Origin of the sequence: Companilactobacillus farciminis KCTC 3681 = DSM 20184, assembly GCF_002706745.1 — a bacterium.
GTDB classification, from domain to species: Bacteria; Bacillota; Bacilli; order Lactobacillales; family Lactobacillaceae; genus Companilactobacillus; species Companilactobacillus farciminis.
This window is the reverse complement of sequence record NZ_CP017702.1, coordinates 288,356-346,026: the sequence shown is the minus strand read 5'-3', so window position 1 is coordinate 346,026 and position 57,671 is coordinate 288,356. Positions and strand designations below refer to the sequence as shown.

General features: G+C 37.1%; 43 protein-coding genes, 2 tRNA genes, 3 rRNA genes and 1 other annotated feature (2 of these 49 running past the window's edge). Of the genes, 15 read left to right on the top strand and 33 right to left on the bottom strand.

Annotated features, from left to right (window positions below; all coding sequences use genetic code 11):
- On the bottom strand, positions 1–2,250 hold the 5' portion of the coding sequence (locus tag LF20184_RS01620; RefSeq protein WP_029606599.1) for an L-type lectin family protein. It extends 1,146 nt beyond the left edge of the window; 2,250 of the gene's 3,396 nt are visible here — the first part of the coding sequence; its start codon is at positions 2,248–2,250; the stop codon falls past the left edge of the window.
- Between the two features lie 251 nt (positions 2,251–2,501).
- On the opposite strand from LF20184_RS01620, the gene LF20184_RS01615 reads away from it, so the two are divergent.
- Positions 2,502–2,918 (top strand): protein-export chaperone SecB, encoded by a 417-nt coding sequence (locus tag LF20184_RS01615; protein WP_010021134.1) that lies wholly within the window; start codon positions 2,502–2,504, stop codon positions 2,916–2,918.
- Between the two features lie 60 nt (positions 2,919–2,978).
- Here the strand turns inward: LF20184_RS01615 and LF20184_RS01610 are convergent, their stop codons facing one another.
- The 9 genes from LF20184_RS01610 to LF20184_RS01570 form a co-directional block, all read right to left on the bottom strand.
- A complete protein-coding gene (locus LF20184_RS01610; protein WP_010021135.1) occupies positions 2,979–3,491 on the bottom strand; it encodes a helix-turn-helix domain-containing protein in 513 nt (170 codons plus the stop codon).
- Positions 3,492–3,647: 156 nt separating this feature from the next.
- Positions 3,648–4,625 (bottom strand): aliphatic sulfonate ABC transporter substrate-binding protein, encoded by a 978-nt coding sequence (locus LF20184_RS01605; protein ID WP_056945250.1) that lies wholly within the window; start codon positions 4,623–4,625, stop codon positions 3,648–3,650.
- A complete protein-coding gene (locus LF20184_RS01600; protein WP_010021137.1) occupies positions 4,622–6,139 on the bottom strand; it encodes an AMP-binding protein in 1,518 nt (505 codons plus the stop codon). The genes LF20184_RS01605 and LF20184_RS01600 overlap by 4 nt, the downstream gene beginning before the upstream one ends.
- On the bottom strand, positions 6,096–7,313 hold the full coding sequence (locus LF20184_RS01595; protein WP_056945249.1) for an acyltransferase: 1,218 nt from the start codon (positions 7,311–7,313) through the stop codon (positions 6,096–6,098). Before LF20184_RS01595 ends, LF20184_RS01600 begins: the two co-directional genes overlap by 44 nt.
- 448 nt (positions 7,314–7,761) lie before the next feature.
- Entirely contained in the window at positions 7,762–9,144 is a 1,383-nt protein-coding gene (gene argH, locus LF20184_RS01590) for an argininosuccinate lyase (protein ID WP_010021138.1), read from the bottom strand.
- Positions 9,141–10,382 carry an argininosuccinate synthase gene (locus LF20184_RS01585; protein WP_010021139.1) on the bottom strand — a complete coding sequence of 414 codons (1,242 nt, stop codon included), beginning with the start codon at positions 10,380–10,382 and terminating at the stop codon, positions 9,141–9,143. The genes argH and LF20184_RS01585 overlap by 4 nt, the downstream gene beginning before the upstream one ends.
- A 305-nt stretch (positions 10,383–10,687) precedes the next feature.
- On the bottom strand, positions 10,688–11,443 hold the full coding sequence (locus LF20184_RS01580; protein WP_235699493.1) for an SDR family NAD(P)-dependent oxidoreductase: 756 nt from the start codon (positions 11,441–11,443) through the stop codon (positions 10,688–10,690).
- Between the two features lie 684 nt (positions 11,444–12,127).
- Positions 12,128–14,461 carry a glycoside hydrolase family 65 protein gene (locus tag LF20184_RS01575; protein ID WP_010021144.1) on the bottom strand — a complete coding sequence of 778 codons (2,334 nt, stop codon included), beginning with the start codon at positions 14,459–14,461 and terminating at the stop codon, positions 12,128–12,130.
- A gap of 260 nt (positions 14,462–14,721) precedes the next feature.
- Positions 14,722–14,973 carry a RodZ family helix-turn-helix domain-containing protein gene (locus LF20184_RS01570; protein ID WP_157769877.1) on the bottom strand — a complete coding sequence of 84 codons (252 nt, stop codon included), beginning with the start codon at positions 14,971–14,973 and terminating at the stop codon, positions 14,722–14,724.
- Between the two features lie 155 nt (positions 14,974–15,128).
- Between LF20184_RS01570 and LF20184_RS01565 the strand changes: the two genes are divergently transcribed.
- Entirely contained in the window at positions 15,129–15,353 is a 225-nt protein-coding gene (locus LF20184_RS01565) for a hypothetical protein (RefSeq protein ID WP_010021147.1), read from the top strand.
- Between the two features lie 69 nt (positions 15,354–15,422).
- Here LF20184_RS01565 and LF20184_RS01560 read toward each other — a convergent pair whose 3' ends face one another.
- The 3 genes from LF20184_RS01560 to LF20184_RS01550 form a co-directional block, all read right to left on the bottom strand.
- Complete coding sequence (locus LF20184_RS01560) at positions 15,423–15,923, bottom strand: hypothetical protein (protein WP_010021148.1); 501 nt, start codon at positions 15,921–15,923, stop codon at positions 15,423–15,425.
- Positions 15,924–16,295: 372 nt separating this feature from the next.
- Positions 16,296–16,748, bottom strand: coding sequence for a flavodoxin (locus LF20184_RS01555; RefSeq protein ID WP_010021149.1), 453 nt, complete (start codon positions 16,746–16,748; stop codon positions 16,296–16,298).
- A 63-nt stretch (positions 16,749–16,811) separates the two neighbouring features.
- Entirely contained in the window at positions 16,812–17,420 is a 609-nt protein-coding gene (locus LF20184_RS01550; protein WP_010021151.1) for an NAD(P)H-binding protein, read from the bottom strand.
- Between the two features lie 178 nt (positions 17,421–17,598).
- On the opposite strand from LF20184_RS01550, the gene LF20184_RS01545 reads away from it, so the two are divergent.
- Positions 17,599–18,168 (top strand): sugar O-acetyltransferase, encoded by a 570-nt coding sequence (locus LF20184_RS01545; RefSeq protein ID WP_010021152.1) that lies wholly within the window; start codon positions 17,599–17,601, stop codon positions 18,166–18,168.
- Positions 18,169–18,287: 119 nt separating this feature from the next.
- On the opposite strand, the gene LF20184_RS01540 is transcribed toward LF20184_RS01545, so the two are convergent.
- The 9 genes from LF20184_RS01540 to LF20184_RS01500 all read right to left on the bottom strand — a co-directional run bounded on the left by LF20184_RS01540 (position 18,288) and on the right by LF20184_RS01500 (position 27,773).
- Positions 18,288–19,343, bottom strand: a complete 1,056-nt coding sequence (locus LF20184_RS01540; RefSeq protein WP_010021153.1) for a baeRF8 domain-containing protein — start codon at positions 19,341–19,343, stop codon at positions 18,288–18,290.
- Positions 19,344–19,527: 184 nt separating this feature from the next.
- Complete coding sequence (locus LF20184_RS01535; protein ID WP_010021155.1) at positions 19,528–20,373, bottom strand: aldo/keto reductase; 846 nt, start codon at positions 20,371–20,373, stop codon at positions 19,528–19,530.
- 63 nt (positions 20,374–20,436) lie between these two features.
- Positions 20,437–20,979 (bottom strand): GNAT family N-acetyltransferase, encoded by a 543-nt coding sequence (locus LF20184_RS01530; protein ID WP_010021157.1) that lies wholly within the window; start codon positions 20,977–20,979, stop codon positions 20,437–20,439.
- Positions 20,980–21,090: 111 nt separating this feature from the next.
- Positions 21,091–21,207 (bottom strand): 5S ribosomal RNA (rrf, locus tag LF20184_RS01525).
- Between the two features lie 77 nt (positions 21,208–21,284).
- Positions 21,285–24,202 (bottom strand): 23S ribosomal RNA (locus tag LF20184_RS01520).
- 111 nt (positions 24,203–24,313) lie between these two features.
- Positions 24,314–24,386 (bottom strand) — tRNA-Ala (locus LF20184_RS01515).
- 25 nt (positions 24,387–24,411) lie between these two features.
- Positions 24,412–24,486: transfer RNA gene (locus LF20184_RS01510), tRNA-Ile, on the bottom strand.
- Between the two features lie 84 nt (positions 24,487–24,570).
- Positions 24,571–26,137 (bottom strand): 16S ribosomal RNA (locus tag LF20184_RS01505).
- Together the 16S, 23S and 5S rRNA genes with 2 tRNA genes alongside form the textbook arrangement of a ribosomal RNA operon.
- Before the next feature lie 616 nt (positions 26,138–26,753).
- Positions 26,754–27,773 carry a YeiH family protein gene (locus tag LF20184_RS01500; protein WP_010018792.1) on the bottom strand — a complete coding sequence of 340 codons (1,020 nt, stop codon included), beginning with the start codon at positions 27,771–27,773 and terminating at the stop codon, positions 26,754–26,756.
- A gap of 100 nt (positions 27,774–27,873) precedes the next feature.
- Here LF20184_RS01500 and LF20184_RS01495 point away from each other — a divergent pair, with 100 nt between their 5' ends.
- Positions 27,874–28,719 carry a LysR substrate-binding domain-containing protein gene (locus LF20184_RS01495; protein ID WP_010018794.1) on the top strand — a complete coding sequence of 282 codons (846 nt, stop codon included), beginning with the start codon at positions 27,874–27,876 and terminating at the stop codon, positions 28,717–28,719.
- On the opposite strand, the gene LF20184_RS01490 is transcribed toward LF20184_RS01495, so the two are convergent.
- Both LF20184_RS01490 and LF20184_RS01485 read right to left on the bottom strand, forming a co-directional pair.
- Positions 28,716–29,300, bottom strand: a complete 585-nt coding sequence (locus tag LF20184_RS01490) for a peptidylprolyl isomerase (protein ID WP_010018795.1) — start codon at positions 29,298–29,300, stop codon at positions 28,716–28,718. The genes LF20184_RS01495 and LF20184_RS01490 overlap by 4 nt on opposite strands.
- 130 nt (positions 29,301–29,430) lie before the next feature.
- The gene (locus LF20184_RS01485) at positions 29,431–29,877 is read right to left on the bottom strand and encodes a DUF3955 domain-containing protein (RefSeq protein WP_010018796.1); all 447 of its coding nucleotides are present in this window, start codon (positions 29,875–29,877) and stop codon (positions 29,431–29,433) included.
- Positions 29,878–30,056: 179 nt separating this feature from the next.
- On the opposite strand from LF20184_RS01485, the gene LF20184_RS01480 reads away from it, so the two are divergent.
- From LF20184_RS01480 to LF20184_RS01455, 6 genes are all read left to right on the top strand, one after another.
- Positions 30,057–30,308, top strand: a complete 252-nt coding sequence (locus LF20184_RS01480; protein ID WP_010018797.1) for a hypothetical protein — start codon at positions 30,057–30,059, stop codon at positions 30,306–30,308.
- 83 nt (positions 30,309–30,391) lie between these two features.
- Positions 30,392–31,234 carry a mechanosensitive ion channel family protein gene (locus tag LF20184_RS01475; RefSeq protein ID WP_010018798.1) on the top strand — a complete coding sequence of 281 codons (843 nt, stop codon included), beginning with the start codon at positions 30,392–30,394 and terminating at the stop codon, positions 31,232–31,234.
- A gap of 129 nt (positions 31,235–31,363) precedes the next feature.
- Positions 31,364–31,837, top strand: coding sequence for a hypothetical protein (locus LF20184_RS01470; RefSeq protein ID WP_010018799.1), 474 nt, complete (start codon positions 31,364–31,366; stop codon positions 31,835–31,837).
- Positions 31,838–31,918: 81 nt separating this feature from the next.
- The gene (locus LF20184_RS01465; protein ID WP_010018800.1) at positions 31,919–33,328 is read left to right on the top strand and encodes a C69 family dipeptidase; all 1,410 of its coding nucleotides are present in this window, start codon (positions 31,919–31,921) and stop codon (positions 33,326–33,328) included.
- Between the two features lie 137 nt (positions 33,329–33,465).
- Positions 33,466–34,656: a metallophosphoesterase family protein gene (locus LF20184_RS01460; RefSeq protein WP_010018801.1), complete on the top strand. Its 1,191-nt coding sequence runs from the start codon at positions 33,466–33,468 to the stop codon at positions 34,654–34,656.
- Complete coding sequence (locus LF20184_RS01455) at positions 34,653–37,820, top strand: AAA family ATPase (RefSeq protein ID WP_010018802.1); 3,168 nt, start codon at positions 34,653–34,655, stop codon at positions 37,818–37,820. Before LF20184_RS01460 ends, LF20184_RS01455 begins: the two co-directional genes overlap by 4 nt.
- Before the next feature lie 39 nt (positions 37,821–37,859).
- Here the strand turns inward: LF20184_RS01455 and carB are convergent, their stop codons facing one another.
- From carB to LF20184_RS01430, 5 genes are all read right to left on the bottom strand, one after another.
- Positions 37,860–41,036 carry a carbamoyl-phosphate synthase large subunit gene (carB, locus tag LF20184_RS01450; protein ID WP_056945239.1) on the bottom strand — a complete coding sequence of 1,059 codons (3,177 nt, stop codon included), beginning with the start codon at positions 41,034–41,036 and terminating at the stop codon, positions 37,860–37,862.
- A 15-nt stretch (positions 41,037–41,051) separates the two neighbouring features.
- Positions 41,052–42,110 carry a carbamoyl phosphate synthase small subunit gene (locus tag LF20184_RS01445; RefSeq protein WP_010018806.1) on the bottom strand — a complete coding sequence of 353 codons (1,059 nt, stop codon included), beginning with the start codon at positions 42,108–42,110 and terminating at the stop codon, positions 41,052–41,054.
- 476 nt (positions 42,111–42,586) lie between these two features.
- On the bottom strand, positions 42,587–43,510 hold the full coding sequence (locus LF20184_RS01440) for an HNH endonuclease (RefSeq protein ID WP_010018807.1): 924 nt from the start codon (positions 43,508–43,510) through the stop codon (positions 42,587–42,589).
- Between the two features lie 35 nt (positions 43,511–43,545).
- A complete protein-coding gene (locus tag LF20184_RS01435) occupies positions 43,546–43,914 on the bottom strand; it encodes a hypothetical protein (RefSeq protein ID WP_010018809.1) in 369 nt (122 codons plus the stop codon).
- Between the two features lie 3 nt (positions 43,915–43,917).
- Entirely contained in the window at positions 43,918–44,907 is a 990-nt protein-coding gene (locus tag LF20184_RS01430; RefSeq protein WP_082607447.1) for an exonuclease domain-containing protein, read from the bottom strand.
- A gap of 303 nt (positions 44,908–45,210) precedes the next feature.
- On the opposite strand from LF20184_RS01430, the gene LF20184_RS01425 reads away from it, so the two are divergent.
- The 3 genes from LF20184_RS01425 (at position 45,211) to LF20184_RS01415 (ending at position 51,515) form a co-directional block, all read left to right on the top strand.
- The gene (locus LF20184_RS01425; protein ID WP_010018813.1) at positions 45,211–45,618 is read left to right on the top strand and encodes a (deoxy)nucleoside triphosphate pyrophosphohydrolase; all 408 of its coding nucleotides are present in this window, start codon (positions 45,211–45,213) and stop codon (positions 45,616–45,618) included.
- Positions 45,608–48,502 (top strand): DEAD/DEAH box helicase, encoded by a 2,895-nt coding sequence (locus LF20184_RS01420; protein ID WP_010018814.1) that lies wholly within the window; start codon positions 45,608–45,610, stop codon positions 48,500–48,502. The genes LF20184_RS01425 and LF20184_RS01420 overlap by 11 nt, the downstream gene beginning before the upstream one ends.
- A 127-nt stretch (positions 48,503–48,629) precedes the next feature.
- Positions 48,630–51,515, top strand: a complete 2,886-nt coding sequence (locus tag LF20184_RS01415; RefSeq protein WP_010018815.1) for a DEAD/DEAH box helicase — start codon at positions 48,630–48,632, stop codon at positions 51,513–51,515.
- Here the strand turns inward: LF20184_RS01415 and LF20184_RS01410 are convergent.
- Positions 51,501–52,952: an aminotransferase-like domain-containing protein gene (locus LF20184_RS01410; protein WP_010018817.1), complete on the bottom strand. Its 1,452-nt coding sequence runs from the start codon at positions 52,950–52,952 to the stop codon at positions 51,501–51,503. The genes LF20184_RS01415 and LF20184_RS01410 overlap by 15 nt on opposite strands.
- Before the next feature lie 123 nt (positions 52,953–53,075).
- Between LF20184_RS01410 and LF20184_RS01405 the strand changes: the two genes are divergently transcribed.
- The gene (locus LF20184_RS01405; protein ID WP_010018819.1) at positions 53,076–53,693 is read left to right on the top strand and encodes a LysE/ArgO family amino acid transporter; all 618 of its coding nucleotides are present in this window, start codon (positions 53,076–53,078) and stop codon (positions 53,691–53,693) included.
- A 34-nt stretch (positions 53,694–53,727) separates the two neighbouring features.
- On the opposite strand, the gene LF20184_RS01400 is transcribed toward LF20184_RS01405, so the two are convergent.
- Entirely contained in the window at positions 53,728–54,705 is a 978-nt protein-coding gene (locus tag LF20184_RS01400; protein WP_157769876.1) for an AbiH family protein, read from the bottom strand.
- Between the two features lie 162 nt (positions 54,706–54,867).
- Positions 54,868–55,115: a binding site (T-box leader), on the top strand.
- Positions 55,116–55,203: 88 nt separating this feature from the next.
- Here LF20184_RS01400 and asnA point away from each other — a divergent pair.
- Entirely contained in the window at positions 55,204–56,211 is a 1,008-nt protein-coding gene (gene asnA, locus LF20184_RS01395) for an aspartate--ammonia ligase (RefSeq protein WP_010018821.1), read from the top strand.
- Between the two features lie 35 nt (positions 56,212–56,246).
- On the opposite strand, the gene LF20184_RS01390 is transcribed toward asnA, so the two are convergent.
- Positions 56,247–56,603 carry a hypothetical protein gene (locus LF20184_RS01390; protein ID WP_010018824.1) on the bottom strand — a complete coding sequence of 119 codons (357 nt, stop codon included), beginning with the start codon at positions 56,601–56,603 and terminating at the stop codon, positions 56,247–56,249.
- Positions 56,604–56,697: 94 nt separating this feature from the next.
- Positions 56,698–57,671 carry the 3' portion of a hypothetical protein gene (locus LF20184_RS01385; protein ID WP_010018826.1) on the bottom strand. Its footprint extends 1 nt past the window's final position, so only the last 974 of its 975 coding nucleotides appear in the window; the start codon is cut by the window's right edge — 2 of its three bases fall inside, at positions 57,670–57,671; its stop codon occupies positions 56,698–56,700.

Below are 57,671 nucleotides of genomic sequence, written 5' to 3'. Positions count from 1 at the left end.
TAATTTTCTTTCACCAACATTTATTTCGAAAGTAATACGGTTAGATTCTCGCCTGCTGTCAGAAACATAAGTGACTAACTCATGTTTCCCCACATCCAAATCAGAACCTTCATATGTATTCCGAAAAGCATAACTATTTACCAAATGAGCATTTCCTGTTACTCTTTCAGTCGTTTCTACCCCATCTAAAATCCAATGCATAGTAAGCGTTGTATCATAGAATTCACTTTCACTATCATAAACCACACCCACTGCGGTCTTAAAACTACTTTCTTTATAACCACTAAATTCAGTATCACTTTCTGGTGTCAAAACTAAATTCGTATAGTCATCAATATGTATGTTATACGTCAAAACATTAGAAATAACGTTATTGCTATCAATCAACTGAATTTCAATCGTATGGTCTCCTAATTCCAAATTGCTTGCATTAATATTACGATTAAAACTTGCTGAACTAGCACCATCTGTAGTTTCTTCAGTCCAAGTGTCAATTGCCTTACCACCATCAATTATCGCCTTGGCATTAAGTGACTGACCATTAAAAGTTGAACCTTTTTCATATTTAACCGTTCCAGCAAGATTGATTTTCTCGTTACTCAAAACAGTTTGTTTCAAATCATTACTATTAGTTATTTTTAAACTTTCATTGCTGATTAAAAACATCGGCGTCATGACATCATCAGAATACTCATCGCTACGATATGAGGTGTGCTCCCCATTAACTGTCGTGGAAGTAAGTGAAGGACTATCCGGTGCGACAGCCTTTCCATCAATTGATATTTCAATATCTGGATTAGCTGAACTGAGCGCACCTAAAGTTAAATTAATGACATTTATTTTATCGCCATTAAGATTGCTGCCTTCTGTGATTTGATCAAAATTTAATTCTTCAGTTTTTTTCGTTCCATCTTTAGCGGTATAAGTAAGCGTACCGACTTTAGTTCCAGAGTTAGGCTTGAAATCGACATTTTGTGGCAAATTGATTGAAGTCATGATTTCTCCAGTGTCGGCCATTCCTGAATCGTAATGAAGTTGATAATCGAAATTAAGTTTGGTTCCATTGTAGACGGTCGACTTAGCTTTATTATTATTTTTGTCGTAATCTTCAATAACACGGTCGGATGAAACATCAGTCATAGTTACAGAGGATGTTACGTTAGCGACCATCGGCATATTTTCAAAGACCATCTCGATATCCTTTTGTGCCGAGCCTGACGATCCCGTCGCTGCCGTGAAGCCCCACATAGCTTTACCACTAGTAGCCTTAGCATTTAAAGCAGATAAATCAATCGTTCCTGAACCACTGTTCCATTGACCAAATGATTTCTTGGTTCCATCTGGATATTGATCATTAAACAAATAATTAATTTTTCCACTCGTAATAGTATCGTCAGAATTTTTAATTGGACTATAAGTAATCACAAGATGACGCCATCCATTAGCTGGAGCAACAACTTCATAATCATAACCTGTCATAGGCATATTATTGGAATCATTAAATATACTATGATTCATTTCGTAATAATACTTTTTGACAAGCCCTATCAGATCAGCAACCTTCTCATTTTTTATATAAGTTCCAGTTTGTCCGGGATAACCCCACGCAATATGATTAGGATCTAAATCATTTCCACCATTCTTAGAATCAAAAGAATTATCATCAGACCAATCATTTTCTCTATTAATGGTTGGATCAAGTTCAATGGCTACGCTATTTTGAATCGCATTTTTTTCAAGATCAATAGCCGTGTTTAACACTTTAGGTGCAGCGGTAGCACCCCAAACTCCCAACGTCTCTCCACCTTTTGGTACACCATTATATCTTGAAATGGCATCATAGCCGTTAGGATCATTTTGAATGACAAAGGCTAAACCATCAATCGTTGGACTGACACTGTCACCCATATACACCCAAACAGAAACTTTTTGCGGTTTATAAAGATCAAAGTAATTACCATTTAAAGTAGCTCCTGACCCTGTAGTTGAACCCCAAATAGACCCCAACTGCATTGAGCCGCCTTTAGCTGACAACATTTGAACTGTATCAGATGGATAATTGTTACCATCGCCAGCGTATGTGATTTTAGCTTGGTTAGTACCTCCACCAGAATATGTATCGACTTTATCCATATAATTTTTAACTTTCATGCCGGCCGGAGCATTTTGTAGCACATCACTGGTCGAAGGCACCGCAAAAATGACCGTTGTTTTTGTAGTAAAACCAACAATCGCTAGAATCAACGCCATGACATATATAAAACATATCTTTATTTTTTTCTTTCTCACCGCTAAGGCCCCCTGTATTTCATAAAAGAACATGTTTAAACTTATTAACTTAATAGTATAATATACCTTTAGCAAGCGCTTTCTAATCCATAATAGAAAAATTATAATAACAACTTATGACATTACTAATATGACTAAAATATTGTACCTAAATTAATGTTAATAATTAGGAACCATGCTAGTATGGTAAGAAATGACTGGAGAAAAAGCTTATGAACATGACTAGTAAGTATTTACAGTTTGAGAACCCTACCGTTCTAAAATTTGATTTCCAAGTTAATGATGATTTTGATTTTGAAAATGACTTCGATGCTGCTGATATTGGCACTTTGGTGGAAATGCCTAGTGAAGAAGAGATTGATTGGACTGATGATATTCCGGTTTATTTAACTATCTTTATCAATCAAGAAAATGACAACGTTCCTTACACAATCACTGCTAGAATCATGACGCTTTTTCAAGTCTCTGAACTTCTTCCCCATAGTGACGCCTTGCAGTTATTACAGACAGAAGGAGCTTCACTCTTATTGTCATATTTAAGACCAATGGTCTCGATGATGACTTCTGCTAGTGGTTTTCCAGCTATGACTTTACCAGTATTGGATTTTTCTGATAGTGATAACAACTAAAAAATCAAGCAGCATCTATTCGGATTCCTTTTTCTGAATAGATGCTGTTTTTTTTGATTGCTATAGACCTGCAGTAAATCCTATCCACATACTAAGTAACGAGTCAGTCACGGTCATAGCCATCACTATAACTCCCCCAAAAACGGCCTTCTTTGTTAAACTGCGATTAACGTACCTCCACTCAAGATTCATAAGTACTCCTAATTTACCCGCGAAGGCAATAACGAGGATCCAGGCTTTAACAATATCACTGGGCATTTTAAATAATCCGAGTAAAATCAACAAAACTATTCCTAATCCAATTCCACCAAAAATAATAGTTTCAACATGATTTAATCTTATCTTTCCGTCATCTTTAAACTTGTCCATCAATTCCTCATCCCCTCGAATCAACTCATCTAAGGAAATATCAAACAGATCACTGATTGCCACTACATTATTAAAACTAGGCAAACTGCCACCATTCTCCCATTTAGAAATCGATTGTCGAGAAATATTTAGTTTTTCGGCTAAATCATTCTGCGACATATTGTGACGTATTCGCTGTTGTTGTAGTTGCAAGCCAATTTTCATCGAAAAATCCCCCTTTGATTACTTAATATTTTAGCTAACACAGAATGATTTAACTAGAAGTTGACGGTTGCTTTTGACTAGGAAGGCAAGATTTTACCGTTATGTTATCGTTACATCTAACGGCAAAAAAAGACGACCCAACGGCCGCCTCATTTACTACTTATAATCTCCAGAATCGCTAACTGTAACTTTGTTTTCAATCAAACCTTCTTCATAAAACAAATCAGCAATCTTTTGTTCTTCTTTAACATACGTGCTATTCATCGTACTGATTCCATAAGTCCGACGTTCTACCATCTTCTTAACGACTGACTTAGAAACTTTCAACGATTTACTCATCATCGTAATTAACTCGCTATGATTGTTGTTAGCCCATTCCATATCTTCTTGTAGATACTTGATCAAATACTTCGAAATTTCGGTATTCTTCTTGGCATAACTTTGCGTTGTCAAAATATAATCACGATTATTAGTAATTCCAACACCATTTGTCACTAATTTAGCATTTTGTGTCAGTTGTGCTTGTGAAGTGTATGGGTCCCAAGTTGACCAAGCATCGACCTTACCTTTTGAAAAGGCCACGCTGGCACTAGATTGATCCATGTTGACCCAAGTAATGTCATCAGCACTCATACCAGCTTTCTTCAAGGCTGCTAGTAACATGTATTGAGAACTAGTTCCCTTAGTATAGGCAACTTTCTTACCCTTCAAATCTTCAATCGAAGAAACACTCGAAGAATTCTTAACTAAAATTCCAGAACCTTTAGCCTTCGATGAACTGGCGGCGATGTAAGTCAATTTAGTTCCAGTCGAAAGTGCTGAAACCGGTGGTGTATCTCCAGTTCTAGCGTAGTCGACACTACCAGCTTTCAAAGCTTGCATTAGTGAATTTCCATCAGAGAACTCTTTGAAGATTACTTTATAGCCCTTCTTCTCCATTTTCTTAGAGAATTCACCACGTTGCTTGGCAATATCGAACGGATCACCTTTTTGATAACCGATCGTCACTGTTTCTAATCCGGAAGTAGCGGCTCCAGCATCAGTCTGTTTGAAGCCATAAATCGCAATCGCTGCCCAAAAGACTAAGACGACACTGATCAATAATTTTTTTAAATTTCTCTTTTTCTTACTCATCCAGCACTCCTAACTAAAGTTGACATAACTTGTTGACGTAATTTCAAGCGAATGACTTTACCCGTGGCATTACGAGGATAGTCATTGACGAAAAAAATTCTCGTTGGTTGCTCATAATTAGCTAAAGTCGCTTTGGCATGAGCCATGATTTTTTGACGTTCTAATTCTTCATCTTGTTCACCATCACTGATAACGACTGCCGTTACTGCTTCTCCATAAAGCGTATCTGGCGTACCAATGACGGAAACCTCTTTGACAAAATTCAATTGGCTCAAGACATTTTCAACTTGTGCGGGAGCTACTTTTTCGCCACCGTGGTTGATGATGTCTTTTTTGCGTCCTTTAACAAACAAGTAGCCATCTTCGTCCAAATATCCTAAATCGCCAGTTAAAAACCATCCATTTTTGAAAGATTCTGGATGTGGATCTAGATAATCACTAATAACATGGTCACCGCGAACAACGATTTCACCAATTTGTTGAGGTCGCTTAGTAATTTGGTCATCAATCATAATTCCCAAATCAGTTTCAAAAGGTTTCCCAGCTGAACCAACTTTTGGTGCATCGAAAGGATTAATCGTACATTGACTAGCAGTTTCAGTCATCCCGTAGCCTTCCAAGATTCTCGTGTGGAATCGAGTTTGAAAAGTCGTCAGTTTATCGAGTGGCAAAGCAAAGGATGAACATCTGACAAAGCGCAATCGAATATCATCACTATAATTTTCATTAGCTTTTTGATTGATCAACAAGATATTGACGATAGTTGGCACGACTGATACCCAAGTAACATTATTTTCTCTAACTTGATTCCAAAACTTCGAAGCACTGAATTTTTCGGCAATCACCAACTTACCACCAGACAATCTAGTCGCTAAAATCACAACTGCTTGAGCGTTAATGTGAAACATCGGCATAACTAGCAAACTAGTATCCTCGGATGTCATCTTATGGCTTTCAATATCATGTTTGACACCATTCAACAAGATTCTGTGAGTCAAACCAACACGTTTGGGCTTTCCAGTAGTTCCAGAAGTATTCATAATCAACGCTAAATCATCTTCATCAGGAATTTTAGCATCGTGGCCCATTAAACTGCGATCACGAATGATGTGTAACAAAGAATAAGTTTGTAAGTGTAGTGCTGAAACAATTGCCACACGGTCATCTAAAGCTGCATCAACTAGTGTCTGACCAACGATAGAAGCTACATAATCGTGTTCTTTTAGTTCTTGCTGCAATTCTTTTTCTGGAGTCGTGGCAGCAACTGGATGCATGACGGCACCAACTTCCCAAAGTGCCTGTGTTATCAAAGGATAGGCCGCCGTGTTAGGTAAACAAACCAAAACTACGTCACCAAATCCGATATGTAGATCTAAGAATTCTTCGCGTAACATACGAATATCATCAGCAAGTTCAAATCCTTGATACCAACGATTTCTCTTTTCATCCTTGATCATTTCTTGATTCATATTATTCCTTAACTGTTTGTTTAATTGATTCGTTATTTCTGACATTTTCAACTACTCCTTTAGCTTTTTTTGCACTAAATATACGTTGTGGGCGTCCAATTAAAACTCCAAATGGTGGTACCTTGTAGCAGAACCAAGAAATTAAGAATGATCCTCCTAAAACAAAGGCATATCCGACTGGTAACAACAATAACGTTACGATGGAAGGCAAATGGATTACGCTTAAAATTCCATAGAGCATTGTTACTGGAATTGTTTGGACTAAATAAATCCCAAAGGAAACTTTTGACATATTTTTAATAATTTTTTCTAACCAATTTGGAAAACCGTGATTTCTGGCATGGGCATACTGGCGTCCAATCCAGAAGACAAAGACAATCATGAACGTGTCATAAATGAAAATGAATGGTTGGTGGATCGACAATGTTGCGCTCATACTCAAATGTAAAATATTGATATTTCCAAAGAATAAGGCAACCGTACCAATTGCTAAAGCCAATGTTGACCAACCGATCACACGGTGATTTTTTTCGATAAACTTATCAACTTGATCATAGTGAATAGCGACGAAAGCTCCGGCTACAAAGTAGAATTGATAGACCAAAACATTCATTCCGTAAGCTCTAAACAAGTACCACCAACTGCTACGATCAACGCCTGGCAACCAGTATTTAATTCCGATAACTAATAGTAATTGGATAATTGCACTCGCTACTAAAATTGCCACATGATGATTTTTAAATTTCTTAAACATGTAGACCAGCAATGGGAAAATCAAGTACAACTGGAACGTTACTAAGATGTAGTACATGTAAAACTTGTTACCGTGAATAATTGCGTCATATAGATTTTGAAAATAGTTCGGCCAACTCAAGGCCACGCCAGCAGTGATAGTCGTAAACCACATCATAATGGCGTTCCAACCAATATAAGGAATCCCAACGCTGATATAGCGCTTCTTCCAAAACTTCAACCAATGATGTTCTTTATTGTAATAATTTAGTACCAAAACCAGCCCTGTCATAAACATGAAACCCATTCTGGTAAAGTGAAGTGCCAAGTGAGTAGCTTCTAAGAACAATTCACTACCTGATCCATTGCCAACATTATTTTTAAAGGCGGTCGTCGTATGATTCAACAACACCCCACCAATGAAAAGCACGCGCATCAGGTCCACTTCATGGAGATATTTCTTTTTTCTAGTTTTTACTTCAGCCAAAAAGTCACCTCTGTTACATTTCTTACCGTTTCTAAAGCATATATAAGTTATAGCATCCCAGTAGTGGCACGGTCTTGATGATTTGGTAAGGGTAAAATAAGAAAATCTTAGATAGAGGGCGAAACAAGCCTGGGAATCTCTGAGCATTTTCCTAGTTTCGCATTTTGACCACGGTACTTGGGCTTGTGGGCAAAATACGAAACGTAGAAAAGCGGAAGAGATTGGCTTGTGTAGCCCGTTTCAGAACTTTAGTTACTTAAAACAAAAAAGCGCAAAAAAAATAGGACCACTTTAACCACTCAAAGTAATCCTAATTTCTAAATTTTATTTATTTTGGTACGAATAGTAAATCGAATCAATAATCAAAGCGACAATAATTATAACTAATACTAAAAAGAATCCTACTAGAATGTCTTAATCGACACTCACAGTAGGATTCTTTTGATTTTTATAAACCTAATTCTTCTTGAGCTTTTTTTATCTGTTCATGAACTTGTTTAAAACCTGTACCGCCATAAGAATTTCTTCTTTCTACAGCAACTTCTGGTTTCAACACGTCATAAACGTCTTCTTCAATCAAAGGTGAAATTTTCTTAAAATCAGCCATCGAAATATCCTGTAAGTTTTGACCACTTTGGATACCTTTCAAAACTAATTCTCCAACGATTCCATGTGCTTGTCTAAAAGGAATCCCCTTCGTAGCCAAGTAATCGGCCAATTCAGTCGCATTTGAAAAGTCGTGCGTAGTAGCTTTGTACATGTTATCTTTTTTAACTTTAACAGTTGAAAGCATCCCGTTGAACACTCTCAAAGCTGGCAGAATAGTTTTGACAGTATCAAAAACGCCTTCTTTATCTTCTTGAAGATCCTTGTTATAAGCCAAAGGTAAAGACTTCATCGTCGAAAGTAGTCCGAACAAATGTCCAAACACTCGACCACTCTTGCCACGGATAAGTTCTGCCATATCAGGATTCTTTTTTTGAGGCATGATAGAACTTCCCGTCGTGTACTTGTCGCTTAGTTCCAAATAATTAAATTCGTAACTGACCCACATACTCAATTCTTCACAAAAACGTGATAAATGCAGCATCAAAATTGAAGCATTACTCAAAAATTCTAAAGCAAAGTCACGATCAGATACCGCATCAAGTGAATTGCCATAAACTTCGCTAAATCCTAATTCGTCAGCTGTAAATTGACGATCGATTGGGAAAGTCGTTCCGGCTAAAGCTGCAGCACCTAATGGTGAAATATCAGTGTGTTTTTGATTAAACTCAAATCTCTCCGCGTCACGCTTTAACATTGAATAATAAGCCATCAAATAGTGACCATAAGAAATTGGTTGCGCGTGTTGCAAATGAGTATATCCAGGCATGATAGTCTCGACATTTTCACTGGCTAATTTAACCAAAGTCGTTTGGATAGTTTTGATTTCTTCAATAATCTTAGGCAAACGATTCTTGACGTACAAATGAAAATCAGTTGCGACTTGATCATTTCTTGAACGTCCAGTATGCAATTTACCTGCCACGGACCCGATTCGATCAGTTAAAATACTTTCAATATTCATATGGATATCTTCGTTTTCAACCGTGAAATGAATCTTGCCTTGATGCAAGTCCTCTTGAATACCAACGAGTCCAGCAACTATTTTTGAAACGTCGTCATGATTCAAAATTCCAGTTTTTTCTAACATTTTGACGTGAGCTAAAGATCCAGTAATATCTTCGTCAGCCATTTGTTGATCAAAGCTGATTGAAGCACCGAATTCATCTACCCAACTGTCGGCTTGTTGTGAAAATCTTCCACCCCAGAGCTTTTCGGTACTCATTGGTTCACCTCAGTATGGTCAGCTTCGTTCTTCTGTTGAGCAGCTTTGGCACTAACTTGAGCAGAAACTTGTGTTGGAAGTCCCCATAGTTTGATGAATCCTTGAGCAGCTTCTTGGTCGAATGAATCGGCTGAAGTGTAAGTTGCCAAATCTTTGTCATATAGAGAGTTTGGTGATTTACGTCCTTGAACCAAAACGTTACCCTTGAACAACTTCAACTTAACTACTCCATTAACGGTCTTTTGACTTTCATGCAAGAAGGCCAACAATGAGTCCATCAATGGTGAGAACCATAGTCCGTTATAAATTGTGTCGCTCAATTCTTTTTCGATATATGGCTTGAAGTGAGCCAAATCACGTTCTAGTGTCAAATCTTCAAGTTCTTTGTGAGCCTTCAACAAGACTGCTGCTGCAGGTGTTTCGTAGACTTCACGTGACTTGATACCAACCAAACGATTTTCGATATGGTCGATTCTTCCGATACCATTTTCACCGGCAATCACGTTTAGTTCTTGAATCATGTCTGAGAACTTCATCTTTTCGCCATCTAGTGAAACAGGAACACCTTGTTCAAAGGCGATTTCGATACTAGTTGGTTCATCAGGTGTTTTTTCAATTGGATTAGTGATGTCAAAAGCATCTTCTGGTGCTTCGTTCCAAGGATCTTCCAAAACGCCACATTCATTAGCACGACCCCAAATATTGGCATCGATAGAATATGGTGAGTCCAAATCAATCGGAATTGGAATGTTGTGTTCCTTGGCAAATTCGATTTCTTCCTCACGTGACCAGTGCCAATCACGAACAGGTCCTAACACGGTCATTTCTGGAGCCAAAGCGTGGATGGCAACTTCAAAACGAACTTGATCGTTACCTTTTCCGGTACAGCCATGGGCAATGGCAACTGCATCATTTTCTTTGGCAATTTCTACTAATTTTTTACTAATAAGAGGTCGGGATAAGGCAGAGAGAAGAGGATAAATACCTTCGTAGAGGGTATGTCCTTGTAATGCTACTAATGCGTAATCGTCAGCGAATTCATCTAAAGCATCAATGGCGATTGCATCAACTGCACCAGCGTCAATCGCTTTGTTCTTGATAAACTCAAGATCTTTTCCTTCACCAACATTGATACAACATGCAATAACGTCGTATCCTTTATTTTTTAACCACGGAATGGCTACTGATGTGTCCAATCCGCCTGAATATGCTAAAACTACTTTTTTTGTCTCTGTCATAATACTGTCTCCCTTTATTAGAAAAAAATTAATTTATGAAAAAGATAGTAGCACCTTATAAATTCTTTTTCAACCATAAAATTAGAGAAAAATTAGACTATTTAATCTTTTCTAAGAAAGTTGGAGCTTCACAATGCCTATTTGATAAGCTTTTGAAAAATATTCTGAAAAAATAAAAAAATTATCGATTTTCTGCTTTTTTGTGAAATATTTCTTGCTGGACAACAGCTTTATTTAAAAAAATAAATAACATCTATTCAATCTCCTAAACTGGGAAAAATCTGAACAGATGTTATTTTTCATATCTAGCCCATCAACTTATTCAAAGCAAAACGGTAAACTCTTGGCATAGTTGTAGCTGTCAAAACCATCCCATGATCAATGATTGAATGGTAATAGCGACGTTTTGGATGAATATCGGTCGCTGCCTGATAAAATACTTTCGCCAAATCTTCTGCTGTAGCTTGAGTACCCTTGATTTTATCGAACAGACCCTCAGTTTTATCTAATAAGTTTTCATATGGAGAATCTTCTAGCAAATTCTTCCGGGCATTTTCAAAAGCAATCTTGCTCCACTCGGACTTGGTCAAACCAGGTTGAACAATTACTGAACGAATCCCAAATGGCTTTACTTCTTGGTCTAAAACATCACTCCACATATTTAAACTAGCTTTAGTCGTATAATACCAACCACCCAAAGCACTATAAATATTAGCTCCAACTGATGAAATATTAACGATTCGACCAGAATTTTGACGACGCATGACTGGCAATACTAATTGAGTGATACGATCTGCTCCAAACAAATTGACATCAAACTGACGCTTAGCATTTTCTACGGGAACTTCTTCAATAGGTCCAAATTCTCCGTACCCAGCATTGTTGATCAAAACATCAATTCTACCTTGTTGCTTAACAACGTGATCAACCAATCCTCGAACCGATAGTTTGTCAGTTACGTCGAGTTTTTGAGTATGAATTCCCATTTCTGACAAATCAGCCAAACGTTCAACACGTCGAGCACCACCGTAGACTTCAAATCCTTGATTCTTAAAATAAATAGCTGCTGCTCATCCCATTCCTGATGAGATTCCGGTAATTACCACCACTTTAGTCATACAAATATCCTCCATTATTTCAGTTAGTTATATTTTAATATATTTTGAACAAAAACATTAATTATTATGGGAGGGGAAATATGCCGTCGTCCGCGAAAGCCCTGTGATTGGCTGGAACGCTGCCGACACGATTTTGAGCTTTTGCATGGCCCCAAAGACGCAAAATCTCAAAACTCGGTCTTTCACTAGGCAATAAATTGCCAAGAGAAATTTGGCGGCTGAGCCATCACAGGGCTTTCGCTCCCGACTAGATTTCAATTTACATTTAGATAGAGTTAAACATATACTTCTTAAATAATAGTTCTATTTTTTGTAGCATCATAAAAAAGAAGATATTACTAAAACCACAGCAATATACTGCAATTCTAATAATATCTTCTATTAACTTTTTGAAGTAATTTATATAAAAATAGAAGTCACAATCTAGTCGGGAGCGAGGTACTGGAAAATGCTCAGCCGTGAAATTTTTGTTAGCAATTTATTGCTTACAAAAAGCCCAATCTTGAAGACTTTGCCCGGTTTTGGTCTTAGCAAAGGCTCCAAGTTGTGGCCACAGCGTTCCAGCGTTTTCCAGTGCCGAACGGACGACGACATTTTAAAGTCAACATCAGTTAATGATTCCACTATCTATCCCTTGACCTTTTCAGGCACAAAATCATCGACTTCGATTTTAGAATTATCTGGAACTTGATACTCTTGACCATTGTTGATGAATTCAATCCCATCACCCACAACTTCTACTTCCATCTCATCATGGGTAATCGAAACTTTGACAATACTGCCATGCCAACAGATTTGATACTTTAAACTAGACCATGCCTTAGGAAGGTGTGGATCAATCCGTAATTTACCATTAGAAATTCTCACGCCACCGAAACCTTGAACGGTCATACTCCAAATTCCACCGCAAGATGCCAGATGCATCCCTTGAACAGATTTACCAACATGGACACCCATATCAGTTTCACAAGTCCATCTGTAAAATTTGTAAGCTTGATCATCTAATCCCAATTCGTTAGCAATCATTGAGTGTGGTGGCATTGATAACGATGATTCATGAGTCGTCTTTGGTTCATAATAATTCCAATTGGCTAACTTCACATCTTTGTCAAAATAATCATCAAACAAATTGATCAACAACATCACATCAGCTTGTTTAGTAACTTGCAAATCATTAACTTGATCCAAATTATAGTCTTTAAAAATCTCACTAATTTGGTCATTTATTTGATACTTAGTCACATCAATCTTTCTCTTAGCAAGATATTTGTCATCTTGAGGAATTACCCCTTTTTCATTTGGCTGTGGCAAGTAAATCTTATTTACGTGTGAAATCCAATCATTGTAAGATTCCGCCAAATCTAACTTTTTATCCAAAGTTACATATAAATCTGGATGGTCTTCTTCCAAAATATTAACGACTTGAATAGCCTTTTGAATGCACCAATGAGCCAAATAATTCGTATAGGCGTTGTTATCTGCATGTTCCTTATATTCGTCGGGTCCAATGACATTAGTTATCTCATAGCGTTCGTGATCTTGGTCGTATTCCAAACGGCTGACCCAGAATCTTGCTGCATCCAAAATAATCTCATAGCCCATTTTCTTAGCGAAGTCACGATCATTTGTAGCATTCAAGTATTCCATCACCGCATACACGACGTCGCCAGTAATGTGTTGTTCAATAAAGCCAGACCAGACCTTCATTGGTTCACCAGTTACAATGTCAGCAGAACCCCACAATGGAGCTGTTTCACCGTCGCTTGGATTGGCAGCTTCCCAAGGAAATTCAGCGCCACGATAACCATTTCTGATTGCTTTTTTGTGAGCACCTTCCAGTCCTAGATAGCGATATTCCAAAAGATTTCTAGCAATTTTGGGCATCGTAAAAATAAAGTATGGCAACATAAAAATTTCTGTATCCCAAAATGTGTGACCTTTATAGCCTTCACCGGTTAAACCTTTGGCACCAATATTCATATTTGGAGAGTGTGGCGTATTGGCAGCTAATTGATAACGTGCAAAATTAATCGCCACTTGCGGTGTAATATCGTCAGACTGGATTTCAACGAGATTCTTCTTCCAAATATTTTTCTCCCAAGCACGTGTTGATTTTTGCAATAATTCATGATAATTGGCCCAACTAGATTTCTTTAGACAATTAACTGATGCTTCAGCCAAATCATCATCTTTAACATCCGTATCAATGCTAGTGAAAATATTGCTGTATTTCACAATTTGAAAAATTTGACCTGCAGCTAAATCGACATCGTAATTTTCAAAAATTTGGCGACGTCCCATCTTGATATAAGGCTTGTCATTTAACAAGACCTCGTTAACAAATAATTTGTGCATCGAATTGAAGACAAATTCAATCTTAGATTGTTGCGACTTTTCAGTTAATTGAATAAACTTGCCTTCATAAAATCGTTTGCTGCCTTCCATCAAATGTTGGGTGCCACTATTCGATTGCTGACCATCAATTCCTGATTTGATTTTCAAATTGATATCTTTATCGGCACTAATGGTTACTTTTGAAGCTAATAAATGATAATTGTCCATTGAAACGAAACGAGTAAATTTAAAATTGATCTGTTTATGATTGATTATCCACGTAAATTCACGCGTCAATTCACCATTTTTCATATTGAGGTATTTGTGATAGCCCTTTACTTGACCATCTTTTAAATTCAAAGTTTCCCCGTCAACTTGAAAAACCATATTTAATAAGTCCGGTAAATTAGGTAATTCTGTTACTTCGCTAGGAAAAGCATCAAACGTTCCCGACACGAACATATCACGCTTTTCATTCAATTGGGGCTCTTCCGTTACGCCTCTCATACCAACGTAACCATTGCCTTGAAACATGATTGTTTCAATCTTATTAATCATTTTAGAATTATAATCTTTAGTTCCGATATACCAACTATTATTTTTATCTGTATCTACGCAAAATTTCATTTCTCATCGTCCAATCATTCAAGATATTTTGCCTCAATACTAGTAATGTCGATAACTTGTTTAAACTTCCCTCATTTGTATTGTAGTCGATTCTAGAGTCAATGTGAAAGTATTCCTCCTAACTAAATACAAAAAACAGCCCTACACCGGTTTCGATGCTGAGCTGTTCTCACCTCATATTATATCTTCTGTTAATAACTTGATATTTATTTTTTTATATCAAGTTTTAGACTATCCCATACGAATTTAAGTCTAATTTTTTAATTTCTTCTATTATTTGCTTTAAGGTTCTTTAAGATCAAATCGCTTAACTCTTCTAAGTCAGCGCCGTATAAATCTGCTAAGACAAATAACAATTCACCATCAAGAATTTTATTCTTATCAGTCTCAATCGCGCTCAAAACTGAAGTCGATGTTGAAAAATTATAGTTCTCTCGTACAGTATCAACTACCTGTTGCAAAGTTAATTCCTTAAAGAATCTTTTAGTACGTAAATATCTTCCAATTGTCATCATATGTCAAATACAACCTATACCTTTCATATATGATATTTTAACCTAAAATATGACTTTTTCAAAAATATTTATTGAAAAATTTGTATTTTTAGTTTAACATAAGACTGTTCCTAAATTAAGGAAAAAGGCTTGAGTTGGAGATACACATTACTATGTACAATAATCAATATCTAAAGGCATTTTTCACTCTCAAAAATATTAAGCAGAGCGACATTGCCACACTCTTGGAAAAATCTACCTCTACCATTCGACGTAAGAATGATAATCTAGGTTTTACACAAAAAGAGATTTTACTCATTCATGAGAAATATGACATCCCCATTGAAGCTTTTTTCTATGACAGTTCCGATGAAAAGGATATCAAAAAATTCTTATAGAAACCTTAAAAATGCTTTTTCTTAAGAATAAAAAAATAACGTAGGTGAAAACCTGCGTTATTTTTGTTCTTATTGACTAATATTTTGTTGCAATTGACTTAAATCGCCATTATCAGACAATTTTTGATATTGTTGGTAAGCTTGATACCAATTGCCATCGCTGACTGCTTTTCTCAACGGAGTGTAATCTTCATTGGAAAAAATTTCCGCCGCAGCTTTTTGAGATTGCTCTTTAGATAAAGAAGATGAATCCTCGATCAGACTAGCTGTTTTTTTCTGATCATTAGCAGCGGACATAATTGCTGACATCTTTTTCTTACCCAAAATTGAAGCTGCACGGTCGATTTTTTCATCCCTTTGAGGATTACCGTTTTTCTTCGATTTAACTTTTTTAACTAATTCAGATTTAACGACTTTATCGCTTGCCGTATCATTACCAGTAATATTTCTGATTGCATTATTTAATGGGAAAAAGAAAACAACGCACAAAACTAGCACGACTAATATTGAGACTAGTGTGATGATCAATGGTTTTTTATTACTTTTGCGATGACGCATTTTATCACCCATTCCTTTCGCCTTGATAGTATGTCATCAAATAGCAACTAGTTGCAATTGATTTGAACATTTAAATTTAAATATCCAATATTCGAATATTTTATTATAAATATTGTTGATATAACGGACTTTATTATTTATAAACTAATCTACTTAGTTATTTTTTAATGTTTACCCTTGTAAATTAGAAAAATATTAATTATAATCAATTACAACCACTGTTGATACCATTGGTTATCTCCGCTGGGGGTAGCCAATGGAATCCATTATTCAATATCAATTAATCGTTCTCCCATATTACACACAAAAATGATTAATTGGTTATATAAACCTCAAAAAGCTGAAGCTGCTTGGATAATTCCCGATCCAAGTGGCTTCAGCTTTTTATATTTCATTTAAAAATGTTTTTAGTTTTTTATCGTCAAATTGATATCTAAAATTATCTGTCACAATTGCATTTTTGGCTATCTCTTTTACGGAAGGCAAAGATTCACTAGCACTTGAACCACCGGTTGTTGTAAAAGGAACGATTTTTTTATTTGAAAAGTCGTATTGTTCAAATAAAGTATGGAAGATCATCGGAATCTTTCCACCCCATGTCGGATATCCCAAATAAATCGTGTCATACTTATCAAAATCAGGAATATCTTCTTTGATTTCCGGATGAATATCATCTTCAAATTCCTTCATCCCAATTTTAGAATACTTGGAATATCCTTCTGGATAAGGATTCTTAGCTTCTAGACGGTAAATATCAGCTCCAGTGATTTCTTGAACCTTTTGAGCCGCTTCTTTAGTATTGTTAGAAAGTGAAAAATAGATAATTAATTTTGCCATTACGCTACCTCTTTATCATTTTCTTTCATTCTAATACCTAAAGTCGACTTTAGCTCAAGAGAATTATGCTTCTTTACGACTGATACCTAAACTTTCTTTGGCACCTAACTTCTCATCTTGAGCCAGCTTCACTACAAAGTCGGCCACACTGACAATCGATACATCTTGACTCTTATTTTCTTCGCCGTCAGCGGTAACTTCATAATTCAAATCTTGACCGTTATCAAAATTGCCCGGACGAATTATCGTATAATTCAATCCAGAATCAGCTACCATTTGTGCTGCGGCTTGATAATGCTTCAAAATGGCATCTTCAGTCAAATTACCTGAAGCACCATCGCTGACTGGTACATCGTTGTATAATCCCATTGAACTGGCAAAGAGAATTCGCTTGATACCGAGTTTCTCCATCCCATCAAGAATCCGTTGCGTTGATTGCTCCAAATTGCTATCCAAAGCTACGAAAACAACGTCGTTACCCTTCAAAGCTTCCATCAAAGGTTCATCGTCAATGACGTCCCCTTCAACTACACGTTCACGCTTTTCATCAATAGACAAAATACTAGTATTACGAGCCATCAAAGTTAAATAATCATCAGTCTTATCTAGAAAATACTTGGTGACCTTTTGACCAACTAAGCCAGTCGCACCGATTATTAGAACATTTGTCATTTAATCTACCTCCGAAATTTATTTACACTTCTATCGTACCGCTTTGAGCAAAATCCAACTCAAGTAAACAATAAATTTTCATATTTTCAGCCAAATTAATCATTTTCAAAGATTTTTCTTAATTTTTCACAAGTATGCTATCCTTAATATATAAAATATTTAGGAGATGCTAAAAAGAATGGATATTGAACAAGATCCTGCGTATCAGCAGATGATAAATGGAGAACTTTATTTAGAATCAAAACCTTTATCCGATCTACGCAACGATGTACGTACCAAATTAATGCAATACAATTTAATTGCTGACAGTGAAGAACGTAACGAAAAACTCAAGATCCTAATGAAATCAGTTGGCGATAGATTTTTCGCTGAACCTACGTTTTACTTTAGTTACGGAGTCAACATCACTATTGGTAACCATTTCTACGCTAACCACGATGTAACGCTCTGTGACGAAGGAAAAATCACTATCGGTAACGATGTCAAGTTTGGCCCTAAAGTTGGTCTCTATACGCCTAAACACCCCATGGACCCAGCAGTTAGAAGAACTGAAGCTGAAAGAGTCGCCCCAATTACGATTGGAAATGACGTTTGGGTCGGTGGTGGCGCTAGTATCTTACCAGGCGTTACCTTAGGAAATAACGTCATCGTCGGTGCAGGATCAGTTGTTACTCATTCATTTCCTGACAATGTTATCGTTGTCGGCAATCCCGCAAGAATTTTAAGAAAAAACGAACCACAAAAATAAATTACTTTGGTACAAGTTCACTGTAATTTTTATTAAACGATTTGTTAAGAATTAATAGTTGACGCTTCGTCCACAAAAAAACTCATCTTCCATTAATAGGAAAATGAGTTTTTTTAGTACTAATACAAAATAGCATTCATACCATGATAACGATTAACGTGTGGCGTATAAATTACCCGACAATGAATTTTGTTCAGCAAGGATTTAATTAACAACTTATTATGAGCAATTGAATACGACTTTCCATCACTAAAAGAGACAACCGATTTGACATCACGATTATTAATCGCAAATTCTATAATCTTTAAATCATTCAGAACCTGATTTCTCTTATGAGCTGATAATATGCTTTGCTTCATTTCTTCAATATCAGCAATTCTCTCAAAAGCATAATATTCTGATACTCTTTGCTTTAATTCAGCTTGGGATAAATTAATAACCGATTGATGAATCACACCGTTTAAATATTTTCTCTTCGCATACAACTTTAGAAAAGCATCAACTACTTCTGGCAAACCAGCAATCAAGAATTCATAACCGTACTCCAAATGAAGATTACGCAATTCTTTATCCAAATATCGATAATAAATCACTTGATTTTTTTGTTGCTGCTCTGACTTAGCACGATGTCCATGATAAAAAATAACTTCGCCAACTGAACGTGAATTCAAATTAGCACTAACATCAAAGTCATCATAATAATCATCAAAATGCGTATGCAACCCCGCTAAATTAGCTTTTTTCAAAGTCCTAACATTGTAAACCTGAATGCGATCACGACTGAGATCAATCAAATAATCTGCTTGATGAACCCTCTCCTCAGGTAGTAACAAATCTTGAATCAAGAAAGTATTACCAACGTGAGACTTCGCCGCCACCAGATGTTCCATTTCGCAAATTTCTATCATTTCGTTGTTTGCAAAGATCAAAAGGGCCGACTTAGTCTCATTCCATAATTTTCGATCAAGGACTAACGATTCTAATTGTTCAACAGCTTTATTCCACTCCCGACGTGGATATTTTTCTAAATCTTTTTTGACTTCTTTTAAGAGGTTCTTATAGGTAATCAAATTAACTTCTACCTGCGGTGTTTGAGGATAGATCGGCATAATAATGCTGATTTTAGGTTCAATATCGGATGCTAATAGCTTTAACAAATTGTCTGATAATCTCATAGTTTCACCTCACATATAAATCTTATCGTTATCATTAGTATATTATGATATTAGCATGTTACCTGATTCTTTGTCTATCATTTTATTAATAATTAAATATAATTTTTCTGTGATTATTTGAATGTCTCAAGTAAAAACTACGCAAAAAAAGGTATCTGACTCGTTATAGTCAAATACCTTTTTATTATCCTTGTGTTGGATTGTGGAAATGAGATGGTGCAGTATCTGGAAATCCGTTTAAGGTCTTCATATCCTCATCACTGATAGTAAAGTCTAACTTAGCGTTAGCAACGATATGTTCCTCATGAACGGCCTTAGGAAGTGGCAAGACACCATTTTGAATAACAAATTCGATTGCCAATTGAGGAACACTGACACCGTATTTATCAGCAATTTTCTTAACATCTGGATTATTGATCAAGCCTCCAGTTGCCAAAGGTGAATATGCCTCAACTAAAATATCATTATTTTGGGCAAATTCAGTAATCTTAGGTTCTGTGAAACCAATATAATATTGAATCTGGTCAACCATTGGTTTAATTGTTGCTGTCTTCAACACATTCTCCAAATCATGTACATTGAAGTTGGAAACACCGATTGCTTTGACACGTCCAGAATTATAAATTTCTTCCATAGCACGCCATACTTCAGTATTTTCCTTATCATAATTAGCACCAATCTTACCCCATGGCCATGGAGCGTGAACCAAATAAAGATCCAAATAATCTAAATCCAAATTCTTCATTGTAGTTTCAAAGTCAGCCAAAGCACCGTCATAAGTCTTGGTTTCGCCTGGCAACTTCGAAGTCACGAATATATCTTCACGTTTAACACCAGATTCTCGAACAGCTTGTCCGACCTCTTTTTCATTTTGGTAAGCCAAGGCTGTATCAATGTGTCTGTATCCTGTCTTGATAGCATCTGAAACTGCTTGTCTAGCTTGATTTGCAGGAATTTGCCAAGTACCAAAAGCTACCTTAGGAATTTTTACACCATTATAAATATCAAAAGTATCTGTTAATTTAGTCATAGAATGCTCCTTCCATTTTACAAGTTAAGTATATTACCTCGAGTTAACTTTAGGTCAAACATTTTAACTCAACTCATTAAAGGGAACGATTGGCTTCATTTCTGGTAATTTAGGATTGAGTTCCTTTTGTAGCCAAATAACATCTAACCAACGACCAAATTTAAAGCCTGCTTTTTGAAAGGTGCCAACTTCTCGATAACCGAGTTTCCCATGAAATTTCACACTACCGCTGTTTTCTTCAGTAACAGCTGCTAATAGATTAACAACGCCTTGTCGCTTTAGAATCGCTTCTAATCGTTGATACAGCTCTCTTCCTAAACCGTGACCTTTGTAATTGTGATCAACATAAATACTAGCTTCAACCGTCCAAGCATATGCTGCGCGCGTTCCGTACAAATGAGCATAAGCGTAACCTAGAATCTTATCATCATCATCTACGGCTACTAAATAGGGAAAATTTGTCGTAATGTCTTTGATCCGTTGTTGAAAGTCCTCGATGGTTGGAATTTCGGTTTCAAAAGTAATTGTGGTATTAGTAATATATGGTGCATAAATCGCTACTAATTCTTTAGCATCATCAATAGTAGCTTGTCTAAATCTTGTCATTTTTGTACCTTCTCGTTTCAAATTTCTAATAATTCTATATTATAGACTTTTTATTATTAATTTACTTGAGGACAACAAAAAAGGAATCAACTAATGTTGATTCCTTACGTTGTGTGGCAGCTCCCTATCCTCGCGGGTAGTTTCCCACCAACTACTTTCGGCGCGGAGAAGCTTAACTTCTGTGTTCGGCATGGGAACAGGTGTATCCTTCTCACTATCGCCACCACACTATTTTGCCTCGTACCTTCAAAACTAGATATTAATATCAATGATTTAAAACACTTCAAACTGCTGTAAACTCTTACTCGATTAAGTCCTCGATCTATTAGTACTGCTCAGCTCCATGTATCGCTACACTTCCACCCGCAGCCTATCTACGTCATATTCTCTAACGGATCTTACTTCCATAAAGGAATGGGAAATCTCATCTCGAGGGGGGCTTCACACTTAGATGCTTTCAGCGTTTATCCCTTCCATACGTAGCTACCCAGCGATGCGCCTGGCGGCACAACTGGTACACCAGAGGTATGTCCATCCCGGTCCTCTCGTACTAAGGACAGCTCCTCTCAAATTTCCTACGCCCGCGACGGATAGGGACCGAACTGTCTCACGACGTTCTGAACCCAGCTCGCGTACCGCTTTAATGGGCGAACAGCCCAACCCTTGGGACCGACTACAGCCCCAGGATGCGATGAGCCGACATCGAGGTGCCAAACCTCCCCGTCGATGTGAACTCTTGGGGGAGATAAGCCTGTTATCCCCAGGGTAGCTTTTATCCGTTGAGCGATGGCCCTTCCATATGGTACCACCGGATCACTAACTCCGACTTTCGTCCCTGCTCGACTTGTCAGTCTCGCAGTCAAGCTCGCTTTTACGTTTACACTCTGCGAATGATTTCCAACCATTCTGAGCGAACCTTTGAGCGCCTCCGTTACATTTTAGGAGGCGACCGCCCCAGTCAAACTGCCCACCAGACACTGTCCCTCATCGCGCTGAGCGATGTAGGTTAGAGCTTTCATATAACAAGGGTAGTATCCCACCAACGCCTCCTTCGAAACTAGCGTTCCGAAATCAACGGCTCCTACCTATCCTGTACATGTCACACAAAAACTCAATATCAAGCTACAGTAAAGCTCCATGGGGTCTTTCCGTCCTGTCGCGGGTAACCCGCATCTTCACGGGTATTATAATTTCACCGAGTCTCTCGTTGAGACAGTGCCCAAATCATTACGCCTTTCGTGCGGGTCGGAACTTACCCGACAAGGAATTTCGCTACCTTAGGACCGTTATAGTTACGGCCGCCGTTTACTGGGGCTTCAATTCTCAGCTTCGCAAAAGCTAACTGATCCTCTTAACCTTCCAGCACCGGGCAGGCGTCAGCCCATATACGTCATCTTACGATTTAGCATAGACCTGTGTTTTTGATAAACAGTTGTTTGGGCCTATTCACTGCGGCTGGCTGTTACACCAGCACCCCTTCTCCCGAAGTTACGGGGTCATTTTGCCGAGTTCCTTAACGAGAGTTCACTCGCTGACCTTAGGATACTCTCCTCGACTACCTGTGTCGGTTTGCGGTACGGGTAGTTTATTTCTAACTAGGAACTTTTCTTGGCAGTGTGAGTTGTTGTGCTTCGTTACTAAAATTTCACTCCCCATCACAGCTTGTCCTTAGAGATATAAGCATTTGACTCATATCAAGACTTACTGCTTGGACGCGCATATCCATCAGCGCGCACACATCATCCTCCTGCGTCCTTCCATCGTTCAAACAAAATAAACTAGTACAGGAATATCAACCTGTTATCCATCGATTACACCTCTCGGTCTCATCTTAGGCCCCGACTAACCCTGGGAGGACGAGCCTTCCCCAGGAAACCTTAGTCTTGCGGCCGACCAGATTCTCACTGGTCTTTCGTTACTCATACCGGCATTCTCACTTCTAAGAACTCCACTGCTCCTCACGGTACAGCTTCAATGCTCTTACAACGCTCTCCTACCACACATCTTACGATGCATCCACAGTTTCGGTATCATGCTTAGCCCCGGTACATTTTCGGCGCAGAATCACTCGACTAGTGAGCTATTACGCACTCTTTGAATGAATGGCTGCTTCTAAGCCAACATCCTAGTTGTCTATGCGTTTCCACATCCTTTTCCACTTAGCATGAATTTTGGGACCTTAACTGGTGATCTGGGCTGTTTCCCTTTCGACGGTGGATCTTATCACTCATCGTCTGACTCCCGGGTATAGATCAATGGTATTCGGAGTTTATCTGAATTCAGTAACCCAAGACGGGCCCCTAGTCCAAACAGTGCTCTACCTCCACGATCCTAATCCCCGAGGCTAACCCTAAAGCTATTTCGGAGAGAACCAGCTATCTCCAAGTTCGTTTGGAATTTCACCGCTACCCACAACTCATCCCAGCATTTTTCAACATACACGGGTTCGGTCCTCCAATGCGTTTTACCGCATCTTCAACCTGGTCATGGGTAGGTCACTTGGTTTCGGGTCTACATCAACATACTTAGTCGCCCTATTCAGACTCGCTTTCGCTACGGCTCCAACTTTTCATTTTAACCTTGCATGTTAACGTAACTCGCCGGTTCATTCTACAAAAGGCACGCCATCATCCATAAACGGACTCTGACTACTTGTAGGCACACGGTTTCAGGATCTATTTCACTCCCCTTCCGGGGTACTTTTCACCTTTCCCTCACGGTACTGGTTCACTATCGGTCACTAGGGAGTATTTAGCCTTGGGAGATGGTCCTCCCGGATTCCGACGGAGTTTCTCGTGTTCCGCCGTACTCAGGATACTGAATGGAGTGGGTCAGATTTCGTTTACGAGGCTTTCACTCTCTTTGGCCAAGCTTTCCAACTTGTTCAACTATCGTTACCTTTTGTTCTCACAACATCAGTCCTACAACCCTATGAAGCAAGCTTCATAGTTTGGGCTATTCCCGTTTCGCTCGCCGCTACTCAGGGAATCGAATTTTCTTTCTCTTCCTGCAACTACTTAGATGTTTCAGTTCATTGCGTGTTCCTCTTGATTGCTATGTATTCACAAACAAGTAAATATCCATTACGATATTTGGGTTCCCCCATTCGGAAATCCCCGGATCAAAGCTTACTTACAGCTCCCCGAGGCGTATCGTCGTTAGTTACGTCCTTCATCGGCTCCTAGTGCCTAGGCATCCACCGTGCGCCCTTTATAACTTAATCTTGACAAAATATGGAAATACATCCACTTTTATCGCGCAGTTTTCGGTGTTTCTTTAAATCATTAATTCTTAATATCCAGTTTTCAAGGTACGAGTATGACATCTCTGTCAATGGAGGTTAACGGGATCGAACCGATGACCTCCTGCTTGCAAAGCAGGTGCTCTCCCAGCTGAGCTAAACCCCCATGGTACTATTAAAATTTCTGAGAATGGGCCTAAATGGACTTGAACCATCGACCTCACGCTTATCAGGCGTGCGCTCTAAACCAGCTGAGCTATAGGCCCGAAATGCGCCCGGTAGGCCTCTCAAAACTAAACAAAGTTTTAACGTTGTGTATTTCCGTTGGTGCTAAAGCACCATATCCTTAGAAAGGAGGTGATCCAGCCGCAGGTTCTCCTACGGCTACCTTGTTACGACTTCACCCTAATCATTTGTCCCACCTTAGGCGGCTAGTTCCCCGAAGGGTTACCCCACCGACTTTGGGTGTTACAAACTCTCATGGTGTGACGGGCGGTGTGTACAAGGCCCGGGAACGTATTCACCGCGGCATGCTGATCCGCGATTACTAGCGATTCCAGCTTCATGCAGGCGAGTTGCAGCCTGCAATCCGAACTGAGATCGGTTTTAAGTGATTTGCTTGCCCTCGCGAGTTCGCAACACGTTGTACCGACCATTGTAGCACGTGTGTAGCCCAGGTCATAAGGGGCATGATGATTTGACGTCGTCCCCACCTTCCTCCGGTTTGTCACCGGCAGTCTCACCAGAGTGCCCAACTGAATGCTGGCAACTGATAATAAGGGTTGCGCTCGTTGCGGGACTTAACCCAACATCTCACGACACGAGCTGACGACAACCATGCACCACCTGTATCCATGTCCCCGAAGGGAAAGACTAATCTCTTAGTTTGTCATGGTATGTCAAGACCTGGTAAGGTTCTTCGCGTTGCTTCGAATTAAACCACATGCTCCACCGCTTGTGCGGGCCCCCGTCAATTCCTTTGAGTTTCAATCTTGCGATCGTACTCCCCAGGCGGAGTGCTTAATGCGTTAGCTGCAGCACTGAAGGGCGGAAACCCTCCAACACTTAGCACTCATCGTTTACGGCATGGACTACCAGGGTATCTAATCCTGTTTGCTACCCATGCTTTCGAATCTCAGCGTCAGTTACAGACCAGAAAGCCGCCTTCGCCACTGGTGTTCTTCCATATATCTACGCATTCCACCGCTACACATGGAGTTCCACTTTCCTCTTCTGCACTCAAGTTTACCAGTTTTCGAAGCACTTCCTCGGTTGAGCCGAGGGCTTTCACTTCAAACTTAATAAACCGCCTACATTCTCTTTACGCCCAATAAATCCGGACAACGCTTGCCACCTACGTATTACCGCGGCTGCTGGCACGTAGTTAGCCGTGGCTTTCTGGTTGAATACCGTCAGTACGTGAACAGTTACTCTCACGCATGTTCTTCTTCAACAACAGAGTTTTACGATCCGAAAACCTTCTTCACTCACGCGGCATTGCTCCATCAGGCTTTCGCCCATTGTGGAAGATTCCCTACTGCTGCCTCCCGTAGGAGTTTGGGCCGTGTCTCAGTCCCAATGTGGCCGATTACCCTCTCAGGTCGGCTACGTATCATTGCCTTGGTGAGCTATTACCTCACCAACTAGCTAATACGCCGCGGGTCCATCCAAAAGCGATAGCAGAGCCATCTTTCAAGCTACGATCATGTGAAAGTAGTTGTTATGCGGTATTAGCACTTGTTTCCAAATGTTATCCCCCACTTTTGGGCAGGTTACCCACGTGTTACTCACCCGTCCGCCACTCACCAAGGTCTGAATCATGAAGCAAGCTTCAATCTTCAGGATGGTTCGTTCGACTTGCATGTATTAGGCATGCCGCCAGCGTTCGTCCTGAGCCAGGATCAAACTCTCATATTAAAAGTTTGTGACTCATAAAAAATTATACTAGCGAATTGACTTCGTTGTAAATCCAACAAATAAATGTTGGCCTACACAATTTAGTGTTAAAACTTTGTTCAGTTTTCAAAGGTCTACCAGCTGATTAAGCGCTTACGCTCATCAGCGACTTAATTATTTTATCAAGCTGACAATTTAATGTCAAGAACTTTTTAAAATAATTTTTCTAACAAATCATCAAGTAAATGACAATTTGTTAGGTGATGTCTAACAGACAACTTAATTATCTTATCGAAGATACAAGAGCAAGTCAAGCACTTTTTTAAAATAATTTTTGACGTCTTGGATAAGCTGTAAGGCTTGAATCCGTTGACGTCATTGCCTCTGTCGTGACAACAGGTAATATCTTACCGTTAATAATAAGTCGTTGCAAGTACTTTTTATTATTTTTTTCAATTTCTTTTGCAAAATTGACTAATTGAATAGTTTCTTCCTAATTAGTTACCAAATAACAAATTATTTTAAAAATCTACAACATGACTTTATTGACTAATACTATATCACGATTTCAGACAAATGAAACCCCTTTTATAAAAAAAGACAGCCGCTAGTTTATAAACTAACGACCGTCTTTCAATTAAAAGAAGCTCTTACTTACGACAATAGCGAAGATCAATAAAATTACTGATGACGATAGTGCGGCTAATACAGCATTCTTACCACTACTGATAAAGGCTTTAAAATTAACGCTCATTCCTAAAGCAGCCATGGCCATCCCTAATACAATATAAGCCAACTTAACTAGAGCATTTAAAACACTAGCTGGCATGGGAATAAATGTTCCAATCACACTAGCTAATAAGAAGCCAGCCATAAACCAAGGGATAGGCAGTTTACCTTTAGCTCCATCCGTAACTTGTTCTTGCTTTTGATACCAAATACCTATTACTAAAGCAGCCGGAGCTAATAATAAAACTCGTGATAGTTTAGTAATAATAGCGGCACTTAAACTGACTGATCCGCCAGCACCACCCGTAGCAATAGCATGGGCAATTTCGTGAAGTGAACCACCAGCCATTACTCCAAATTGAGTTGGTGACATATGTAATAGTGGCTTAATAGCAATTTCAATCAAAGTAAAGACCGTTCCTAAGATTGCGACGATTGCGACAGCTAATACCTCATCATTGTGCTTAGCCTCTTCTTCATCTTTTGAAACTTTGATTTGTGGCGAGATACCCATAACTGCGGCTGCCCCACAAATTCCTGTTCCACTAGCAGTCAAAATCGCCAATCTTTTACTGACACCGAACTTTCGGGCAATGTTATAAGTCAAGAAGATCACTCCGCTGACAATGAACATCGCAAACAGAATGGTTTTAACCCCAGCATGAGCTAAGTCAATCAAATTCAATTTGAATCCTAATAAAATAATTCCTAAACGTAAAAATTTATTGGAAATAAAACCAATACCCACTTTAGACTTTTGTACCAATGGTTGATTGATCTGAAACATCATTCCTAAAATCAGCGAAATAACCAAAGCACCAATAATCGTTAAATATGGTAATCCTCCTAATAGAGTTCCCACAATTGAGCAGAGAAGCGTTATCCCAAATGCATATAGGAAACTTCTCTCAAAAAATTTTGCATACATACTTAATTCCTCCGTGACTAAGATGATAATATATAATCATCATAAGTAGAAATTAGTATTTATTTGATATCCATAAGTACTGCTTATAAGGAGAACAACTATGTTAGATCGACGTTATCAAACACTCATTGCTTTAGCAAAATATCACTCATTCACCAAAACTGCCCAAAAACTCTATATAACTCAACCGGCAGTATCCCAACAAATCGCATCATTGGAAGAAGAACTAGACTTTGCTCTAGTCATCAGAGATCATGGCAAAATTCATCTAACTCCTGCTGGCGAGAAATTGGCACAGTTTGCTACTCAAATTGAATTCGAAGGAACTAAAGTAATCGATAGTCTACGCAACAATGTGGAACATCTAAAAATGGGTTGTACCCTATCACTCAGTTCCACTATCCTACCCAAATTTGTTCAGCAACTGTCTACTAGAACTAATATTGTCACGACAAAAATTAACAATACCCAACACATCTTACAAAACATTCGTGATGGAAAAGTTGACTTTGGATTAATCGAAGGTAATTTCAATAAGAAAGAATTTGATGCCTTCCTATTGCAAAAAGAACATTTCATTGGCGTTGGTCATAATAAATATCGGTGTGACTCAATCGAGAACTTATTTAATCAACCACTATTACTGCGAGAAAAGGGCTCTGGTAGTCGTGAAATTTTTGAAAATTGGTTAGCAACCCAAAACTACAATATTAATGATTTTAAAAATACTATTGAAATAGCCAGTCCTTCTGCCATCATTGAATACCTTAAGCAAAACGACGGTATCAGTTTTATGTATGAATCTTTAGTCGTGAACGAATTAAAAACCGAACAATTAAAAAAACTAGATCTAACAGGATTCCACGTGGAACATCCCATCAATCTAGTTTTTCTCAAAAATTCTTATTTCAAAAATATCTATCAAGAAATAGTTGAATCAGTTTAGTCTGAGATTTCAATACTTTCCATTACGATATCATCGTTAGGCTTGTCATTGCTATTACGTTTAGCACGGGCAATATCACGAACGACATCCATACCGTCAATAACTTGACCAAATACAGTGTGACGGTGATCCAACCAAGGAGTTCCACCATTCTTGTAAGCAGCAATGATCTCTTCTGGATAACCAGCTGAAGCCATTTCCTTGATCATGCGTTTTGGCATATTTTGGTTAGAAACGATGAAGAATTGACTACCATTAGTGTTAGGACCAGCATTTGCCATTGATAAAGCACCGTCTAAATTGAAAAGTTGGTCAGTAAATTCATCCTCAAAACTGTCGCCATAGATGCTTTCACCACCCATACCAGTTCCAGTTGGATCTCCTCCTTGAATCATGAAATCAGGAATAACACGATGGAAGATAACACCATTGTAGTAACCCTTCTTAGCTAGTTCGATAAAGTTCTTCACAGTCTTAGGGACCAATTCATCGAAAAGTTGGATTTTGATAGCTCCATGGTTAGTATTGATAGTTGCGACACTGCCAGAAGCGTTGGCTAAATCTAATTGTGGATATGACATTTTAAAGTTCCCTTCTATATATAAGTAAATTTACTTTACCACAATTAACCAATAAGCCAAATCAAAGAAGATTCTCTTTTTTAGTCAATGTACTAGTTTATAACGAGGAAATAGATAAAATTTTACATTATTAATTTCGTTTGAAACGTTGAACTAGATAAATTACTCCATCAATCAAACCAACCAATAAGAATAAATAGCCAATCGGTACTAAGAAAAATGGCTCTTGCAAATAACCATTACTATCGACAGTACTACCAATCAACCTAAACAATAGGAAACTAATAATACCTGCGAATATCATTGATAAACTGAAATACAAATTCCACTTAGCTCTCTTCATCTCACTACCATCCTTCACTAATTTATTCGTCATGGTAGGATCACCGAGTATCAAATTATCCAACGAGATATTAAAAATCCTGGCAATCAAAACTACCATTTCTAAATCGGGTAAATTACGATTATTTTCCCAACTCGAAATCGTTTGTCGGGAAACATTCAATTTCTGTGCGACTTGTCCCTGAGTCAATCCTCGACTAGTTCGTAACTTCTTCATCTGTGCTCCAAAATCCATGAATTCAGCTCCTTTAACCTTAGTTATACGTGAACTCTTGTAAAAACTAAAGCTAGAGTTACAAGCATCCTTGATTTAATAGGATTTTCAAGCCAATTTTCCATTCAGTACATAACACTGTAAATCACGTTCTTTATATGCTATGTTATATACCCATTCCATTTGAGGAGATTTTAAATTTGGTTACAGAAAACATTCAAGATTACACTTTAGGACAAAACGAGCCTACTTTAGACATTACCGTGACTGGAAATAGTGAAATTGACTATTCACACGATGACTTAAAAATCGCCGCTGCTATTAAATTGATTGAATCGTGCGACAACTTGAACTTCACTTTAATGACTGGCGAACATGAACTATACAAAAAACTATCCGATAAATTATATGTAGCAACAGAAGACTTCGTTCCCAAAAGCTACTTACAATAATTAGAGTCAGAGAAGACCGTTTCTCTGGCTTTTTCTTTTGTGATAGTATTATTTGAGTAATTATTCAGAAAGGACTAACTAATTTGGACTCTTCACTTAACCTCAACACCCTAATCAAAAAACTCTTTCTCAAAGTCGATTGGGAATCAGTTTTACAACACGTCGTTTCAGTTGTTTTTCAGTTGGTACTACTATCTATTGTTTTACTGCTGATCAATTGGATCGGTAAAAAAATCATTCGTCATATTTTTAAAACCGGACTTAGAGGTACTAAACGGTCGATTTCACCTAAAAAACTCGATACTATTTATACCTTAGTCCTCAATATCTTCAAATATATTCTGATGTTCTTTTGGATCTACGCCATTCTTTCAGCCATTGGTATTCCTGTTGGTACATTGATTGCTGGGGCCGGAATCTTCAGTTTGGCAATTGGTCTTGGTGCACAAGGATTCGTTTCCGATATGGTCAATGGTTTCTTCATCTTATTGGAACAACAAATCAGTGTCGGCGATTTGATTCAAGTCAATAACATCGAAGGAGAAGTTACTTACGTTGGTATTAGAACAACTCAAGTCAAAAGTTTCGATGGAACTTTGAACTACATCCCTAATCGCAATATCACCATCGTCAGCAATTTATCGCGTAATAATATGCGGGCTCTAATGGAAATTCCCGTTGCCAGCGACTCTCCTTTTGAAAAAATTACGCAAACTATCGATGAAGTTAATAACAATTTGAATTTAAAAGAACTTCAAATCACCCAAAAGCCTTATATCTTTGGTTTTTCAAATTTAAATGATGGCACTTTATCAATTCAAGTTGCCTGTTATACCACCCCTGGTGCTCAATACAATGCCAGAAATGTATTATTAAAGAAATATTTGAACGCATTAAAAGATGCTGGGATTAATTTACCTAAGTAAAAAAACTATCAAAAAAATGACAAAAATCATATTTTTGGTAGTTTTTTTATGCGCTTAGTACGAACACTTGTTTGCTTTTTGGATATTTATTTTTTATAATAAAAATAATAATACGAAAGGATGATTCTTATGAATGATAAAGAAATTTCGAAAATAATGTTACAAAATAAAGAGCAGTTAGGCATCTATGAACCAAACTATAAGAAAAATGAGAGACCATTCTTTGTTACATTGGAAAATCAATTTGAGCTAGTAGATAGTGACTATAGCAACTTATACCTACATTATTCTGATGACGAAGGAGAATTCGTTTGGAGAAATACTTTAAACAAAAATTGGCCAACTGATATAACAGTATTTACCGATAGTATCGTCGAGGATTTTAATTTATCCAAAGAAGAAGAACTATTATTTTCTAATTTCAGAGTCGACGCATGGAAACATCTAAATAACTTACAAAAATATTGGTCACAAGTACTACGCGAAGAGGAAGATATTTTCGAAGATAAAAAGGAATTGGAATCTTCTGAAGAATATCAGACTCTTACAGATATAAGAAACATAAAAAACGATTTAAGAAAAACATATTTTGGAGATAAATAACTATAAATCGGTTGTTTGGTTTCCTACATTATAAAAGTTATAATTAATCTATTAGAGATTATAAAAAGGAGCTAATTAATAATGGAAAAACGCATTAAAGGTTCTTGTACTTCGATTTTAGTTGGTAAAAAAGCCTCAATTGACGGTTCAACACTTATTTCAAGAAATGATGACGGTCATGAAGCCTTAGATCCACAACGTTTCGTAGTCGTAAACCCAGAGGATCAACCTAGAGATTACACTTCAGTTATCAGTAAGGTAAACGTTAAATTACCTGATGATCCACAACGCTACACTTCAATTCCTAACTCAATTTTGACAAACGGAATTTGGCCCGCTGCTGGTATCAATAGTTCAAACGTTGCCATGTCAGCCACTGAAACCATTACTACTAATTCACGTGTTCAAGGACTTGATCCTTTCGTTGAAAATGGTTTGGGTGAAGAAGATTTAGTTACAGTCGTTCTTCCTTACGTCAAGAGTGCCCGTGAAGGTGTTAAACGTCTAGGTTCTCTATTAGAAGAATACGGAACTTATGAACCAAACGGTATTTCATTTGCCGATAACGAAGAAGTTTGGTGGTTAGAAACTATCGGTGGACACCACTGGGCAGCCGTTCGTATTCCTGACGATGCTTACGTTGTAGCTCCAAACCGTATGAACATTGATCAATTTGATTTCGATTCAGATGACACACTTTGCTCAAGCGATTTGAAAGATTTGATTGACAACAACAACCTCAATCCAGATTTTGAAAACTACAATTTAAGACATATCTTTGGTAGTGCTTCTATTAAAGATACTGTTTACAACAACCCTCGTACTTGGTACGGTCAAAAATTCTTCAGTCCTGACGATACGGCTGACGATCCAATGGAACAAGATTTACCATTCATCTGCCACGCTAACCGCAAGATTTCTGTCGAAGATGTGAAATTTGTCTTGAGTTCTCACTTTGAAAATACTAAGTACGATGTTTACGGCAGTGGTTCTCAAAGTGACAAGACACTCTTTAGACCTATTGGTATTAACAGAAACCACAACGTTCACATTCTTCAAATTAGAAACAACGTTCCAACAGAAATTGCTGGTATCCACTGGTTAGCTTACGGTGCCAATACTTTCAACACAGTTGTTCCATTCTATGCCAACGTTAATGACACACCAGTTCAATACAAGAATGCTACTGGCAAATTCGATTTGAACAACATGTACTGGTTGAGTTGTACAACTGCTTTACTTGGTGATACAGATTATGACTTCTACGTTGATATGAGAAATGATTATGAACTAGATGCCATGAGTGCTTATCGTAAAATCCAAAACGATACCGATGCCGATATTTCCGGACAAAAAGATATTGAAAAATACCTCGAAAATGCCAACAAGAAATTAGCTGACGTAGCCTTTGAAAAACAAAATAAATTGCTCGGAGACATGGTAACAACGGGTTCTAACAACATGAAACTTCGTTACAATTTGAATGATTAATTACCAAAAGTCGATAATTATTTTATCGGCTTTTTTTTGCAGTTTTAACGAACATATGTTCTAAACTAATGATATACTTTATTTAAATCCTGATTCTCAAAAATTACGATACAATAAACTCAAATGGAGGGTTGAATATGAAACTATTACACACTGCTGACTGGCACATTGGACGAACTTTGAACGGTTACCCCTTATTAGATGAACAAAGGGAAACCTTCAAACAAATCTTAGATATTGCCAAGCAAGAACAAGTTGACGGAATCGTTATCGCTGGAGATATTTACGATCGAGCTATTCCCAATCCTGAAGCTGTTACAACTTTGGATGAAATGTTCCGCAAAATCAATTTAGAAAATCACTTACCTATTTATGCTATCTCTGGTAATCACGATAGCGCCAAACGTCTTAATTATGGTCGAGCTTGGATGAAACAATCCGATTTCTATCTCAATACGTTCATAGAAGAAGCTTTCACCCCAATCGAGACACCCCAAGCACAAATATTTTTATTGCCATTCTTTGATCCAATGGATGCTAGAACTTACTACGGTCATCACGATATGCCTAACGAACAAGTCCAAGAAATAAAAACTATTTCTCAAGCAATGAATTTAGTCGTTGCCGATATGAAAAAGAACTTCGATCCTAATAAAAAGCACTTACTAGTAACCCATTTTGCCGTAACCCCTAATCAAGATACCGAACTGGAACTAACTAGTGAAACCAATTCAAAAGTCGGTGGCTTAGCAACTTTAACTAGCGACGAATTCAGTGATTTTGATTACGTCATGCTGGGACACATTCATACCCGCTTCGCTTCTCCGACTGACAATATTCGTTATTCCGGCAGTCCGGTCAAATTCAACGTCAAAGAAGCTCGTATCAAAAACAAAGGCAAAGGTGTCGACATTGTAACGATTGACGACAATGGTATTAATCGTGAATTCAAACCTTTAACACCTAAAACTGACTTAATTGTCTTGGAAGAAGATTGGGATACCCTTTGTGACGAGAAATTTTACAGCCAACAGCCACTTGATTCAGCTTGGTTCGCTATCACAATTAAGAACTTCGACCCAAGTGAACACGTTCATACCAATATCCGGGCCAAATTACAAAAGCACTATAAGACTATCGTCGAACTGGACTATCAAGTAAAAGCAAGCGACAACCAAATCCAAACTATCAACACCAACATCAACGACCTCAGTCCTGAAGAAACCGTCGATCAATTTTTCAAAACTATCACTGGTAAAGACTTATCCAACCAACAAAAAACACTTGTTGAAAACATCTTCAACGAAGTAGAAAGAGCGCGCAAATGAAACCAATATATTTAGATATCAACTTCTTTGGACCACATGAACATTCAATTATTGATTTTAGAAAACTCGATGAATCACCTATCTTTCTAATTGGTGGTGATACCGGAGCTGGTAAGTCTACTATCTTTGATGCCATGACCTTTGCCCTCTTTGGTAGTACAACTAGTGAACGTGAAGCTAAAGAAATGCGTAGTCAATTCGCTGAAGGCACCGATACGACCAAAGTAGTTTTCTACTTCGAACAAAATGGCAAAATTTTTAAAGTCGAACGAACACCTGAACAATTCCTAGCTAGAAAAAGAGGTACCGGTTTTACTAAAAAAGCACCTACTGCAAATCTGTCAATCGTTGACGAAGTTAATGGTGTTGAGGTAGAAAGTATCGCGACTAAACCAGTTGACGTCGGTAATGCTATCTCCGAGATTCTTAATTTAACCGCCGATCAATTTAAGAAAATCATTCTTTTACCACAAAATGATTTTTCAGAGTTTTTGAAATCAAATACTGCTGATAAAGAAAAAATCCTCAAAAAGATTTTCGGAACTCAATTATTCACTGACTTCACAGTTAAGCTAAAAGATCACTATGACCAGGCCACTTCTAAGGCTCAAGATTTTGAAACCAAAATTCAAAATCAACTATCCTCTCCCATTTGGAACGACGAAGAAAAAACTCAATTAAAAGAGATCGACAATGATCAATTGAACGACACTTTGGGAAAATTTGTTGCCAACCGTCAGGCTACTTTAAATGAAGCAAAAAAGACTGAACAAGCCAAATTTGCTGCCAAGAAAAAGACCGAAGCTACCTATCAAGTAGCTTTAGATATCAGCAAAAAATTTGACCAGTTGAATGAATATCAAACACAATATCAAAGTCACATTACCAATCAAGCCGACAATATCAGTCAAAAGCAAATTCACATTTCTGAATTGCAATGGGCACAACCTCTTCAGGAAACAGTTCGTGATTTAGAGCGCCTGGAGAAAGATCAAACTGATACTTTAAACAGCAAAAAAGATCTCGAACAAAAGCTACAACTCGCCCATAAGAATTTGGCCGCTGCCCAAGCTAAAACTACGGAATTAACTAGTCAACAGGCAAATTTTGACGAAAAGAACCAGCAAGCTCAAAAACTGACTGTTCTAATTGCCAAAGTTCAAGAAATTGAAGCCATTAAAAAGTCACTATCCCAATTACAACCGCGCTTAGAGCAAATTACTAAGACTGTCCAAACAAAATCTCAAGAATTAACTACCATTAACGATTCAATTCAAGCTAAGAACGAAGAACTGTCTAAATACCAGGACTTCCCTAGTCAAAAAGATAAATTAGTTCAGGAAAGAGCCGATTTCATCGACCAATTCTCACCTCTTGAAACTGATCGTCAAAATGCTGCCGACGCCGTAGCCAAAACACAAAAGAAGCTCAAACAATTGCACGCTGACTTGGATCAAAAGACTAAGGTATTTGAGAATGCTAAAAAAGATTATCAAGAAAAGATAAAAACTAGACAATCACTAATGATTGCCCAGCTTCGTCAAGAACTAGTCGAAGGAGAAGCCTGCGCTGTCTGTGGTTCAACTGAACATCCCTATGCCAAAGAAGCCGCCGTCGCAAATGAAAAAGAACTCCGCAAATCAATGGATGCTGTCGATAATTCTCAAAAAATCTTTGCTGCTAAAGAAACAGATTTAAAGAATATCCAACAAACAATTCAAGAAGTTTCAGACGAGTTTGATCAACAACAACAAAAGGCTGTTTCTACTCAAATTGCCTTATCAACTCACTACACTCAAGTTGTCGCTAACACTTCAATCGAGTTGCCACAACAATTTGATCTAGTAGCCATCAAAGACACTTTCAAAAAGAGTATTGATCAGTTAAATGAACAGATTCAAATTTCTCAAAAACTGGCACAAGAAATTAAAGACCTAGAGAATAATCTCAACCGTCAACAACAGTCGCTAAGCCAAGATAAATCAGAACTAGACAAATTGACTGCTCAAATCCAAACTCGAGAAAACGACTTGCAAACTAAATCCGCTGACTTATCCGATTCAACCACTACTAGCCAACAATTAATTACCAAAAAGAACGAATTAGTTTCAGCATATGAGAAGTTCCAAAAGGATTTGAAAGTTGCTCAAGATGCTGCCCACAAAAACGAAATTAACTATAGTAACAATCAAACTAAACTAACAGATACTCAAACACAACTAGACAAGTTAACAACTAGTTTGAGAAATCTCTCTGATAAATTGCATCAAGCACTTAATGCCGACAACGCTAAAACTAATGATCGTAATTTACTAGACAGATGGATTTTAGAAATTTCTCAAAATCAACTAAGCAAACTTCAAAACGATGTCACTAGCTATCAAAAAGAAAAAGAAATTTTAACTGACAATATTTCTAAAGTAACAGCTCAGCTAAAAGATCAAACTAAGCCTGATATTGTCGCCTTAAAGCAAGCTAAAGTTGAAGCTGAACAAACTCACTTGATTGCTGCCAAACAAACTAATTCATTCAGTCATGATTTAAAAGAAGCTACCCAAAACTTCGAACAAGTTCAAAAAATTCTTCAAGCTCAAGGCAACTTTACCAAGGAATTAGCTGCTATCACTAGCCTTTACAACATTGTCACTGGTAAAGACGGCAATGAAAATAAATTAAAGCTAGAAACTTATGTCGTTCAAAACTACTTATTAAAGATTTTGAATTACGCTAACCGCAAATTCTTAAGTATCCTTTCTAACGACCGTTATTATTTCCAACTATCGACCGAAAGTACTAATAAGCAACGTGATCACGGTCTGGATATCAATATTTATGACCGTCAAACGAATGCTACCCGTTCTTCCGACACACTTTCTGGTGGTGAAACTTTCATTGCCGCCTTATCGATTGCTCTGTCATTGAGTGAAGTCGTTCAATCATCAGCTAACGGAGTTCAAATCGATGCGCTATTCATTGATGAGGGCTTTGGCTCATTGGATGAAGAAACACTTAACGAAGCAATGAAAGCTCTGACTGAAATCGGTCAAAACCGGATGGTCGGCGTTATCAGTCATATCGAATCAATGAAACAAAGTATCGGTCAACAACTCTTAGTCCAAAAAGTCGGTAATGGTAAGAGTACGATCAAAATAATTACTAAGTAAAAGAAAAAAACATCCCCAATTTGAGGATGTTTTTCTTATCTATAATGGATTTACACTAATAAAACGTTTTTCGAGTACTTTCAAAATTGCATTAGCTGTATCGAGTGAAGTATAAAGTGGCACAGCATTCAAGACTGCATTTTGACGAATGATATAGCCATCTGAATGGTGACTTCTACTCTCGCCTAAAGTATTGATCAACAACTGAATCTTGTTATGACTCAAGTAGTAAACAATATCTTTTTCTGCTTGTCCTACTTCTGGAACAACTTTAGCCTCGATGCCGTGTTCGTTGAAGTATTTGGCAGTTCCCTTAGTAGCTAAGACTTGGAAACCAACTTCATGGAAACGACGAGCTAAACCGCAGGCTTCAGCTTTGTCATTGTCATTAACTGTTATCAAAACATTACCAGCATCTTTGATATGTTGGTTAGTAGCTTCAAAAGCTTTGTACAAGGCTTCAGTATAGTCAGTTCCTGAACCCATTACTTCACCAGTCGACTTCATTTCAGGTCCTAAAGCACTATCAACATTGTTTAATTTATTGAAAGAGAATGTTGGTGCTTTGACGTGAATCAAACGTGATTCTGGTGCTAATCCTGGTTCGAGACCGAGTGTGGCAAAATCAGCTCCTAAAATTAACTTCGAAGCAATTCTAGCCATTTGAATTCCAGTGACTTTGCTCAAATATGGCACTGTCCGACTAGCTCTTGGGTTAACTTCAATAACGTAAGCCTGATTTTCATGGATAACGAACTGAACGTTCATGATACCAACACATTTGAGTTCTTTAGCCAAAAGTTTCGCATATTTAACGATTTGGTTTTGAACTTCTTCAGGGATATTTTGTGGAGGATAAACTGCCATTGAATCTCCTGAGTGCACACCTGATCTTTCGATGTGTTCGATGATACCTGGCAACAAGACATTTTCCCCATCGCTCAAGGCATCGATTTCACATTCACGACCAGTCAAGTAAGTATCAATCAAAACTGGATGATCATTAGAAACGTGAACTGCTTCGTGCATGTATTTGTCGAGTTCTTCATCAGATCTAACGATCTCCATCGCACGACCACCTAAAACATAACTAGGACGAATCAAAACTGGATAACCAATCTTATGAGCAACTTCAACCGCACCTTCTTGAGAAGTAGCCGTACCACCAGCTGGTTGAGGAATATTTAATTTTTTGATGATTTGGTCAAATAAATCACGATCTTCGGCACGATTAATATCTTCAACTTGTGTACCCAAGATCTTAATACCATTTTCCTTGAGTGGTTCAGCCAAGTTAACTGAAGTTTGTCCACCAAATTGAACGATGGCTCCGACTGGTTGTTCCAAATCGCAGACATTCAAAACATCTTCCAATGTCAAAGGCTCAAAGTATAATTTGTCGGCAACTGAATAATCAGTTGAAACAGTTTCTGGATTGTTATTGATAACAATAGCTTTGTAACCCATCTGTTGAACCGCTCTGACACAGTGTACCGTTGAATAATCAAATTCGATACCTTGCCCGATACGGATAGGGCCAGAGCCTAAAATCAAGACAGATTTTTCTGAAGCCTTTTGTGATTCATTTTCGGTTTCATAAGTACTGTAAAAATAAGGAGCTTGAGCTTCAAATTCACCAGCACAAGTATCAACCATCTTGTAAGTTGGTAAAATTTCACTTTGCTTTCTGAAGTGACGAATAATATCTTCATCCAACCCGTTCAAACGAGCAATCGTCTTATCAGAATAACCGAGTTGCTTAGCTTCCAAAATGATATCTTTATCCAAAGTTCCATTAGTTAAAACTTTTTCGTAGTTGATAATATTCTTCAATTTAGCCAAGAAGAAAGGATTGATAGCTGTTAGTTGGTTAATTGTTTCATAGGAAACATCTCGTCTCAACAATTCAGCGATATAGAATAAACGGTCATCAGTTGGTGTTTGGACGTATTTTTCAAGTTCTTCTAGAGGTTTATCAGCAAGTGAATCCATGATTAAATCGTGTTGATCGATTTCTAGTGAACGAACCGCCTTTTGGAAAGCTTCTTCGATATTTCTACCAAGCGCCATTACTTCACCGGTAGCTTTCATTTGAGTACCGATAGTTCTGTCAGCTTTGGAGAATTTATCAAAAGGCCAACGAGGAATCTTGCAGACAACATAATCTAAGGCCGGTTCAAATTGAGCAAACGTCTTACCTGTGATTGGATTGATGATTTCGTCCAAAGTCAAACCGACAGCAATCTTAGCAGCAATTTTGGCAATTGGATAACCAGTAGCTTTGGAAGCTAAGGCTGATGAACGGCTGACACGAGGATTTACCTCAATGATGAAATAATTACTTGTTTTAGTATCGATGGCGAGTTGAACGTTACAACCACCTTCTATTTTTAGTGCACGAATAATTTTTAGAGAAACATCACGTAACTTTTGAACTTCATCGTCAGTCAAAGTTTGAATTGGTGAAATAACGATTGAATCTCCCGTATGAATACCGACCGGGTCAACGTTTTCCATGTGACAAACGGCCAAGGCATTATCAGCACTATCACGCATAACTTCAAATTCAATTTCTTTGAAACCGGCAATACTTTGTTCAATCAAAACTTCAGTTGATGGTGAAGCTTTCAAACCACGACCAACGATTTCTTCTAGTTCGTCATAGTTGTGAGCAACACCTCCACCAGTTCCCCCCATGGTAAAAGCGGGACGGATGATGACCGGAAAACCGATTCCGTCAACGAATTTCTTAGCTTCACGATAGTTGTGAGTCGATTTAGAAGCTGGTACTGGTTCATGAAGTCTATTCATTAATTCTTTGAACTCTTCACGATCTTCAGCTTCATTGATAGTGTCGAGCTTGGTTCCAATAATTTCAATTCCTAATTGGTTCAAAATACCTGATTCTTGTAATTGAACCGCCATGTTCAAACCCGTTTGGCCACCTAGTGTTGGGATGATGGCATCGGGATGTTCTTTGACCAATACTTTTTCAACGAATTCCAAAGTGATTGGTTCAATATAAACTTTGTCCGCAATGTGTTTGTCAGTCATGATTGTAGCTGGATTGGAATTGATCAAAACAGTTTCATAACCTTCTTCTTTCAAAGCTAGACAAGCTTGTGTTCCTGAGTAGTCAAATTCGGCAGCCTGACCAATAATAATTGGACCGGAACCGATAATCATAATTTTTTTTAGGTCTGTTCTTTTTGGCATTTAATTCCCCTCCAGCTATTTGTTAATCGCATTCCAGAATCTGTTAAATAAGAAATCAGCATCATGTGGACCAGGTTTTGCATCCGGGTGGAATTGCACAGAAAAGGCATTATATTTAGTGTGCTCTACTCCTTCAACTGTTTGGTCGTTTAATTCTACTTGTGTAACCTTCAAATCAGTATCTTCAACTGATTCAGCGTCAACGGCGTAACCGTGATTTTGTGAAGTGAAGTAGATACGACCAGTTTCTAAGTCCTTAACTGGATGGTTAAATCCACGGTGACCGAATTTCATCTTGAAAGTCTTAGCACCGTTAGCTAGGCACAATAATTGGTGACCCATGCAGATTCCAAAGACTGGATAAAGTTTTTCCAATTCCACAATGGTTGGCAAAATATCCGTATGTCTAGTTGGATCTCCAGGTCCATTACTTAACAAAATTCCATCTGGTTTGAGATTCTTAATTGCTTCTAGTGAAGTATTGCCTGGTACGATAGTGACTTTCAAACAACGCTTCTTTAGTTCGGAAATGATGCTTTCTTTATATCCGAAATCTAGTACAACGACGTGTTTGCCGCTGCCTGCAAATTCTGCTGGTGTAGGGGTGATGCTCTTTTGTAACTGTGAATCGTCTAATTTCCAAGTACTGATTTGGTCAATAAGTCCTGAGTCTAAATCGTCAACAATAGCTGCTTTTAGTGAGCCAGCTTTTCTAATCTTTAAAGTAATTGCACGTGTATCAATTCGTCGGATACCGGGGACATTCTCTTGCTTTAGGAATTCATCGATAGTCATTTCGCTTTGATAGTTTCCTGTGACATCGGTTATTTCTCGGGCTAGTACGCCCTTTATAGTAGGCTTTTTGGATTCATTAAATTTCTTGGCGACACCATAATTACCGATCATTGGTGCACAAAAGTTAATAATTTGTCCATTGTAGGATTGATCAGTAATTGCTTCTTGATATCCGCTCATCCCTGTTGTAAAAACAAGTTCGCCGATCGTTTCTGTGTCGCTTCCAAAAGCCGTACCTTCAAAGTATGTTCCATCTTCAAAAACTAGGTATCTTTTCATATTTGTCCTCCGAATTGATAAAAATTTGGTACATAAAAAGGGATGCTGATAAGGCATCCCTAAAGTTAGTCCTAGACGATTGATTAGACTGAACTTTTGGGACCTCTCTGGATCCAATTAAAAATTCAAATTTAAAGACTTTTCACCAGTACGAATTGCTCAGAGAATCCTCTCTGTGGTTCTTTCGCCTTCAAGATCTCGCAGGGTCCCATTAAAAGTTATTGTTCCCATAATACAAACATCTTCGTGAATCGTCAATAGTTTTATTAAAATTATTTTAATTTAAATCATAGTTTTATTAGATATTTTTAAATATATTAAATCTAAAGCAATAAAAAAACTTTCTCTGCCAACAGACAAAGAAAGTTTAGTTTGAGAAGGTTCCCCTCCTAATTGTTACTTTCTAAGCCTCTCTGGACTTAATTAAAAGTTGTTGTAATTATAATACAAATCACTTGTTGATTAGTCAATAGCTATTAACGCTTAAAAATGTGCTCACGGTGGTATTGTAAATAATTTTTATTAGGAGAATATTCCCTATTCATATGTATTTTTCTATTTTTGTATTTATTTAGTGTTTTATTGAGCTCTGGGTCGTTTGAATTTAGATTGGATAAGATTATGTGTCCTTGATCAGAAAGCGTGAAATAGCCTTGTGTGAAAGCTTTTTTCAGTATCTTGGTTAGGCAAATACCATTGCGATAATCTAGGCGCGTGGTTTTGTTGTCTTTCCATGGGATTATTCTAGTCGCTACCAATTTGTCTTCATCAGAGGTTCCAGTTAGAGCTGATTTATAATGATAATTAAATTTTACTTGGTCGGAGAAATATTTATCTGCAGCTCTGCGTGTTGGAACTCCTTTGGCAGTATCTTCAATTGTATACAATTCGTGCCTTTGAGCTTGGTAACATTTGACTGCCAATGATTCTTCAGCACTAGACAAGCCGTCAAATTCTGGAGATAAGTTGCTTTGTCGATCCAATAAGCCAAGAAAATCTTCTTTGGTAATTTGGGTGATGCCGTTCATGTTGAAGAAATTAGACCACTTGCCTTTAAATTTGCGGAACTTCCAGTCAAAGGTCCGTAAGTTTTGTTTCATTAGACGATGAGAGAAAAGATAAGGATTCTTCACTTCGAGTAGACTGTTGCCTGTTGTTGGATCCACTTGGACTACATCCCCTAGTTGGGCTGCTCCGTATAGGTAAAACTCGTTGCCCCATTCAGATGCACTGCCAGACCTGCGGTAGATTATTAGGTCTCCAGTGTGGAGTTGTTTGTTAGTTTGATTTTGGTAGCTGTAATATTTGAAATCTACGTCGTTGTGGTTAGGACTGGAGCTAGAGTCTATTATGAAATAGTTGGTTTGGGGATTGGTTGTTTGAGATTGATACATTTGCATTTTTATATTACTTTCCAAACATATTTAGAATTTAGTTACACTATTAAGTTAATATTATTCTTACTATTATCAACATGAAGTACTTCTAAATAATTCTGTCTTAAATTCTTTCTTATTTCATCATCAAGCCTATCACCATTCAATATCATATTGAATAATCTTTCCTCTAGATCACTTGCATTTCTTCTTTCACTAATATTATTAGTTTTACACATATTCATTTTTCGAAATAGATCATTAGTATATTCATATGATATGTTTTCTTCACCTCTTTTATTTATTCTTATGATCTTATTTGCAAATAGAATTATAAATGTCCCTCGTAAAACATTATTTGAATTTTCAATAGTACCTCCATCAAAAACAAAACTCTTTTTATTTTTGGTTTTCACGAACTCTATCATATCTTACCCCTCAATTTCATTTTGCCTATCGTTTAACATATCCAGAAAAACTGATTCATTTATTACTTTTAAATTACTTCCTTTTCCAATTAAATCATATGCTTTTTTCATTTTCGTAGTCATAGTACCTTTATTGTGTAAACTATATGCTGTATCACCTAATATTAAATAGTCCGTTTTTAATGTTATCCCGTTTTGGGCTATTCCACCTAAATTAACAACTAATTGTGCCGCTTGCTTTCTTAACAAACCATCTAATTTACCTGTAAAACACACATTACATCCATAAAATGGATTATCTTCATCAATCATTACACTTTCCGGTTTTAATTGTTTCAAATCAATTTTATTATGATGATAATGTCTTTTTTCATTTAATAGATTTAAATCAATATTTTCCTCAAAAAAGTCAAATATTAATTTCGTATCATAACAATCATCTAGTCCTCTGTGAGACTGCTCTTTTTTGGGTTCTATTCGTTTTATACAATCAGCCAATCTATTATGACGTTCTTCTGGGTAAAATTTTCTAGCAATTCTTAGCACATCAACAAAATCATTTTTTACCTTCTGGCCAAAATACTTATTTGCAAAATCATAAAGAAAATTAATATCAAAATTGACATTAAATCCAACGATCACATCATTGTCTATAAAATCTACTAAGTTTCTCATTGCTATTTCTGCGGTAACGCCATCTTTTTCAATCATTTCACTGGTAATTCCCGTCATGCCTTCCACCATCGCAGGAACGGTATTATCATCTTCATACTTAACAAGATTATCAATTTTATCTACAACATTATTATCCTTTACTTTTAACGCTCCAATATCAATAATACGATCCCATCTAGGATCATATCCCGTCGTTTCAAAATCCAGCAAGGTATAATCCTTTGGAAAAAATAATCTACTTTTTCCCTTTTCTCTTTCTATTTTTTTCTTTTTACCTTTATCTATATCTAAAAAGTATGAACCAACAATAATTTTCATAAGTTTCACCTACCATGAGCATATTTAGAAGACAGCGCTTACTTTTATAATACCCTTTATAGATGTTGTGAAACAGTAGCTTTTGATGTTAAAAAAATATTATTATTTATATCTGAAATGTGACAAATTTTAATTAAACAAATTCATTTTTTCCTTTTTTTAAAATTTTCATTCTAATACATCAATTACAAATAAAATCTTTTGGAAGAAGCAGATAAAATGTTATTGCTTTTCAAAAAGCCTTATTTATTTTCATTTTGATATACTAGATCTATTGAAATAACTATTAATAGGAGTGGTCATATGAGTAAAATTCAAGTTGTAGGAGCAATCATTATTAAAGATCACAAGTTACTTGCTGCACAACGTGCATCTAATCGAGTTCTTGGAGGGTATTGGGAATTTCCCGGTGGAAAAATCGAACCTTCAGAAACGCCAGAAGCTGCTATGTCACGAGAATTAAAAGAAGAATTCGGTGCAAAAGCAACCGTTTTTGAAAAGTTTTCTATTGATGGAATTGCAGAATTAGAATTTGGAGAAGTAATACTTCATTGTTATTACGTCAGATTAGACAGTAATATTTCTAAAACTATCGCGCATGATGAATTACGTTGGGTTACTCCAGATGAAGCTCTTGCATTAGACTGGGCCCCTAGTGATGTCGCCGTAATTAAAGCCCTAGCAAAGACTGGATTCAATTATGAATACTGATTACGAAAACAACATAAGAAAAGGGATAGATTTTGGCTTTATTGATAATTCGATCGAATCACTAGATCGTTATCAACCCTCGCTTGTAACCAACCATAATGGAACTGTCCTTGATACATTAGAAGAGGAATTACGTAGTACCAAATCGTTTACCATTGCAGTAGCATTTGTCACATCTGACGGCCTATTAGATTTAAAAAGTACTTTGGCCGACATCGCATCCCATGGTATACGAGGTAGATTAATTACATCGACCTATTTAAAATTTAATAATCCAAATATGTTTGAAGATTTATCTTACATTCCTAATCTAGATGTCAGAGTTTTACATCAAGACGGATTTCATACAAAAGCTTACTATTTTAATCATGGTAATTATGAAAGTATTCTAGTTGGAAGCGCCAATTTAACTCAGAATGCTCTGAAGAAAAACTTTGAATGGAATCTAAGAGTGACTTCCACTGAACGTGGAGATATTGTTCAAAGTGTCAAAAGAGAACTGGACGACCTCTGGCAAAAGGCGACTCCTCTTACTAACTCTTGGATAGAAAAATATCGACAAAACTGGGAACCACCAGCTCTTTCAGTATCAGAACCTTCTCAAAAAGATCAAGCACCTGGAACAATTTCACCTAATGAAATGCAAAATAATGCTTTAATGTCGCTAAAAGATTTAAGAGAAAAAGAACATGCAAAAAAGGCCCTAGTGGTCGCAGCAACAGGAACAGGAAAAACGTATTTAGCAGCCTTTGACGTTAAAAACGTTAAGCCTAAAAGAGTTTTATTCGTTGTACACCGTGAACAAATTCTGGAACAAGCAAAAGAAAGTTTCCAAAAAATCTTGGGTGGTCCTGATAAAGACTACGGCATACTTAGTGGAAGTAAAAAACAAATTGATGCTCGTTATCTCTTTGCTACAGTAAATATGGCTTCTAACGAAAATGTTTGTAAGCAACTAGGTTCAAAAAGATTTGATTACATAATTATCGACGAAGCTCACCGAGTCAGTGAAAATCAAGCCACTGAAAAACAAACCATGTATCAAAAACTAATGAATTTTTATGAGCCAAAATTTATGCTTGGCATGACCGCCACACCAGAACGTACCGATGGTACAAATGTCTATGCATATTTTGACTACCATCTGGCCTATGAAATTTCTCTTTTGGATGCATTAGACCATAATTTTCTTACTCCATTTCACTATATTGGGGTAACAGATTATGAAATAAACGGTCATATTATTGATGATAAAACTAGTCTAAAGTATTTAGTATCTGATGAACGGGTTAATTATATAGTAGACAAAACTAAATACTATGGACCACGTGGAGAAAACGTTCATGGCTTAATTTTTGTTAGTCGTATGGAAGAAGGCCGTGATTTAGTAGCCAAATTAAAACTAAAAGATATAAATGCTCAATTTGTTTCAGCAATTGATTCAATTGATACTAGAGAAAAAGCGGTTCGGAAACTAATCAAGGGTGAAATCCAATATATTGTAACTATTGATATCTTTAATGAAGGTGTAGATATTCCCTGCCTAAATCAAATTGTTATGATGCGTCCTACTAAGTCCAGCATTATATTTTTACAACAACTTGGACGAGGATTACGTAAATTCCCTGGTAAAACATCAGTTACCGTATTAGATTTCATTGGGAATTATGACGAAAATTATATGATCCCAATGGCCTTTGACCAATCTAACACCAGTAATAAGGAAAAAATACGCAAACAAATTATTAGTCCTAGCATTTCCGGAGTCTCTACCATTCATTTTGAAGAAGTAGCCCGTAATCGAGTACTCAAAGCTGTCTCAAAAGCTTCATTAGAAAGTATGAAAAGATTCAGAGATGCCTACAACAATCTAAAAGATAAAATTGGCCTTCGACCACCTATGTTTATGGATTTTGCTAAGCTAGGAACTATTACTGTTTCTGATATAGTGCATAAATTTAACACCGTATACGATATGCAACTAAAATTCGAAAAAGAATTTTCTCAATCATTCGACGCCAAGCAATATGCATTTTTAGATTTCATTTCCAGAGAGATCACTGTTTCAAAACGGCCAATTGAAGCTTGGATTTTAAAACAATTATCAATTAAAAAAACACTAACCGATAATGAAATTTTGTCTGGACTTCGAGCCGCAAATATCTTTTATGATGATGACTCTATAAAAAACGTCGCTTCTATATTAGATCTGAGTTACTTCATGGATAAAAATCGGCAAAAATATGGCGACACTCCTTTGATTAATCATTTTGATAACAAATGGGAATTAACTCCCGAATTCAAATCGGCTTTAAGTTCAAAAGAATTCAAACGATATTTTGAAGATGCCATTAATGTGAACTTATTAAAGCTCCAAAATCACCCAATGAATTTCAATACTCGATTTACTATTGGTAAGAAGTATTATCGTACCGATGTTATTAAATTACTAAATTGGTCAAAAGAACAAACTGGTCAAAACGTTGGCGGTTATATTATGAGACCTGACTCTAAATTTCTACCTGTTTTTATAGCTCTAGAAAAGACTGAGAATTTTCAAAATAAAATGGCCTATGAGGATGAATTCTTAGACCGTTCAACAATGAGATGGTTCTCAAAAAGTGGTCGTTCAACTACTAGTAAAACTGAGAGTAAAATTATTAGTAATAAAGATTTTGGAATGATTCAGTTATTTGTCAAAAAATCTGATGATGACAAGCGTGAAGGTAAAGATTTTTACTATTTAGGATCTGCACGTGTTATAAATGCTGAAGATAAAATTGCCAAAAACTCGGATAATAAAAAAACAAAATTAATTGATTTTACTCTCCGATTACAACGTGAAGTAGATCTTAGTTTATATCGTGCCCTAATAGAAAGCTAACAAGAATTATAATTTTTAGACTCCTTTTAATAGGGAGTCTATTTTTATATAAAGATTCTACTCACTCCACCACAATCCCACATCTGCTATACTTATCCCAAAATCATTCACAACTAGGAGCTCATTAATGAATACCAACCAAGAAATCAACAAAGGCGTAAACTTTGGTTTTATCGACAATTCAATCCAGTCGCTATCCCGCTACCAACCAGCCCTAGTGACCAACCAAAATGGTACAGTTCTCGATACGATTGAAGATGAACTGCGCAATGCCACAACATTTACGATTGCAGTTGCCTTTGTTACTTCGGGTGGTTTGTTAGATCTAAAGAGTACCCTAGCTGACATTGCGACCCACGGTGTTCATGGAAAATTAATCACTTCAACTTACCTTGGCTTCAACAATCCTAGAGTATTTGAAGATTTACTCCAAATTCCCAATCTCGACGTCAGAGTTTTAGACCAAGATGGATTTCACACTAAGGCCTACTATTTCAACCATGATGACTACGAAAGTTTAGTAATCGGAAGTGCCAATTTAACTCAAAATGCTTTGAAAAATAACTTCGAATGGAATCTACGCATCACTTCAACTGAGCGTGGCGAGATCGTTCGTAATGCTAAATCCGAACTGGAGAAACTTTGGCAACAGGCTACTCCACTGACCCAAGCATGGATTGACGAGTACAAAGAAGATTGGCAACCAAACTACTCATCGTTTTCTCGAAAGAAAAAAGTTAATAAATCTGGCAAAATCGTTCCCAATCAGATGCAAAAACCGGCTTTAGAAGCTCTGAAACACCTTCGAGATGCCCAGCATGCCAAAAGAGGTCTAGTTGTTGCGGCCACTGGAACCGGAAAAACTTATCTGGCAGCTTTTGATGTCCAACAATTTCAACCTAAGCGGCTATTATTCGTCGTCCATCGAGAACAAATTTTGCGTAAAGCAATGTCTAGTTTCCGAGAAATCTTAGGTGGTTCTGACAGTGATTACGGCATTCTCAGCGGCAGTCAAAAGAACCTCAACGCACGCTATCTTTTCGCCACCGTCAACATGGTTTCTAAAAAATCAATTTGCGAACAACTCGGCTCCAAGGATTTTGACTACATAATCATCGACGAAGCTCATCGAGTTGGTCAAAATAATCATGGTGAAAAAGAAACCATGTATCAGCGTTTGATGAATTTTTACAAACCACAATTCATGTTGGGAATGACTGCCACTCCCGAACGAACTGATGGAACAAATGTCTACGAATATTTTGATTACAATTTGACTTATGAAATATCTTTGCTAGATTCATTGGACCACAACTTGTTGACGCCTTTTCACTATATCGGTGTCACTGACTATGAAAAAGATGGCGAAGTGATCGACGACAAGACTAGTCTCAAATACCTCGTATCCGACGAACGGGTCAATCATCTAATTGATAAAACTAACTATTATGGTCCTAGAAAAGATACCGTCCACGGTTTAATTTTTGTCAGTCGCATCGCTGAGGGTCGTGAATTGGCCATCAAACTGACTAACAAAGGTATCAATGCTCAATTCGTTTCCGCTGAAGATACTGTTGAAGCACGCGAAAAAGCAGTTCACCAACTAACTAAAGGTGAACTGCAATATATCATCACGGTCGATATTTTTAATGAGGGTGTCGACATTCCGATTCTCAATCAAATTGTCATGATGCGTCCTACCAAATCTAGCATCATCTTCCTTCAACAATTAGGTCGTGGCTTGCGTAAATTTGCCCACAAAGAATACGTCACTATCTTAGATTTTATCGGTAATTATGACGAGAATTATATGATTCCGATGGCTTTTGACCGTTCGCACACTAATAATAAAGAAAAGATTCGCAAACAAATTATCAGTCCCAGCATCTCCGGCGTTTCCACGATTCATTTTGAAGAAGTCGCCCGACAAAAAATTCTTGCTTCCATTTCTAAAGCTCGCTTGAACGACATGAAACGATTCAAAAATGCTTATCAAAATCTCAAAGAAAAAATTGGCCTACGTCAACCAATGCTCTTGGATTTTGCCAAAATGGGTAGCATCGAAGTTTCCGATATAATTGATAAATTCGACACCCTCTACGATATGCAAAACAAATTTGAAATTGATTTTTCAAACGTCCTCACTGAGAAACAATATGCATTTTTAAAATTCATCTCTGCAGAAATCACCGTTTCCAAACGTCCTGTCGAAGCTTGGATCTTGAAAAAATTATTAGACCAACCAGTCTTAACCGACGAAGAAATTTTATCAGGCTTAAAAGTCCAAAATATTTTTTGCGATAAAGAAACTTTGGACAACGTAGCATCAGTTTTGTGCTTCACCTACTTCTCAAAAGTAAAACAGAAGAAATACGGTCAAATGGTTCTTATTAAACGCACTAACAACAAGTGGGCCTTCACTTCTGAATTCCAGCAACTGCTGCAATCGCTAATTTTTAAAAATTATTTTGAAGATGCCCTTGATGCAAACCTCTGGAATGTATCGCAAAACCCAGAAATTTACCAAAATAGATTTACTATCGGTGAAAAATACTACCGTCCGGATATTATCAAGATGCTAAATTGGCCAAAGGAACCCAATTACATAAATATCGGTGGTTATGCTCTAAGAGATGATGAACGTTTTCTTCCCGTCTTCATTTCTCTCCAAAAAAATAAAAAGGTTCAAAATAAGCTAGTTTATGATAATACTTTCCTTGATCGTTCAACGATTCCCCTATTCTCTAAGAGTGGACGCACAACTTCTAGCACAGTAGAAAGCAAACTCCTTAAACACAAAGATTTCGGCATGATTCAACTATTCATCAGAAAATCCAACGATGACCGGATCGATGGCAAAGATTTCTACTATCTTGGATCCGCAAAAACGCTCAGTGCTAAAGATGTCATCAAAGAAAATGTCGACGGTAAACCAACGAAGTTAGTCGAATTTATCTTGCGCTTGGAACATGAAGTCGACCTAGGCTTATACAGATTTTTAGCCGAGGATTAAATCGACAATCTTTTTCATAGCATCGTTGAATTCTTTTTCGGTCACGTAGGCAAATGAAATCCGCAACGAACGATTGTGTCGAAAGTCATAAATATCACCAGGATTCAAAAGTATCCCTTTATCCAAGGCTTTCTCAAACAAATCATCCACTTCTACATCAGAATTGAAGGTTAGCCAAATATAAAAACCACCGACTGGCACGTCCCATGTGGCAATATCCTTAAAATATTTTCCCAAAGTTTCCAAGGCATTATCACGGCGTTTCTTCAGAGTAATCTTCAAATCAGCCAAGTACTGATCATACATACCACTTTCCAAAAACTCCGCAAACACTAGTTGTGACAAGGAACTTGCTCCATAGTCCATTTGCATTTTGGCATCTCCTAGTCGCTTGATTACTGCTTCTGGGGCAATCACCCAACCAATTCTCAGCCCTGGTGCCAAAGCTTTTGAAGCACTGCCCAAATACATCACCATACCATTTTCATCGATTGCTTTGAGTGGCAACGGTGCTTTTTCAAAACACAATTCTTGGTAGACTCCATCTTCTATGATTGGTAGTCTATTTTTTATGCAAAAATTCATCAATTCTTGACGGCGAACGGAACTCATCGTAATACCAGTGGGATTTTGATTAGTCGGTATCGTATAAAGAATTGCCGGCTGGTTTTCTTTTAAATATTTCTCCATCTGCCAATATTCCAAACCGTCATGATCCATAGAAATACCCTTCAAATTCAATCCGGTCGACTGAAACATCTGAATCGATTTCAAATAAGTCGGCGCTTCAGTAAAAACAGTGCTGCCTTCTTCCAACATGCACGACGAAATCAATTGCAAACCTTGCAGCGCACCCGAAGTTATCAAGATATTTTCTACCGATACTTTTACTCCAATTTTTTTCATGTGCTCAACTATCGCCAAACGCAAATTCATCATTCCCAAAGGTTCAGCGTATCCTAAAGAAGTAACTTTAGTACTCAATTTTTGCATAATTTTTGACCACATTTTTTGTGGAAATAATCGTAGATCCAATTCACCAGTTCCTAAACGAATGATATCTGGTGAAAATTCCAGCTGATTTATTTGTTGCAGCCGACGGTCACTTTCTTTTAAGTATCCGGCTGAGATAAATTTTTTCCAACTTGGTTTGGTTGGCAACATCACCGACCAGGTATTACTGACAATTCTCGTCCCCGCACCGTGTTGACCAGAAATAATTCCATAAGAGGTCAGTTCATCGATAGCTGTTGAAATGGTGCTGCGATTGACTTTGAACATCAACGCTAAAGCCCGCTGTGACGGCAATCTTGAGTTGATAGGCCAAGCTCCACTAGCGACTTGATCACAGACGTATTGCACGATTTGGCGGTAAACTGGAATTTTAGCTTTTTTATCAGGTTGCCAAGTAATTTGTAGTGGTATATTTTTTTGCATGATTAACTCCTTTTGGTTGGGTAAAGTTAATCAGTTTGGATGGTTACTTTACTCTCTAACACTTATATAATCGTTAATGTTGGTAAAAATCAATACAATTTGGTTGGTAAAGGGGGACTAATCATGAACTTTTTCTTACAAGGATTAACTATGGGGATTGCTTACGATGCGCCAATCGGCTTAGCAAATTTATTCGTCATCAATTCTGCTCTGACCCAATCGCGAAGAAAGTCACTGTTGACGGCAATTATCATCATTATTTTTGACGTGAGTCTTGCATTTGCCTGCTTCTTTGGTATTGGTGCTATCATGAAAAAATTCGAATGGCTACAATTGATCATCTTGTTGGTCGGCAGTTTGATCGTAATTTATATGGGGATAAATCTTCTGCGCTCACAAACGACTGATATTAGTGCCGAAGCTACAACTGAAATGACGCTTTTCAAAACTATTTCTTCAGCTTTTGTAGTTATTTGGTTCAATCCACAAGCAATTATCGACGGCTCAATGATGTTGGGAGCTTTTCAAGTAACCTTGCCTAGTTACAGCCACCCCATTTTCATCGCCGGTGTGGGAATTGCTTCAGCTCTCTGGTTCATTTTATTGAGCATTATTGTTTCCAAATTTAAAGACAAGTTCAATGCTAAAGTATTAAGAATTATCAATCTAGTTTGTGGATTTATTATTATTCTTTATGGTGGCAAACTATTTTGGAATTTCATTACTTTGTTATTGGCATAAAAAGAGCCTCAAGTTCTCAATCGAACTTGAGGTTTTATTTATTCTTTTTTGTTATATATTCTGAAAAATCAAATAATTTATCATTATTTGTAATAAATATTTGATTATAAACTCTATTAATGTCTCTTTCAGTAGAAGCATATTTCACAAAATTGTCTTTTATTTTTTCCTTTTCGGATATATACCTTACTGCATTAATTTTTTCTTCTTCATTAAATCCGTATTGATCAATTACTAAAACCCTTTCAGAACTGGCATGAAGCCAATTTAATATTTGTATCCACCAGGTTCTATCTGTATCCCCCAATGAAGAACCAAAAATATATATCACATCGCTTTTCTCAATAATTTCTTTTGTCTTATCATATGCACCATAACCTATCTTTTTTATTATTTCGGGTTTTAACATGTTCTCTACCGCGTGATATCCCAACCAAGATTCATTTATTTGATTTCTATTGTCTACCCCAACTATAGGATATGAATCTACAGTTCCATGTATATGAACATTTGTTTTTAAATAATAATTTTTATCATCTTTTCTAAAATTATGTTTATTTCCAATACATTTATCCAGAAGACTCGTATAATTAAAATCAATAAAATTTATATTAATTCCCGCTCCTAGACCCATCAATATTTGAATTCTATTTTTCCCTGTTGGTTTTAAATTTTGAAAAACCTTAGTGATATCATTCAAAAAAGAATTATTCAATTTTACCGCATCTACTACAGAAATCATGTCTTCACATTTCTTTATATATTTATCTAAATCATCCAGCACTTCATTGTAAGATTCTATGAATTCCTCTATATCAGTATTTACTTTTTTAGAAATGGTTAATTTACCTAATCCTAATTCAAAATCACTCCAGTTTTCTTTATTAGATTCAATATCTTTGTAAATCATATTTCCAGATTTATTATTAATTTCTTTATAGAAATCACTATATCTGGTTGGTAATCCGTTTCTTATGTCGAAACCATTGCCAATAAAAAAAGTTAAGTTCAAATTTTTTCCCCCTCGCTTATTAATATATATAATATCACACAAATCAAACATATGTTCGTGCGAGTTCATTAATTATCCTCTAATAATTCATGCCAAAATTAATAAAAATCAAATTTACTTGTTTACATTTTCAAAAAAGATGCTAATATTAGTGTCACAAGATAAAAAACGACAAGAAAGAGGAGTAGAATCTTCCACACTAACAGTGAGTTGGGAATGGTGAGAACCCAATTAGTAAATGGACTTTTCGAATAACACTTTCTTAATGTTTCTGGCTAAAATGAGCAATCAAAGTAAGTACAGACGTTAACCGGTACGTTACCATCGGTGGAACATGTTAGTGTTCTTATTGAGCTGGTCTATTTTATATAGGCAACTTGGGTGGTACCGCGAAGTCTTTCGTCCCAGTTATTATTAATTTAATAACTGCGATGAAAGACTTTTTTATTTTGCAAAGAATAAGGTTGGCCAATCGGCAACTAATTGGAGGAAAACTACATGAACTTAATTATACCTAAGGATTATGATCCAAAATTATCTGTTAAAGAAACACAAAAAGCTATTCAATACATCCGTGAAACATTCCAAGATGAATTTGGTAAAGAATTGAATTTGTCACGTTTATCAGCACCTATGATGGTTGAAAAAGGTACTGGTTTGAATGATAACCTTAACGGTGTGGAATCTCCTGTTTCCTTCACTATGAAAGGTCTACCTGGCGAAACTATCGAAATCGTCCACTCTTTGGCTAAATGGAAACGTCTAGCTTTGAAACGCTACGGCTTTGGTATGCACGAAGGTATCTACACTAATATGAATGCTATCAGAAAAGACGAAGATCTTGATAACATCCACTCAATCTACGTTGACCAATGGGACTGGGAAAAAGTCATCGCTAAGGATGAACGTAACACAGCTGCTTTGAAGCACACAGTTCGTCAAATTTTCAAAGTTATCAAGCACATGGAACACGAGGTTTGGTACAAATTCCCTAAGGCTGTTCACCACTTGCCTGACGAAATTCACTTCGTAACAACTCAAGAACTAGAAGACAGATGGCCTGACAAGACACCTAAAGAACGTGAAGATGCTATTTGTAAAGAACTTGGCTGTGTCTTCTTAATGCAAATCGGTGGACCTATGAAGAGTGGTAAACGCCATGACGGTCGTGCCCCTGACTATGATGACTGGAAACTAAACGGTGATATTTTATTCTGGTATGAACCTTTACAGCACGCCCTAGAAATCTCAAGTATGGGTATCCGTGTTAGTGAAGAATCAATGCTTGAACAATTAAAGATTGCTCATGAAGAAGATCGTGAAAAGCTCCCATTCCACCAAATGTTACTAAACGGCGAACTACCATACACAATCGGTGGTGGTATCGGACAATCTCGTCTATGTATGTTACTTCTTGGCAAAGCTCACGTTGGTGAAGTCCAAGCTGCTGTTTGGCCAGAAGACTTACGTCAAAAATGTGAAGAAAACGACATTCACTTGCTATAAAACAAAAAGTCACTGATTAATTTCAGCGACTTTTTTTAGTTAATATCGAATAATTCTTTCATAGCTTCAAAGTTATCAGGATACTTGTTGGAACCAAAAATTTCTTTATTCTTACCATTATCAAAAGAAATCTTTAAACTCCATTGAGTACCGTCCAAAATGTCATTATCACTATATTCAGTTTGCCAATCTTCCAAATGTAAATCGGCGATTCTTTTTTGTAACGATTCGATTTGTTCTTCACTCAAATCATTTTTTACGGCCGACCCAGAACGTTCAGAATCCAGAATTCCCTTGCTATATTTCAATGTTTTATTCAGCAGATCTATTTCACCAAATTCTGGTACGCCAAAAAATCCGCCTTCTTCAAAGAATAATTTAGTGATTTTCATAGTCTCACCTCTGGCTAATTTTTCTTCATTATATCAGCGCTAGCTTAATATAAAAATAAACAGCCCTTCTCGACAAAAGAGGGACTGTTTTTAATTACAAATTGTAAAGTTGATGGTACTGCGTTGACATACCTTCTTCTAACCAATTATGAGTTTGTTGTTCCGGTGACCAGTAAATATTATCGTCATCACCCAAGAAGTATTTCTCAGATCCACCGACTGGGTTATTGACGTGCAAAGTATATTTAGCTTTGATTGTTTTTTGTGGTGTATCACTAGTAGTATCGCCTGAATCATAAATATCATAATCCTTGCCATCGTTAGCAACAGACGTCAATTCCAAATCGGGATTAGGATTATCCATATTGTGTACGATGAAATCTTGAAATTCTGCTGCACTACTGATGCCCTTTTTGACTTGTTGCATCGAACTATCGACTTTTTGCACGCTATACTTGCTGATAACATTGTCATAAGTCAAATTAGGATCATCTTTACCATTCTTATTAGCCTCTGCAATCTCATTTCCAAGACTCTTACTCATCGGTTGCAAGACTGTAGTTCCAGATTCATCACTAACTTTAAATTGTAAAGTCGAAGCTATTGCTGGTGCAGAGACACTTTGATATTGATACTTATCTAGTTGTAAAGCTTTTCCGGTATAAGTCTTCGATTGATTGTTAATATTTAATGTTAAAATTTTTGAACTAGCCAAATACTTGTAAGTTCCTTGCAAAATAAAGAACTTGTCATCATTACTAGAGCTGCCATCGCTATTAGTTGTTGTTGGAGCAGTATATTTCCAGATAAATTGATTGCCCTTGAAGAACACTCCTGAATAAAATTCTCCCGCTGAAGCAATAAATTGACGGTTTGAAAAAGCTGTACTAGTGGCACTAGCAGTTGTTTTCTTGGTAGTCTTTTTAGCTTTCTTTTTATGACTAGTCTTGGCTACTTTATGCGTCGTAACTTTCTTAGTGTCACTTGATTTTGATTGATTGTGATTGCCACATCCGGTCAAGGTGACTGCCACCAAAATAGCACTTAAAATTCCCCAATATTTTTTCA

Coding starts and splice junctions, on each gene's coding strand:
- LF20184_RS01615 (WP_010021134.1), top strand. CDS start 2,502: ATGAACATGACTAGTAAGTATTTACAGTTTGAGAACCCTACCGTTCTA.
- LF20184_RS01610 (WP_010021135.1), bottom strand. CDS start 3,491: ATGAAAATTGGCTTGCAACTACAACAACAGCGAATACGTCACAATATG.
- LF20184_RS01605 (WP_056945250.1), bottom strand. CDS start 4,625: ATGAGTAAGAAAAAGAGAAATTTAAAAAAATTATTGATCAGTGTCGTC.
- LF20184_RS01600 (WP_010021137.1), bottom strand. CDS start 6,139: ATGTCAGAAATAACGAATCAATTAAACAAACAGTTAAGGAATAATATG.
- argH (WP_010021138.1), bottom strand. CDS start 9,144: ATGAGTACCGAAAAGCTCTGGGGTGGAAGATTTTCACAACAAGCCGAC.
- LF20184_RS01585 (WP_010021139.1), bottom strand. CDS start 10,382: ATGACAGAGACAAAAAAAGTAGTTTTAGCATATTCAGGCGGATTGGAC.
- LF20184_RS01575 (WP_010021144.1), bottom strand. CDS start 14,461: ATGAAATTTTGCGTAGATACAGATAAAAATAATAGTTGGTATATCGGA.
- LF20184_RS01570 (WP_157769877.1), bottom strand. CDS start 14,973: ATGACAATTGGAAGATATTTACGTACTAAAAGATTCTTTAAGGAATTA.
- LF20184_RS01565 (WP_010021147.1), top strand. CDS start 15,129: ATGTACAATAATCAATATCTAAAGGCATTTTTCACTCTCAAAAATATT.
- LF20184_RS01560 (WP_010021148.1), bottom strand. CDS start 15,923: ATGGGTGATAAAATGCGTCATCGCAAAAGTAATAAAAAACCATTGATC.
- LF20184_RS01555 (WP_010021149.1), bottom strand. CDS start 16,748: ATGGCAAAATTAATTATCTATTTTTCACTTTCTAACAATACTAAAGAA.
- LF20184_RS01550 (WP_010021151.1), bottom strand. CDS start 17,420: ATGACAAATGTTCTAATAATCGGTGCGACTGGCTTAGTTGGTCAAAAG.
- LF20184_RS01545 (WP_010021152.1), top strand. CDS start 17,599: ATGGATATTGAACAAGATCCTGCGTATCAGCAGATGATAAATGGAGAA.
- LF20184_RS01540 (WP_010021153.1), bottom strand. CDS start 19,343: ATGAGATTATCAGACAATTTGTTAAAGCTATTAGCATCCGATATTGAA.
- LF20184_RS01535 (WP_010021155.1), bottom strand. CDS start 20,373: ATGACTAAATTAACAGATACTTTTGATATTTATAATGGTGTAAAAATT.
- LF20184_RS01530 (WP_010021157.1), bottom strand. CDS start 20,979: ATGACAAGATTTAGACAAGCTACTATTGATGATGCTAAAGAATTAGTA.
- LF20184_RS01500 (WP_010018792.1), bottom strand. CDS start 27,773: ATGTATGCAAAATTTTTTGAGAGAAGTTTCCTATATGCATTTGGGATA.
- LF20184_RS01495 (WP_010018794.1), top strand. CDS start 27,874: ATGTTAGATCGACGTTATCAAACACTCATTGCTTTAGCAAAATATCAC.
- LF20184_RS01490 (WP_010018795.1), bottom strand. CDS start 29,300: ATGTCATATCCACAATTAGATTTAGCCAACGCTTCTGGCAGTGTCGCA.
- LF20184_RS01485 (WP_010018796.1), bottom strand. CDS start 29,877: ATGGATTTTGGAGCACAGATGAAGAAGTTACGAACTAGTCGAGGATTG.
- LF20184_RS01470 (WP_010018799.1), top strand. CDS start 31,364: ATGAATGATAAAGAAATTTCGAAAATAATGTTACAAAATAAAGAGCAG.
- LF20184_RS01465 (WP_010018800.1), top strand. CDS start 31,919: ATGGAAAAACGCATTAAAGGTTCTTGTACTTCGATTTTAGTTGGTAAA.
- LF20184_RS01460 (WP_010018801.1), top strand. CDS start 33,466: ATGAAACTATTACACACTGCTGACTGGCACATTGGACGAACTTTGAAC.
- LF20184_RS01455 (WP_010018802.1), top strand. CDS start 34,653: ATGAAACCAATATATTTAGATATCAACTTCTTTGGACCACATGAACAT.
- carB (WP_056945239.1), bottom strand. CDS start 41,036: ATGCCAAAAAGAACAGACCTAAAAAAAATTATGATTATCGGTTCCGGT.
- LF20184_RS01445 (WP_010018806.1), bottom strand. CDS start 42,110: ATGAAAAGATACCTAGTTTTTGAAGATGGAACATACTTTGAAGGTACG.
- LF20184_RS01440 (WP_010018807.1), bottom strand. CDS start 43,510: ATGCAAATGTATCAATCTCAAACAACCAATCCCCAAACCAACTATTTC.
- LF20184_RS01435 (WP_010018809.1), bottom strand. CDS start 43,914: ATGATAGAGTTCGTGAAAACCAAAAATAAAAAGAGTTTTGTTTTTGAT.
- LF20184_RS01430 (WP_082607447.1), bottom strand. CDS start 44,907: ATGAAAATTATTGTTGGTTCATACTTTTTAGATATAGATAAAGGTAAA.
- LF20184_RS01425 (WP_010018813.1), top strand. CDS start 45,211: ATGAGTAAAATTCAAGTTGTAGGAGCAATCATTATTAAAGATCACAAG.
- LF20184_RS01420 (WP_010018814.1), top strand. CDS start 45,608: ATGAATACTGATTACGAAAACAACATAAGAAAAGGGATAGATTTTGGC.
- LF20184_RS01415 (WP_010018815.1), top strand. CDS start 48,630: ATGAATACCAACCAAGAAATCAACAAAGGCGTAAACTTTGGTTTTATC.
- LF20184_RS01410 (WP_010018817.1), bottom strand. CDS start 52,952: ATGCAAAAAAATATACCACTACAAATTACTTGGCAACCTGATAAAAAA.
- LF20184_RS01405 (WP_010018819.1), top strand. CDS start 53,076: ATGAACTTTTTCTTACAAGGATTAACTATGGGGATTGCTTACGATGCG.
- asnA (WP_010018821.1), top strand. CDS start 55,204: ATGAACTTAATTATACCTAAGGATTATGATCCAAAATTATCTGTTAAA.
- LF20184_RS01390 (WP_010018824.1), bottom strand. CDS start 56,603: ATGAAAATCACTAAATTATTCTTTGAAGAAGGCGGATTTTTTGGCGTA.